Raw genomic sequence first — 56,173 nt, 5'->3', positions numbered from 1 at the left:
CTTTGTCATCTGCAGTAATACCAATAATATCAACCGCTTTAGGATTGTTGATATAAACAGAAGCATAGCCTGACGGAGACATATTGATAACGGCATCGATTTTGCCACCGATGAGTCCTTGAATAATGCCAGAGTAATCAGATGAATTACGTAATTTTGTATCAACATTCAATTTTTTATCTAAGAATGCTTTGACACATTGATTATCGCCGATTTGCTCAGTGGCATTTTGACCACCTAAAATGCCTAAGTTTAATTCACGAACAGCGGCAGAAGCGGTGGCACTGTAGGCTAAAATCGTCGAGCCTAAAAGTAGGCTAATAAGTTTGGTTTTCATTGTCTGAATATCCTCGTTGAGATAAGTATTATGAGTGCCTAAGAGGCCGGGTTTGCATAAATCCGTTGCTGAATGTCCTCGGTCAGTCCATCTGGCGAGCCGTTATAAATAATTTCTCCAGAAGCAATGCCAACAACGCGGGAACAGTATTGTTTCACTTGTTCGATGGAGTGCAGGTTGACCATCACCGCAATATTTTGTGCGCTGATTTCTTGTAGGGCTTCCATGACTCGGTGAGTGTTTTTGGGGTCTAAAGAGGCAACCGGTTCATCGGCTAATAAAATACGCGGTGTTTGCATCAATGCTCGGGCAATGGCGACACGCTGACTTTGACCTCCAGATAGGTTTTCCGCCCTCTGTAAGGCATGGTTGATTAGTCCTGTCCATTCCAATAATTCAATGGCACGTTCCACATCTTTCTTGGGAAAAAATTTAAATAAAGAGCGCAGCGTACCCGTATCGCTTAATCTTCCTAACAGCACGTTAGTGATCACATCTAATCTAGGAACCAAACAAAAATCTTGAAAAATCATGCCGCATTGAGAGCGCCAATGGCGCAGCGCTTTGCCCTTGAGTAAGTGGGCTTTTTGAGGCGTATTGCTATCGGGAAAGGCGATGATGTCGCCAGCAGTGGTGCTGATTGTGCCATTAATCATATGCAAAAGTGTCGATTTTCCCGCGCCAGATCGCCCTATGATGGCCACCAACTCACCTGCGTATAAATCCATACTGAGTTCTTTAATAACAGGATGATGGTTTCCATAACTTTTATCCAAATTGACAATGGAAAGAAGCTTTTCAGGTTGCATATAATTTTGTTCCGATGAGTTTTAATAAAACCAATAGAACATATTTATCTTACATTTTTATTAAATGATTATTTTATAATGGTTAAATAGAATATTTTTATAAACTAATTGGGTGGGTTTTATAAATGGCGAACGTAATGAATCATGGTATATTAAAATACCATTAAAGAGGGGAAGAATGTAAATATAAAATGTTTAATATCGTTTTATCATATATTTTTAATGTCTTCCTGATGAAAGTTCTGTGTTTTGATATATTGTCAGTCCATCGCTAGCTATCTTTATATTGGTTGGTAAACTTTCCTTATGTTCTAACAACCAACAATCGAGTCGATGACTAATGTGGGTCAGTATCATTTGCCTGGGTTCTAGGGTGTTATACATCCAAAGGGCAAGGTTGATATCATTATGATTTCTTGGAGCTGTTGGTGTCGGTGGCTCGGAACAATCTATTATCAGACAGTCGAGGGTTTTGTTTCTTAAGAAAGCCAAGCTAGCATCTGGTAATCCTACGGTATCCGTCAGATAGGCGAAGGTGAAACCGTCTTTTTCGATTACATAGCCCAAGGTAATTTTAGAGTGAATCAAGGGTAAAGGCGTAATGGAAAAATCCTGAAGTTGAACGGTATTAAATGGAATAAAAGGCGCTTGAAAATCCAGTACGCCAGGATGTTTGTAGAGATCGTCTGCGCCTTTTTCATCATCCGGCCGAAAGACCGGAATTTTCTGCGCTCTTTCTGACCAGCGAAGATGAAATAATCCTTGTACATGATCCATATGAAAATGTGTCAACACAATGCGTGTTATCTCTTCGAAGTCGTAGCGCTCGGCCAAATCACTAAAGCCTGCATCGATTAGTGTGGTACCAAGTTCCGTGCGAATCTCAAGGCTACAAGGGCCACGGCGAAAAGAGCGATCTCGCCTAGCGCGCTCGCAGGCGTGGCAGTGACAACCCCACACAGGAACCTGTGCCGCGTTGCCCGAGCCAAGAATACGAATCGTTAATAGAGATTTCGCCGCTTTGGTTTGCTCTAAGCTTGGTCTTTTCTCAGGGCGCTTTAGCATGTGATTGACTCCTTTAATGATGATCCAATAGACGGTTGATATACGCCATCAGTTGTTTAACGGCATGATCAATTTGTGTGCTATTGTCAATCCTGTAGCAATCAGCGAGTAACTTTTGTTCCCGAGTGAGTTGTTGATTCCTAATAATGCGTGAGTCGATGTCATCAAGCGACTCTCGTCCTCTGTCGATAAGACGTTGACGTAAGATGGCCTCATCGACTGTGATCAATACTGGCACTAACTGCTCACGGTATAACACTCTTGCGGTGGATAAATAGCCACGGGAACCATTAACAATCACCGTTTGCCCTTGTGCCAGCCAAAGGTCTATTTCACGGCCTATGCCATAGCGTAGGCCATTGGCTTGCCAATCTAAGGCAAAGAGCCCTAATTGTTTGCGCTGACAAAATTCCTTTTCGCTCAACTGAATATGATTTTCGCTGCCAGAGTGCCAATCTCGACAGATATAGCGATGAGCAACCATTAGGTTTGGCCGCGCCTGAGAAACGTCAATATGCTGGCGTAACGCGGAGATAATCGAGTCTTTACCGCTGCCTGAAGCGCCAATAAAATAAAGGATTTTGCTTGTTTTTTTCATCGCTATCTTTCACTTTACAGACGGTTTATCGTGATAATACTCGTCAACATGGATGAGGTTTGGGGTCAAAAAGCACGTTGACCATTTTTCCAAACCTGCTCAATGTGCACATGGTCTTCCTTCGCGCTACTCCAAATTAGATCCGCTTTACACCCTAAATCAATTAACCCTCTGCCGTGTAAACCAACGGCTTTTGCGGGATTAAGACTGACTAGGTTCATCGCTTTTGGAATGTCGTAATCATTATCTTCTAATCGTGCGATTTTAAAAGCCGACTCCAAAAGACTGGCGGGGTAGTAATCGCTGGAGAGAATATCCAATACCCCAGCGGAAGCGAGTTCATGAGCAGCAATATTGCCTGAATGAGAGCCGCCACGAACAACATTGGGAGCGCCCATTAAAACACTCATACCTTTTTCATGGGCTGCTTTTGCCGCTTTCTTCGTCGTGGGGAACTCAGCAATCACCATGTTGAAATGATGTGATTCGTCAATATGGTCAATCGTGGCATCGTCATGGCTGGCAAGAGGAATATGGCGGTTGTGACAAGTGTCGCAAATGGCTTCTCTAAACTGTGCACTATAGCGTTGGCTGTCATCCAGTTGGCGAGTAATGAAGGCCTCCATCTCCGCATTGGATAATTTATATTTGCCTTGATAGTACTCACGGTATTTCTCTATATTGGCGAACTGGCGTTGCCCTGGGGAATGATCCATCACCGATACTAACTGCACGTTCGTTTGCTCTAATAAGGCGTGAAAGTTTGCTAACGTATCTTTATGGCTGACTTCACAGCGTAAATGCAAGAAGTGATCTGCACGTGTTAAACCACGGTCACGGGATTCATTGAGTGCTTCTACCATACGGCTTAGGTTATTTAATCGTTCACTGCCTTCGATGACATCCCCCACCGAGATGGCATCGAACACGGACGTAATCCCTGCGCTAACCATTTGTGCATCGTGCACTTTAAAGGCTTGGATGGCGGGCCAGTTGACGCCGGGTCGTGGAGTGAAATGCTTCTCCATATTGTCTGTATGCAGCTCTATCATGCCAGCGGTTAGGTAACCATTTTCGCAATCTAGTGCCGTAGGCAGTGAAACATTGCCTTGATCTATTTGTGTGATGACCCCTTCATTGATGACTAGGGTGCCTTTGATGATTTCATTTGGTAAGACGATTCGAGCATTGGTTAAGATCATGGTGAGTGCTCCAGCATCAATTTATGTGCGATGGTGTTTGATCATTTGCATGGGAGGTATCGCTATAGACTGAAAAGACCTGATCAGCAACAGCGTCACGAACGTGCGCATCATGAAAGATACCGACGACAGCGGTATTGTTGGCGAGCGCCTTTTTAATCAATTGCACGACGACATCAGCATTTTTTTGATCCAAAGAGGCGGTTGGTTCATCCAGCAATAAAATTGGGTAATCTTGAATGAATCCTCGGGCAATATTAACCCGTTGCTGTTCACCGCCTGAAAAAGTGCTGGGGGCAAGTGACCATAGCCGTTCAGGAATATTGAGTTTTTGTAGTAGGTCGGCGGCTCTGTCTTTGGCTTCCTTGTCGGCAATCCCTCGCTCTTTTAGCGGCTGCATGACCACATCCAACGTGGCGATACGGGGAATCACGCGCAGAAACTGACTGACATATCCCATTGTATCGCGTCTGACGCTTAGTAGCTGGTGGCTAGAGGCTCTGGCCAGATCCAACATCTCTCCTTGATGACGAACGTAAATGGCACCGGAGCTTGGCAGGTAATTGGCGTATAAAGTACGTAGCAAGGTGCTTTTACCTGAACCGCTGTCGCCATGCAGCACGGTGCATTGACCGGCAAAAACCTGTAAATCAACCTTGTCTAAAACAGGCAGTTGTATACCGCCTTGATTATGCAAAGTGAAGGTTTTACTGAGCTGCTCCACATTGATCATTGTTGTCATGTTAAATATACCTTGTTAAAGAGGATTAAGGGGTCAGCACGGAAGACACTAATAATTGGGTGTAAGCATGTTGCGGATCATCGAGTACCTGATCGGTCAGTCCGGTTTCGACTATCTTGCCGTGGCGCATTACCACTAAACGTTGGGCTAGCAAGCGGGCAACCGCCAGATCATGGGTGACGATAATCACTGATAGGTTCATCTCGGTAACCAAGGTGCGTAACAGGTCTAACAAGCGGGCTTGTACCGACACATCGAGACCGCCGGTCGGTTCGTCCATAAAAACGACTCTTGGGTGCGTCACCAGATTGCGGGCAATCTGAAGACGCTGCTGCATACCGCCCGAATAGGTGGCGGGTTTATCGTCGATGCGATCCACGTCCAGTTCAACATCTTGCATCCACTTCATGCCTTTTTCGCGGATTTTCCCGTAATGTCGCTCACCGATGGCCATCAGGCGCTCACCAATGTTGGCACCTGCAGAGACCCCCATGCGTAGACCATCACGGGCGTGCTGGTGGACCACTCCCCATTCCGTTCTTAATAAGTAACGACGTTCGGTTTCTGATAGTTGGTAAAGGTTAAGCCAGTTATTTTCTCGGTTGAGATACAGTACCTCGCCATCATTTGGCGCGAGGCGGGCGGATAGACAAGTTAATAATGTGGACTTTCCAGAGCCTGACTCACCCACAATACCTAATACTTCACCGGGATAGAGGTCGAAATTAATGTCTTCACAACCTTTTCCTGGGGCGTACAGCTTGGTCAGCTTGTTCACTTTGAGTAACGGTGAATTTGAACGATCTTGTTGGAACCACTGGGTATTAGTCATGAGTTTTTTCTCCAGCTTGGGAGGGAGCCGCCTCGTTTTTACTTACCTGCTGTCGGCAGTAATCCGTGTCTGAACAGATGTAGCTGCGAGTGCCTTGATCGTCGATGATGACCTCGTCTAAGAAGCTGTCTTTTGAGTGACAAATTGCGCAACGCTCTTGCCATGTTTGTATTTCAAACGGATGGTCTTCGAAGTCCAAACTTTTGACCTTAGTGAAAGGAGGAATGGCATAAATACGCTTTTCGCGTCCTGCGCCAAACAGCTGTAAGGCTGGCATTTGATGCATCTTTGGGTTGTCAAATTTTGGAATGGGCGATGGGTCCATAATGTATCTATCATTGACTTGCACCGGGTAGGCGTAGGTGGTCGCAATATGGCCGAAATGGGCGATGTCTTCATAGAGTTTGACGTGCATAACGCCGTAGTCTTGTAGGGCGTGCATTTTTCGCGTTTCCACTTCGCTGGGTTCGATAAAGCGCAGCGGCTCAGGAATAGGCACTTGGTAAACGAGAATCTGGTCGGCTTTTAATGGCGTTTCTGGAATACGGTGGCGGGTTTGAATCAAGCTGGCTTCTACGGTGTTTTCCGTTGTCTTGACTCCCGTTAGGGCTTTAAAAAAGGCACGAATACTGACGGCATTTGTTGTGTCGTCGGCCCCTTGGTCGATGACTTTTAGTACATCAGATTCACCGATGAGCGCAGCGGTTAATTGTATTCCACCCGTTCCCCAACCATAAGGCATGGGCATTTCTCGGCCGCCAAAGGGTACCTGATAACCAGGGATTGCTACGGCTTTGAGAAGCGCACGACGTATCATGCGTTTGGTTTGTTCATCAAGATAAGCAAAATTGTAGCCGTCTTTGATGGGCTCAAGAGTGGCTTTGTTTATCGATGTAGTAGAAGAAATGCTCATGCTTGTTCTCCTGAGGCACCTTGTTGTTCGTTATCCATCCTCTCTTTGCGAAGGCGACGTAATAATTCCAACTCAGATTGAAAGTCAACGTAATGGGGAAGTTTTAAGTGAGAAACAAAGCCTGCGGCTTCCACGTTGTCACAATGGGATAAAATAAATTCTTCTTGCTGGGCCGGAGAAACGCGCTCTTCTCCGTATTTCTCGGCTTGCAAGGCCCGGTCGATTAAAGCCATAGACAGGGTTTTACGTTCGTTTTGTCCAAAGGCCAGCCCGTAGCCGCGAGTGAACTTAATATCATCGTTTTCTAACTTGCTAAAGCCATTGATCATTTCGCATTCGGTGACTTGCAGAGTACCTATATCGATACTGAAGCCCAGTTCGTCTGGGGTGATGCTAATGGTGACGTCTCCTGTGCGAATTTCACCCGCGAAAGGGTGATTTCGCCCGTACCCCCGCTGAGTAGAGTATCCCAGTGCCAGTAAAAAACCTTCATCACCACGGGCGAGGGCTTGTAGTCGAGCACTGCGATGACAAGGGTAAGCTGGTGGGTCTTGGGTGATGTCAGTGGGTGTGGTTTGTTCATCGACTTCCTCCACCATAAGATTTTCTCGCTCCAGCATTTGCAGTACACGTGTCATGGCTTCGGCATCATCTTCTTGGCTGGTCGAGGTGATCGTTTCGAGTTCTTCGGGTGTTCGGCCGTCGGCAAGTAAAGTGAAGTCTAATAGTCGGTGTGTATAGTCAAATGTGGAGCCTAGCAGTTGTCCACCGGGAAGGTCCTTAAAGGTGGCTGAAATACGCCGTTCAACTTGCATTTGTGTGGTATCGATTGGATCGCTGCTGTAAAAGCGGCTGAGTGTGGTGCGATAGGCACGTAATAAAAAAATGGCTTCAACCAGATCTCCGGCGGATTGCTTGATGGCCAAAGCCGCTAACTGCGGATCACAAATGGAACCTTCTGTCATCACACGGGCAACCGCCAAAGGCAATTGCTCGCTGATTTGTGCCACTGATAATTCAGGAATGTCCAAACTACCACGACGGGTTTTGTCGAGTAATTTGTGTGCGTTGTTTATGGCGGTTTCTCCACCCTTAACGGCAACGTACATTTAAAGTACCTCCACTTGAGTGGTTCGGGGTAAGCAAACTAAGTGCGTTTGATCGACAAAGATAAAATCCAAACCAAGTGGAAAAGAGGCATTTCGTTCCCCTGTTTGGTTTGATAAGTAATCCAATAACGCAAGCGGAAGGTCACTGATAGAAACGAATTTCGCCGTTTCTATGCCAGGTCCAGTGAGGCGTAAATTCCCCTCGTCTGAGAGATCGTCTTTTATGCTGCTGACTTGTACGATCAGGGTACAGCCTGTTTCTGGGTATTCATTTGTTCCTTTTGAAAAGTGTTGAGACAAGTCGGCAAATGAATCCAAATCACCGGGGCAAAGCAAAGCGAATAGGGCTTGTTGGCTTTCGTCAATAATGGACACGCCAGTATGAAAATGCAGATTGTGTTTTATATTCGTGGTATGAAAATGGGGTGATAGCCAAAGCGGTGTTTGCTGGTCTAGCATGGCTTGGCATATGGCGAAGGTGTTGGCATTGAGATGATCGATGGGGTCAGGTGAACTCACTGAAACCAGAGTGCCGGGCTCGCTCATGGCTTTGAGTAATTGTCGAAAGGCTATTTGACTATCATGAATGATATGTTGGAAACCTTTCACTAAGGTAGGTTTGGTCATGGTTAGTCTTCTCCTCTCACTAGAGTAAAAAAGTTCACCTTGGTTTGGGCGACTTCATTCGCTTTCCTTTTTTTCTGCTCGGCTAAGTGGTGTGCCAAGGGCTGGATAATGTTGGTTATCAAGTCTTGTTGGTAGGCTTGGTCTTGTAGCATGGCATCCAGTTGCGCAGCGCGAGTAGCGTGTTCTTTATTGCGTCCTGCAATGTAGCTGTGACCATAATGACCATTGCTGGAACGCACCACACATCGGGTCATGGTCATATCGCCAAGGTTAAATTGAGATCCGGTACCACCCATGCGACCACGCACTTGGGTTAGGCCTACTTCGGCTGCGCGGATGGTTTCAAAGCGATGTTCATTAATATAAGTATCTGATAAGGCGATTAACGTTTCTGAACGTGATTTTGCCATTACTGACATCCAGTGCTGTCGCGCTTGTTGGTTTGACTCGGTAAGGTTTTCACTTGACATCATTAAGGCTCCACGCTGTATTCAAAAATATCGCTGCGGCTGATGCTAATTGAATACTCCATCAGCTCACCGCTTTCGATTAGAAAATATTGAGAATGAATTTCCATGACTGGAACCCCACGACCAATTTGTAGCTGCTGACATTCATCAAAGGTTGGCATTCTGGCTTTAAGTCGTGTGGTGCCTCGGGTGGCATGAAAGTGATAGTGTGTTTTTAAAAAGCCGTGTAAGGATCCCGATTGGTATTGGCTCATAATCTCTTTGTCGACGCCAAACAAGTGATGTTTGATCAGCGTGGTGGCTTGCTTATTAATAGAGCGACAGGTTTTGATTAACAACACCTCTTGTTTTGTGCTCAGTTTAAGGCGCAAAGCAAGCTCTTGGGGAAGCTTGTATTCACAGCATTCGAGCACTTGAGTGTCTAATGTTAAACCTGCTTTTGAGAGGTTGTAGGTAAAGCATGACTGGTTATTCAGGGAGTAATCAATAGCTGGTCGGGTCACTTGATTACCAAGCCCTTGAAATCGTTTTACTAAACCATCTTGTACCAGTTCATCAATAGCGCGACGAACCGTGTGCCGATTGACATTAAAGCGACTGGCTAACTTTTGCTCGGCTGGTAGTAAATCACCCGATTCGTACTGATGGTGAATTTCATTTTTTAGTTGTTGGGCAATATCTAAATAAATGGCCATGATGTTCTCATTCATATTTCTTGGTTTGTCTAGACAAATTTATAAGACAAAAAAAGAAACAAATTATGGGTTTGTTGAAATCATGGTAGGGGAGATATGTGACGGTTTGGTTATCTAGACAAGTCAAAAAAATGAAGAATACATGACAGTGATTTTTTGCCGAGCAATGAAATAAAGTCAGTCTATTCTCTTACTTTTCCTATTTTACTCATGATCAAAGCTTATCTGATATAAGTCATCACCAGACTTTGGCTGTCCCGTTATTATGTCCTTTTAAAGTCTTTTTCGTGTTGTTGTAAAAGGAATATATATGAAGGTGGGTGGTGTAAAAATTGTCCCAGGAATGATTTCGATCATTGTGACATTGGGGCTTTGGTTTGTCGTGCCAGTGCCTGAAGGGGTTTCTGCCAACGCTTGGCATTTACTGGCTTTGTTTGTGGGGACCGTCGTTGCGATCATTGGTAAGGTGATGCCCATTGGCGCGATTGCGATTCTGGCGATCACTTTGGTTGCCTTCACGGGAGTGACTAATAATTCCCCCTCAGGTGCGATCAAAGATGCGTTAAGTGGCTTTTCAAATTCGCTTATATGGTTGATCGGTATTGCTATTATGATTTCACGTGGGCTTGCTAAAACGGGGCTAGGGAATCGCATTGGCTATTATTTTATTTCTCTGTTTGGCAAGAAAACCATTGGTATTGGTTATGCTTTGGCGATTTCGGAATTAGTGATTGCCCCCGTGACGCCGAGTAATACCGCCCGTGGTGGCGGTATTATTCATCCCATTATGAAATCCATCGCAACCAGTTTTGGTTCTTCGCCAGAAGAGGGCTCGTCTCGTAAAATTGGTCATTACTTAGCTTTGGTGAATTACCATATTAATCCGATTACCTCGGCCATGTTTATTACAGCGACTGCTCCCAACCCCTTGATTGTGAAGCTCATATCCGATGCAACTGGAGCGAACATTAGCATCACTTGGGGCACTTGGGCATTGGCCGCTCTTTTGCCTGGCTTAGTGTGTATTGCGCTTGTGCCCTTAGTGGTTTACGCCATTTATCCGCCAGAGGTCAAAAGCACACCGGATGCGAGGGACTTTGCCAAATCCAAACTCAGTGAAATGGGGGTAATGAGCTACGGTGAAAAAGTCATGGTGGCGGTGTTTGCTCTCCTACTGATCCTTTGGGCCGGTGTACCTGCGATGCTTTTTGGCTCGGCATTTGCCGTTAATACAACCGCAGTCGCTTTTTTAGGATTGTCGGTGCTATTAGTCACAGGTGTATTAAGTTGGGAGGATGTTCTTAAGGAAAAATCCGCTTGGGATACCGTTGTTTGGTTCTCTGCCTTGGTGATGATGGCCACCTTTTTAAACAAGCTTGGCTTGGTGCATTGGTTTTCCACCGTGGTAGAAAGCAATATTGAGCATTTAGGCTTTGGTTGGGAAATTTCGGTGTTGATCTTGGTGGCAACTTATTTCTATGTGCATTACTTTTTTGCCAGTACGACGGCCCATATCACCGCCATGTTTGCGGCTTTTTACGCGGCGGGTTTGTTATTAGGCGCACCTCCTTTGTACCTTGGTTTATTGCTTGCCGGTGCTTCGTCTTTGATGATGTCACTGACTCACTATGCCACAGGGACATCGCCGATTATCTTCGGCTCTGGTTATGTGTCCATGGAAGATTGGTGGATTATGGGATTCATCATGAGCCTAGTGAACCTCTCAGTTTGGGGCATCGTTGGTGGTCTATGGTGGAAAGTACTGGGTTATTGGTAGAGTCCTTTTATGATGGTTGTGCTTGCGGCTTCGTGCAAAGGTCTCTGGTAGGCCATCATTTTGCTTATAAAGGTTCACGTTTGACTGTATTTCCTTTCTCTACTGGGTAACATGAAGCATTAGCTTTTGGCTTGATGTAGCTGAGGAGAAAGGAAAGTGACAAAAAAACAATTTTGGGTGGATCCGTATCAGACTGAACTGACGACGACTATTAGCAAACTGGATGGAAACCAAGTTGAACTTGCCGAAACGATTTTCTATGCGGAGTCGGGTGGCCAAGAAAGCGATGGAGGCACGATTGGCGGTTACCAGGTAGTCAGCGCTGAGAAAAGGGATCAATCGATTCTTTATACGCTGGAGTCGACTGCAGGTTTGCAGATTGGGCAAACCGTCGATGTCAAAATAGATTGGCCAAGGCGATACAACTTGATGCGTCTGCATTTCGCTGCGGAAGTGATTCTTGAGTTGTTTTATAAAGTGATTCCCAATCTTGAAAAAATGGGGGCGCACATTTCAGAATCGAAAAGCCGTATTGATTTTGAGTTGCCAGAAAGCATCTCGCCCATGTTACCCGAGATACAAGCCCAAGCTCAGTCGTTATTTGATGCCGATTTGCCCATCGAGAAAGACTTTTCGGATGTACAAAAGGGGCGGCGTTATTGGAAGGTCGAACATTTTGCTCAAGTGCCATGCGGTGGCACCCATATTAACCGCACCTCAGAAGTGGGACGCATCAAACTAAAACGCAAAAATATAGGCAAAGGGAAAGAGCGAGTCGAAATTTATCTGGTATGACCCTATTTGCCGACTCCGTGTTTTGTAATATGTCCTCGATCTTGTTTTAGGTCGTTCTGTGTTTCTCTTTTCCTCATAGTGATTGTGTTTGCAATAACGATGAGGAGTGAAGTAATGAAATTAGTGTTGGTTTTGATGTTACTGGCAGTGAGTATCACCAGTAAAGTCATAGCACAAGATACGGTGGGTTTTGAGCAAATTATTTTGTATCCGGACAGTGATAGACCCTTAAAAACCGGTATTTGGTATCCGTCACAGACGCGTTTTCCAGTAAAGAGAGTTGCTGAAAATGCAGCGTTTATTGGAACGGATGTGGTCCGAATTGGGACGCCAATGACGGGAAGTTTTCCACTGGTGGTCATTTCTCACGGTTATAGCGGGAACTGGCGTAATCAAAATTGGTTAGCAACTAAGCTGGTTCAAGAGGGTTATATAGTCGCGGCCCTTGATCACCCTGGCACCACGACGTTCGACCGCTCACCACAAGCGGCTGCGCAATGGTGGCAACGCCCCCAAGATATATCACGTTTATTGGATTGGTTGTTACGCTCATCCATGTGGCGTCGTGACATTAATCACCACGATATTACCGCTATAGGGCATTCTTTGGGAGGCTGGACTGTGATGCTTTTAGCGGGCGCGCAATTTGATCGAAGCCAGTTGAAGCAGGAATGCCTTGCCAAGCCAAATCCTCGAATATGTGGTTTGATGCCTGAATTGGGCTTGGATAAGCCGCAAATCGGTGAACCAACAGGAAGCCTAAAAGACAAGCGGATTAAACGAGTCGTTTCGTTGGATTTGGGCCTAGCACGAAGCTTGTCACGTCACAGTTTACAAACTTTGACCACACCCACTCTGATACTCGCCGCAGGTGTTGATATTGGCGATTTACCGCAAGCGGAAGAATCGGGTTTTCTCGCAAAGTATATTCCTAAAAACAAGCGTCATTACATTGTCTATCCTGATGCTGCGCATTTTAGCTTCATTCAGCTGTGTAAACCGGGGGCGATAACGATGATCGACAAAGAAAACCCAGGTGATGGGATTGTTTGTCGAGATGGTAAGGGACGTTCACGAAAGGCGCTGCATCAAGCCATGTATCAGGACATTTTGTCTTTTCTACGTCAGTCTTAATTTATTGTCTGTTCGAGCGTCGAAAGGCGCTCGGCGTCTGCGCAGTGACACGGGCAAACTCTCTATTGAAATTGGATTTGGTTTGGAAGCCAGAGTCTAAGTAGATTTGGGTGATGGGCTTATCTGTTGTAATGAGCAGCTGTTTGGCGCGTTCGATACGGTATTCGTTAACCACTTGAGATACGTTTCGCCCATAAATTTGATTTATTGCGTTGGAAATCTGGCGTGCGGGAATGCAGGCCTTTCTGGCAAGTCTGTCTAACGAGAGGTCTGGGTCTAAAAAAACTTCTGTTTTAGTGAATAGGGTGTCTATTTTATCTATTATGGTTTTCGCTTCGTTGTCGGTTTGCTGATACGTCCTATTCGTTTGCTCTTCTAACGTGATTTCTTCTTCATTTTCATTGGCTGTTTCCGTCATGCTTGGTGCGATACTTAGGCTAATCCTGATCACTGCGATAGCGAGCATTGGCAATAATATGGCGTGACCTATGGATAAGATATGAATGGCGTGAACGCCTGCGAAAAGCGAGAAATCAATGGCCAACGCGCCATCAATACAAGCCGACATTAACAACATGGCCCCCGCCACACGTTCTGCTTTTAGTGCTTGATCAATATCGGATAAACGTACCTGCTCAGGAATGTTGGTTACTCTATATGAGGCTCGAATCAGTGCGACGCCGTAGCTTACATAGAGTAATGTCAAAAGAGGGTCTAAAGGCGGTCGCCAAAAGGGATAAGTAAGAGAGCCTAAAAAGACAAAAATAGGCGGCAATAGATGCCAAAATCGAAATCGATGACGTTGATAAGCGTTCGCAAAACAGTACCAAGCGGTAACAGGGATGCATGACGCCAAGATGGGTTGGAAAAAACGAAACAGTGGGTAATCAAATGTCCAACGTAGACCAACGACTGTTGTCGTTAGGGTGCATAAAGCAATAAAGACAAATGCTGAAGGGGTGGTTTCTTCGCGTCGAATAAACAGCAGAATAGCCAAAATCCCTAGCAACAGGGCGACCACAAAAGGTAAGGGAATAGCAATCATCTAAACTCCGTTTCTTATTTCTTTGGTTGCTATTATGACCTAGAAAGTCATCAAGGACGTCCTAGAACCTGATTTAGGACGCTATTGTCTCCTCAAAACTCTAGATTTTTATCTTCGATCGGTTTTGTTGGAGAAAAATATGAACGGGTATTTTGATGGTTGGCGGCGTTTTTGGCAATTTTCAGGAAGAGCATCGCGAGGAGCCTTTTTGACCTTCTTTTTAGTGAATATGTTGATCTCTGCGCTGTTTGTTGCTTTGGAAGCCTTCTATCTGACGGCATGGAAAGTTGAAGTCATTTACAGCTTGCTGATTTTGCTTCCCATGTTGTCTTTAACGGTGCGAAGACTGCACGACACAAATCGCTCTGCGTGGTGGTTATTGGTTATCTTAGTCCCTGTGGTTGGTATGGTGCTTTGGCTTATTTTAATGGTTTTGCCGAGTAAACCACAAAGCGATAACAATGCTTATTCACAACATGACACAACACTTTGAGCAGGGAGCACTATATGAAAAATATTAATCATTTATCTAGAGTGTTGTGTATATGTGTAGCGTTCTTTTCTGTCTCCGCCGGTGCTCATGATGTCAGCAACTCAGGCACTAGACGACAAAAAGAGGCATTACAATCAGACGATATAAAAGCCGTTGTTTACATCAAATCCCCTAAAGAAGGCACATTATTACAACTGAGAGGGATTGCGGGAAAAGGTCAGCTTGTTTTCAGGCAGTCCATCATCGGTCATAAAGACAAAACTGTCTGTTTTTCGACACCAGTCCGATTTGCCGCAGGAGATTTTGGCGGATCTGACATTGGTATTCGTGCAGGCGACCCTATACGTCTGGTAATTTACTCGAATAAGGTATTGAAAAAGCTTATCGCAGGGGAGGAAGTTGTCAGTGAAAATTACGTCATCACCGATCAACGTAATACCCAACTTGGTGATATCAAAATTGCATCCGGTTTAACACTCAGTTATGGCTTTGTGCTTAATCCAGGGGAATGGTCCTGGTCGTCCTTTTTTGGGCTTGATAAAAATAAAATAGATTGTAAGTGGTTGCGTGCTTCTTAATGTTCTACAGAGGCATGATAAAATTCATTAAGCTTAGCATAATGGTTAAATGACCTTTCTAGTGATGTAATCTTTTATGAAATGGTCAAGTTTCCTTCGATGATGATGTCCTGTGTTTCTTTTGTATTACCTTGAATATTTTGTAGCAGCATGTTTATGGCCGCTAGGCCAAGAGCATAGGTATCGTGTTTAATACAAGGAATGGTTATGCCAAAGGTTCGTGCAAAAGGAATAGGGTCGATACTCATAAAACCGAAGTCTTGAGAGTCCAAACCTGCTTCTTGAATCGCTTCTAAAGCCCCTAGTGAGATAAGAATGTTCAGTCCGAAAATTGCTTTTGGTAAAGCATTTTTTTGAATCAAATCGATCATTGCTTGTTTTGAAGGCGCTTTTGTATAGTCACCATATCTTATGGTCAGTTTAGTGTGACTATTTTGATCGACAATAGCCTGTTTGATTCCCGCAATACGAGTTTGAGTGATTTGTGATGTTTGTGGACCTGCAAGAACAAGAATATCTTCAAATCCCTTTTTTATAAGATCTTCTATTCCTTTGTAAGCGCTATTAAAATTGTCCAAATAAACACCAGGAAAATCGACGGTATGGATTTTTCTATCAATTTGGACCACAGGGATATTGGCAATTTTAAGCTTATGCAAGTAGCTTGGTGTGTAATTTTTATCATCGGACACAGCAGACAAAATAATACCGGATACTTGATAGCTTAATAGGGTTTCAATGGCCTTTTTTTCTTGTTCCTCAGAGCCGTCAGTGTCAAAAAGCATAAGAGAATAATTACTTTCTTTAGCCGCGTGGTTGACGGCTTTGAATGTGTTTTCGTAAAACGGGTTGTCTATATTGGCAATAATCAAGCCTATGATTTGGCTTTGCTGATTTTTCAGATTACGGGCAAGGGCATTGGGAACATAATTTAACTCTGAGGCCGCAGCAAGTATCCGTTCAAGCGTTTCACGCTTCACTTTTTCTGGTGTATTGAGGGCACGCGATACTGTAATCGTTGTCATGCCAACATGTTTGGCGACGTCGGTGATGGTCGTTTTTTTTTGATTTTTTTTCATATTTTTATTGCATTATGTGAAAAGTGTGTGCTAGGTTCTAAGACGTTACTCGAAGTAATATTAACAGCTTAGCTAGTAAGTTCAGTGATTACTAGCTTTTTTAAGTTTGGTTAATGTTATCGTTAACATTTTATTGGTCGTGATGCGGAGTTTTTTTTAGCGTGTATGTTAACGTTAACATTGCGGCTAACTTTTAATACCTAACTCTAAAAATAACTAAAGGTGTAACGTATGCTTTCTCTAAAAAATAAACTAGGCACGGCCCTAGTCAGTATTGGTTTAGCGTCTGCTTGCATTTCTACTGCGAATGCTGATCCGTTAAAAATAGGCATGTCCTTTCAGGATCTTAACAATCAATATTTTGTTGTGATGAAACAAGCCTTGGAAAACGCGGCTAAGTCTATTGGTGCACAGGTTGTTGTTACTGATGCTCACCATGATGTTTCTAAGCAAATCAACGATGTTGAAGATATGATTCAGCGTGGTGTTAATATTCTCATTCTAAATCCTACTGATTCTGTTGGTGTCGAGCCTGCAGTTAGCGATGCTCATAAAGCGGGTGTGGTTGTCGTTGCTGTTGATGCTCAGGCAAAAGGCCCCCTTGATTCATTTGTGGGTTCTAAAAACTATGATGCGGGTTACATGTCCTGTAAATACCTAGCAAAAAACCTAAAAGGTAAGGGCGAGGTCGCTATTCTAGACGGCATTCCCGTTGTTCCCATTTTAGAACGTGTACGTGGTTGTAAAACGGCTCTTAGTAAGTTTCCAGGTATCAAAATAGTAACCACTCAGAATGGTAAGGAAGAGCGCTCCTTATCTATGACGGTGACAGAAAATATGCTTGAAGCGAATCCGAAGCTGGCGGGCATATTTAGTGTCAATGATACCGGGGCCTTGGGGGCACTGAGTGCCATTGAGTCAAGTGGCATGAACGTTAAGTTAGTCAGTGTAGATGGTAACCCTGAAGCAGTCAGTGATATTGCGAAGCATAATCCTTACTTTATAGCTACTGCTGCACAATTCCCTCGAGATGAAATCCGTTTGGCGCTTGGCATTGCTCTAGCCAAATATTGGGGCGCCAATGTTCCTAAGACTATACCTGTCGATGTGAAGTTGATTGATCGCAAGAATGCGGACAAGTTCCATTGGTAGTCTGTTAATAAGCCCTTCTTACTTTAGAAGGGCTATTTTCAATATAGGTACAGTCTTATGAGCAATCTGCTTAAACTCGAAAATATATCGAAAAATTTTCCGGGAGTAAAAGCTCTCTCCAATATCGGTTTATCCTTAAACTCAGGTGAAGTGCTCGCTCTACTTGGTGAGAATGGTGCGGGTAAGTCAACGTTGATGAAGGTGCTAAGCGGAATTTACCAACCCGATACTGGCTCAATTTCCATTGATGGTAAGACGATGTCGTTTGATAGCTATAACGATGCGATTGAAGCTGGCATCAGTATTATCTTCCAAGAATTCAGTCTAGTACCTTACCTGAATGCTGTAGAAAATATCTTCCTAGGCAGAGAGTTGAAAAATGCTGTGGGCCTTTTACGTAAAAAAGAGATGATTAAAGAAGCAGAGTCTCTGTTTAAGCGATTAGGTATCTCAATTGATCTTTCTTTGCCAATTCACGACCTTAGCGTGGCGCAGCAGCAATTTGTTGAAATCGCTAAGGCGCTGTCCTTAAACGCCCGAATTCTAGTTCTTGATGAACCAACCGCCACACTGACTCCGTCAGAGGCAGAGCGCCTATTTAAAATCATGCGAGAGTTACGCTCTCAGGGTGTAGGCATGATTTTTATCTCACATCATATGGATGAAATATTTGAAGTATGTGATCGGGTGACCGTGTTGCGTGATGGTGAGCGAGTCGGCGACGCGTCTGTGTCGGAAGCGCATGTGGATGATTTGGTTGAAATGATGGTTGGTCGAAAAATTGAGAACACTTTTCCCGCCAAAAAAAACGTCCTAGAGAGTGGTGAATTGGTATTAAACGCAAAATCCATTCAGCTGACAAAAGACAGTCCTATTAATCATTTTGAATTGCATAAAGGAGAAATTTTAGGCTTTGCCGGTTTGGTTGGGTCAGGTAGAACTGAATTGGTCATGGGCCTGATTGGCGGGACGCCTGCTTATAAAAAAGACATTGAAATATTAGGGAAGCCAGTCCGTCTTGCTTCCCCCGCCGATGCACTTATTGCTGGTATTGGTATTCTTCCCGAAAGTCGAAAATCGGAAGGATTAATTTTACCTTTTAATATTCGCGACAATATCACTATTAATAATTTAGCAAAATACTGTTCTAAAATCGGTTTTATAAACCGTTCAGATGAATCTGAATCTGTTAATAAGCTAATGAAAAAAGTTCAAATTAAAGCGCCTGATCATGAAACAACAGTCGGGAATCTAAGTGGTGGTAATCAACAGAAAGTGGTTATTTCTCGATGGCTAAATCATGATTGTCAAGTGCTGGTCTTTGATGAACCGACGCGAGGCATCGATATCGGTGCTAAAGCAGAAATATATCGATTGATGAGAGCTCTGACAGAAACGGGTATCTCTATCATTATGATTTCTTCTGAATTACCTGAAATTGTAGGTGTGAGCGATAGAGTTGCCATTTTTAAACAGGGTCACATAGTGAAAATCTTATCTGGTGATGATGTCCACTCTAATGAAATCATGAAGTATGCGACTGGTGGAGTGAAAAGTGAGTAATACATTAGAAAATAATCTTAATAATCACGGGCAGGTTAGCATGAACAATCAATTGACTCGGTGGCGTAAATCACCAATATTTTATCCTTTATTGGGCTTTATTGTTGTGTTTGTCCTGATGGCATTCACGAATGATAATTTTTTAACGGTCAATAATCTCAGTAACGTGGCCAGACAGGTATCCATTAATGCCATTATTGCAGTGGGTATGACATGCGCCATATTAACAGGAGGGATAGACCTATCTGTTGGTTCGGTTATGGCCTTATCTGGAACGATTGCGGCTGGCCTCATGATGGCAGGTTTTTCGCTTGAGGTAGGTGTTCTTGGTGGCTTAGTCGTGGGTGCTTTATTTGGCGGTGTCAATGGTGCTTTTGTGGCTTACGCTAAAATGCCTCCAATTATTGTTACTCTCGCTACGATGGGGATTGCCCGTGGTCTAGGCCTAATTTATACCGGCGGTTATCCTGTCGATGGTTTGCCAAACGGATTTGCGTTCTTAGGACGTGGCGAAATAATGGGTATCCAAATGCCTATTATTGTGATGATCGTGGTGTACATATTTGCCTACATTCTGCTAAACAAAACGCCGATAGGGCGCTACATCTATGCTATTGGTGGCAATGAGAACGCTACTCGTCTTAGTGGTGTTCGGGTGTCCCGTTACAAACTGCTGGTTTACACAATAAGTGGTTTTACGGCTGCGATTGCTGGCATGGTTTTAACTTCTCGCTTGATGAGTGGCCAGCCAGGTGCGGGAGTTGGGTTTGAATTGGATGCCATTGCTGCGGTGGTACTAGGCGGTACCGCAATTTCTGGCGGTCGGGGGGCGATTATAGGGACATTAATTGGTGCCTTTATGTTAGGCGTTTTAAATAACGGTTTAAACCTGATGGGCGTCTCTCCCTACATTCAAAATGTCATTAAAGGCGTCATTATTCTGTTAGCTATCTACATTGGTAGGTCACGAGAGAAATAAGTTTTTGAGTCAATAATGCCGTCATTAAAGTGATTTTAGGATACAAGCTTATGGCGGTGATTTCACACAAATAATAATAAGAGTAAGAAGTTCACAATGAAAGCATGCCTACGAGACATTCTATTATCTTCTTATCTCGTTATGACGGAGACTGTCTAATGGAATACGTGATTGGTATTGATATTGGGACGCAGAGCACCAAAGCGCTGTTAGTCTCTAAAGAGGGGGAGATTATTACTCAAGCGTCCCAAGGTTATAAAATCGATCAGCCTCAACCTATGTGGGTGGAGCAATGGCCAGATGTTTGGTGGAATGCCGTTAAACAATCGATAAAGGACCTTATATCAAAGTCTAACGTTGCAAGGCGTGATATTAAAGCACTTTGTGTGAGTAGTTTATATGGTGGCTCTGGAATAGCTGTTGATGAAAATATAAAGCCTCTTTACCCTTGTCTTATCTGGATGGATCGCCGTGCAGATAAAGAAGTTGAGCAAATAAAATCAACTGTCGATCTTGACCGTTTGTATAACATAACCGGCAACGGTGTAGACAGTTATTACGGTTACAGCAAAATATTGTGGCTAAAAAATAATCGTCCTGATATTTGGCAAAAAACACGTTATTTATTACCTCCGAACAGTTTCATAGAGTACCTGCTCACTGGTGAAATTGCAGTCGATCATAGTTCCGCAGGCAATATTGGCGGAGTGTATGACATACACCAGCGTACTTGGTCGCAGGAAATGTTAGCGGCTTTAGATCTACCGAGTGCTGTATTCCCCAAGCGTTTGGTTGCTTCTGACGAGATCGTGGGGAAACTGCTACCTGATATTGCTCAAGGGCTAGGGCTCGCAACGGATATGCCGGTCGTGGCTGGTGGGGTTGATGCCGCCATGGCAACGCTGGCTGCCGGTGTGACTGAGCCAGGTAATCATGTAGCAATGATTGGGACGAGCATGTGTTGGGGTTTTATCAATAAGCAGATTGATGCCAAAAATGGCCTAGTTAGCATGCCGAATGTGGTGAACAGCCAAGAGGATGTGTATATCTTTGGTGGTGCTATTAGTGCTGGCGCTTCGGTTAGCTGGTTTCGCGATCAATTTTGTCAGCAAGAAAAAATGGCCAGTGATTCATTGGATGGCATTGATACTCATGAATTACTGGAACTCAAAGCCAAAAAAATATCAGCTGGGTCTGATGGTGTTATCTTTCTGCCATACCTAATGGGGGAAAGAAGCCCCATTTGGGATAGTAACGCCAGCGGTGCTTTTGTTGGCTTATCTTTGTTCCATACTAAGTCTCATATGTATCGCGCTGTGTTGGAGGGGGTGTCCTTTGCGCTTCGACATAACATGGAGTGTGGTAAGCAAGCCGCTGAAAAACTCGATGAGCAGTTAATTGTGGTTGGTGGTGCCGCGCAATCGGATATGTGGATGCAGATAATCGCAGACATCACGGGCTTTGATGTTTATACCATAGAGCAAGAAGTCGAGGCGCCTCTCGGCGCAGCATTATTAGCAGCCAAGGCCATTCACTTAATTGATGATATTGACGCGATAAAACAGTGGCGGAGGCTGAAATTAAGAGCTTCGGTGATTAAGGAAAATCAGCGTCGATACGAACAAATGTTCGAGGTTTATGAGCGTTTATACGTCACGATGAAAGGCTCAATGCATGACCTAAAACGGATTGCTTAAGGGTTTCAATACTGGTGCTTTTCGCTTGGACTCATTACGGCAGTCAAGTTATCTATGTAGAGGTTGGTTGCGGCACGCAGGGTGCAAAAGTGGTTGTCTTGTGGACGCCATAAAAAAGCGTATTGCCCAAGGCTATAGTGAACATGAGCCTATCAGTGTGGCTAACGGTCATGGTGAGCAAGACCATAAATGGTGGATCGAAGCTTTCTTAAAGGTATGTCAATCGGCGGTAGAGAGCCGCAATATTCAAACTTGTGAGATAAAGGCCATTGGTATTTCTGGTCAGCAGCATGGTTTGTTGCTGGATAAAAAGGAGAGGTAATTCGCCCAGCAACTACTCTTTGCTGTGAATGAATAAGACAAGAATAAACATCAACTAGGGGTGTGTTTATGTTCGAAGATTTAAAAGATAAAACCATTGTCGTAACAGGTGCCAGCAGTGGTATTGGCTGGTATTCAGTAGAAGAGCTATGCCGTGTTGGCGCTAAAGTGGTCGCTATTGGTCGAAATAATGAGCAATTAGCACAGCTGCAAACACAAACAGGCTGTCAGACTATTGCCGCCGATCTCGCTCTTGAATCAGGCATTAATGAGGTGGATTCACAATTAGGCGAAGTGGATGGTTTGGTGAACTGTGCAGGTCTTGCGCTACTAGAGCCTGTTACTGAAGTAACAGGCTCAGCATTTAGCCAAATGATGGATATCAATGCGAAAGCGGCGGCATTAATGAGCAAAATCGTTTCACGCCGGATGATTGAGCAAGGAAAGGGCGGGTCCATTGTGAATGTATCTAGCCAAGCGGCTCTTGCTTCCTTAGTTGATCATCTTGGGTACAGTGCTTCGAAAGCCGCAATGGATGCCATGACACGTGTGTTGTGTGCCGAACTTGGCGCTTACAACATTAGAGTAAATAGTGTTAATCCAACGGTCACCTTAACACCAATGGCCAAAGTTGGTTGGAGTGATCCTGTTAAAGCTGAAGGAATGTTAAGCCGGATCCCTCTACATCGATTCGCCGAACCTTTGGAAGTGGTGCATCCAATTATGTATTTGCTAGGAGACCACTCTAGCATGATTTCTGGTATCACCTTGCCTATTGATGGAGGCTTTACAGCGGGTTAATTATTTTTGAAATAAAAATGACAACGTTAACATTTTATAAAGTCGATAATCCAATCATTCTTTTGATTGTCGAATGACCTAAAAAAACAAATAGGAGTAATAACCATGTCACAAAAACTCGAAGGGAAAATTGCTGCGGTAACTGGTGCTGCGTCAGGCATTGGCTTAGCAACCGTTAAAGAAATGATTGCTGCTGGTGCTCAAGTTGTATTGATAGATCGTGATGAAGTGGCGCTTAATAGAGTTTGTGAAGAGCTTGGAGATTCTGCCATCCCTCTGGTGATTGATCTGCTCAACCCAGAAAGCTGTGCGAGTTTATTGTCCAGCGTGCTAGACAAAACTGGACACATAGATATTCTCTATGCAAATGCGGGGAGCTACATTGGCGGCGACTTGATTGATGCCGATCCTGATGGCATTGATCGTATGTTAAATTTGAATGTTAATGCAGTTATGAAAAACGTCCAAGCCGTTTTGCCTCATATGATTGAGCGTGGCACCGGTGACATTGTGGTAACCGGATCTGTCGCCGGACATTTTCCTGTACCATGGGAGCCAGTCTACGCGGCTTCGAAATGGGCAATTAATTGTTTCGTGCAAACAACACGTCGTCAAGTAAAAGATCATGGCATTCGTATGTCTGCAGTGTCTCCTGGCCCGGTAGCGAGTGCTTTGCTGGCGGACTGGCCTGAAGAGAATCTTCGAAAAGCAAAAGAGAGCGGCAGCATTATCGAGCCTGAAGAAGTTGCCGACGCGGTTATGTATATTTTAACTCGCCCACGGCATGTCACGATTCGCGATATGATTGTTTTGCCATCAGCGTTTGATATGTGAGTTCAAATAAAGCAAAGGGCAGCCAAATGGTTGCCCTTTTGTTTATCCGATCAGATAAATCGTTGTAAAGTTGCTTAATTAAGAGACTTTAGGAATCCCTGTGATATAACCCACAGCAGCACCATAACGATCTTTGTAGTTAGCTCGGACGTATGGATCTAATACATCTTTTACTTTGTCATGCAATGGGCTTTCCCAGTCGCCTGGGTGCTGCATGTTGCTCATGATGTAGGTCCAGCCGTTAATTTCGTCAACTGCATGCAGTCCCGTTGATTCCGCACCAGCTGGGCAAGACATAATGCGGGATAGGTCACCACTGTCTACATTATAGGCCCATAAGAAGTTGTTAACATGATTGCCGCTGTCTTCACCAATAAACAAAGTGCGAAGCTTTTCAGAGTACTTGATGTTATCTGGGTTAGCGATACGGTCAGCATGGGCTGTATTGCCGATTGCATCGGCTGTTTTTAGATCTTCACCCGTTAGATTGAATGGGGCGTGCATGTGAACGGATACCCATTCGCTGTCAATGCGGTTGCCATCACTGTCTGTTTGACCGCCTGTTAGCTTGTGCTCGTATACGGCACCGGCTTTTGGCCCCTGAACATGGATGTCATTGCTACCATCCGTCATGGTTTTATAGATGTAAGACATCGCGGAGTAGGCTTTTTTGTCTTTGATATTGACCGTTGTACCTTCCATTTTGGTAAAGCCTAAAGAGCCACCAACAAGTGCCGCATAACGGTGTGTTTCCAAGAAGGCCGCTTCTTTTTCCATACCTGGTTTCAGTTTTACCCAGTTTGGTTTGCCGCCGTAGCCAATCTTTGTGAAGCTTGGGTCTTTTGGGTCTTTATGATGGATTTCCATGATGTCAGAAGATTTGATGCCCGCATCAACCAGACGTTTGATTTCATCGCTGTTGGCTTCGCCCAGTTTGATCCAAGAAATATCACCCGCACCTGGGCCTTCGTTGGAAGTTTGGTGCCATTTTCCTACGTATAACTTACCAGAAGACAAATCACGTGGTTTGTCAGCAATAAACATGAATAGACCGCCATTTGTGGCATCGTCACCCATGATGACGGTGCGTTCATCTGGCATGACTTGAACGAGCTCATGAGAAATGCGGCCCATACAGTAATGCTTGGTGATGGACCCTGTACCGTCTTTGTTGACGGTGACTTCTGGCAGGTGACCATAATTATAAGGTGTGGCCGTGTTTTCATTACCGAATAAATTTTTGCTGTAGGCCTTGAAACGCTTATCATCCATTTTTGATGCGTCAGGCTCATATTCTTCGCTGGAAAGGTGAGTGCCCCATGGTGACAAGCTCGCCCCGCAGGTGATCCATAAACCACCAACACTGGACGTATCAACATTATGATATTTCACCAGTTTCAATTCACCCGTTTCTTGGTTTTGATCCAGTGTTAATACGGCAATAGGAGAGGGGAGACGACCATACATATCATTACCGCCACCGTCACGGGAGGTGTACTCAAATTGAACCACCGCAAATACTGGTTTGCCATAAACGCCAGGTACGTTTGCACCTTCTACCGTTAATAGACTCGAACCATCTGGACAGTCTGAGAAGAATTGGCGATTACCCGCTGTTGGGTCGTTGATTGGACGGTTGTTAATGTCGTAATAGCCACCTGCAACGACTGTACCTCCTTTGCCATCTGGCACTTTGTCGCCAGAGATGAAAAAAGGATGATAGTCTAGTTTAACAAGGCGGCTAGAACCATCTTCGAACTTAAGCTGCATTGCCGAATTGATATAGGTTGTCGCCATGGCGGCTGGGTTGCTTAATGATGGCGCAGTCATTGGGACAAAGCTAACGGAAGCCAATGGAGAGTCTGTGATGTTGTCGGCAAACGCTTTGGAAGTGAATATACCTCCCGCTAGAGGGAGTAAAGGTGCGCCTGCCATAAAGCCAAGCATACGACGACGAGTATTATCAACGGACTGGGTCATTTCTTTGTTCCTCATTGAGTCAGGGAGATACCTGATTGATATGTAGTAGAAATATCGATCTCTGCCCGATCGAATTTATCGCCAATGAGTAGACCACAGTAACAATGACAATTTCATGACAATTTATTTACTATAAAGGCATTTTATTGGGATTTTGTGCATGAAAGTTGTTTTTATTTGCTTATTGTCTTGTCATAAAAGTGCAAGGGTGAGGTTTAAATGTGCAATGGTACTGATTGGATTGTGCTGGTGATGCTTGCTTCATAGAATCAAATCTCACTTTTCATAGAATCGAATCGTTTTTTTTATAGAGGAGATTGTATGTTGCTATTTTTCAATAGAGGTAGGTGAGCATGAAAAAAGTTTTTTTTAAGAAGTTGCAGTCTCTTACTGCCATTCTTGTTTTGAACACAATGCCTGTAAGTTACACGCAGGCGAGTACGGTTTTTTCGACGCAGTCCGTTTCACCAGGTGTTGTGGTGAATGAACGGAGAGAATCTCGAGGCACTTCTTCTCCCCGCGTTACTTTACAGTCCTTGTATTTTCAAAATTCTTTAGATCACATAAAACGTAGTGCCGAGTCTAAAAATGCTACTTACCACGTAGCGCTTGCGATGGTAGAAGAGGCTTATCAGGATCATTTTGATGAAGTGTTAGATGCCTATGAAAAGGCGTTGAAAAACGCGGAATTAAATCAGGATCCTAAACTTATTGCAGAGGCGAAAACATCGGCAAAAACCGAGTTGGCTCATCTGAAGCTAATTCGTAGTAAAAAGCTTGATGAATTTGCCCGTCAGTTTGGAGTGGTATAACGCTTTTTATGGCTTTCTAGACTAGCCTTTGACATTGTTCTCTTTTTTAGTCGTAATTTTTTTAGCGATTAATTCCATGCTGTTATATTCTTTACAGAGCGTTTATCTATCAGCTAACTGAATGAAAAGAGAAGGAAAGGTATGGGTTGGTATCTGGTTGCCTTTAAGAAATATGCTGTGTTTTCAGGTCGTTCGTCTCGCAAAGAGTTTTGGTGTTTTGTTATGAGTAATATGGTTGTCAATCTATTGCTTACTTTCTTGTTTTTTTTGCAATCCTTCTTGTCAAAATCACTGATCACCTTGGACCAATTGATGGTTGTTGTTTTGGCGTTTAATCTTTTGACCTTATTACCAACCATAGGGGCGACCATTCGCCGTCTGCATGATATAAACCGTTCCGGTTGGTTTATTTGTCTAAATGTGATCCCTGTATTTGGAACCCTATTGTTAATCTTTCTCTTATCTATAGAAGGTTCTATTGGCGACAATCGATTTGGCGAAGACCCAAGCTGGATAACATCAAGGAGCGCTCCAATCACAATTTGATAAATTAGATAATCTATTTATTATATTTTTATAAAGGGGGATGCTGGTACTTAAGTACTGGCTTTTGAGTGTGAATAAAAAAGGCAAGCCATATTCTGGCTTGCCTTTTTAGTGTGTTGCATTTAATGCTTAGTTTAGCTTTCGTAGCTGTCGATCGGTGGGCATTCGCAAAACAAGTTACGGTCACCGTAAACGTTGTCGATACGACCAACACTTGGCCAGTATTTACGCCCTTTGATCCAAGGTAATGGGTAGGCTGCTTCTTTTCGCGAATAAGCATGGTTCCATTCCATGTCTAACAGACTGTCTGCTGTGTGCGGAGCATTGACAAGGGGGTTGTCTTCTAAGGGCCATTCACCCGATTGTACTTTACTGATCTCGTTACGAATTTGAATCATGGCGTCACAGAAACGATCAAGCTCTTCTTTGCACTCGGATTCTGTCGGTTCGATCATCAGTGTGCCAGCCACAGGGAAAGACATCGTTGGAGCATGGAAACCAAAGTCCATTAATCGTTTAGCAATGTCTTCTTCGCTAATGCCAGATTCTGCCTTGATTGGACGAATATCGATAATGCATTCATGGGCAACTGTGCCATTTTTGCCTGTGTAAAGCACGGGGTAATGATCGGCTAAACGCTTGGCAATGTAGTTGGCGTTCAAAATGGCGTTAAAGGTTGCATCCCGCAGGCCTTTGTCTCCCATCATTTTGATGTACATCCAAGTAATAACAAGAATGCTTGCGCTACCGTATGGGGCTGCGGAGACCGCGCCATGTTGCTCTGTCATACCCATGACTGGCTCAATGCTATGGCCAGGAAGGAAAGGCGCAAGGTGTGATTTAACACCAATTGGCCCCATGCCTGGGCCACCACCACCATGTGGAATGCAGAAGGTTTTGTGTAGGTTCAGGTGGGAAACATCGCCACCAAATGCGCCTGGAGGAGCAATGCCAACAAGCGCGTTCAAATTGGCGCCATCAATGTATACTTGACCACCGAATTTATGGACAATCTCGCATACTTCGCGAATGTGCTCTTCGAATACACCATGAGTAGATGGATAGGTTGCCATGATGCAGCTTAGTTCAGCAGTGTGCTTTTCTGCCTTCTCGGCGAGGTCGACCAAGTCAATGTTGCCGTCTTCGTCACATTTAACAATCACGACTTTCATGCCAGCCAAAGCAGCAGAAGCAGGGTTTGTACCGTGGGCAGAACTTGGGATCAAGCACACATTTCGATTGTGATCACCTCGTGACTTATGGTATTTGTCGATAGTGAGCAGACCCGCGTATTCCCCTTGAGCGCCAGAATTCGGCTGAAGAGAAATCGTATCGTAACCAGTGGCTTTTGCTAACATGTCGATCAACTCAGACAACAGGGCGTGGTAGCCCGCTGCTTGGTTTTGCGGTGCAAATGGATGGATGCTGCCGAACTCCGCCCACGTGACGGGAATCATTTCAGACGCCGCGTTTAGCTTCATGGTACAGGAGCCAAGTGGGATCATGCTTTGGTTCAAAGCAATGTCTTTGACTTCGAGTTGATGTAGGTAGCGCATCAACTCGGTTTCGCTGTGATGGGAGTTGAAGACGGGGTGCGTTAAGATGGCATCTTGGCGCAGTAAACTTTCATCAAAGCCAACGCCTGCCGCACTTGAGTCGATATCGTTTTGGCTTAATGTTATGCCAAAACACGCCGCTAGATCGATCACATCTTCTGTCGTGGTGGTTTCGCTGAAAGAAATCGACAATGCATGATCAGACACTTGAAAAAGGTTGATCAGCTTGGCTTGAGTTGCCTCAATAATACTCTGTGTTTTGTCTTGGGTATCGACAACAAGGGTATCAAAGTAGTTGGCATTGGTCGTAAAGCCTTTCTGTTGCAATGCAGTTGCAAAGCAGTGGGTCAATGCGGCAACGCGAGAAGCGATTTTCTTTAAACCAGCAGGGCCATGGTAAACGGCGTAAAAGCCAGCCATCATGGCGAGTAGTGCTTGAGCCGTACAAATGTTGGAAGTGGCTTTCTCGCGACGAATGTGTTGTTCGCGAGTCTGCATCGCCATGCGAAGGGCTGGTTTGCCATGGCTATCTTTAGAAACGCCAATAACACGGCCTGGCATGGAGCGTTTGAACGCATCTTTGGTCGCTAAAAATGCTGCATGAGGACCACCGAATCCCATCGGTACGCCAAAACGTTGTGCACTACCGAAAACAATGTCCGCTCCCATATCGCCTGGGGATTTAATCAACACAAGGGCTAATAAATCGACGGCAACACTGGCCAATGCATTTTGCTCATGCGCTTGAGCGATAAGATCGGTTAGATCGATAACTTCGCCATTGGTGCCTGGGTATTGGAAAATGGCACCGAATACATCGTAATGGCCTAGGTTGTCGTTATTATCAACAACTACTTCAATATTCAGTAGTTCGGCGCGTGTTTTAACTACATCAATGGTTTGCGGCAGTAGCTGGTCTGAAACAAACAAGGTGTTACTTTTTTTGCGGTTAGAGCGCTTCATGAGCGTCATGGCTTCGGCAGCGGAGGTAGCTTCGTCTAACAGTGAAGCGTTGGAGATTTCCATGCCGGTTAAGTCAATGATCACTTGTTGAAAGTTTAATAGCGCTTCCAGGCGGCCTTGCGAAATTTCAGGTTGGTAAGGGGTATAAGCCGTGTACCAGCCTGGATTTTCTAATAAATTGCGTACAATAGGCGAAGGGACATGTGTATCGTGATAACCCATGCCAATAAAGGAGCGTGCCACCGTGTTTTTGTTAGCAATGGCTTTGAGTTGTTTTAGTGCGTCGCTTTCACTGGCTGGTTGGGTAGACAGGTCAAGGTTTGCTTGACGAATCGCTTCGGGAATGGTCTTTTCAATTAACGCATTTAATGAGTCGACACCAATTGTCTGCAACATCAGACTCTGTTCAGATATGTCTGAGCCAATATGGCGTGCTATGAATTCGTCATTGTTTTGCAAATCACGGATGCACGAGGTCATGGTAATAATCACCTATTAAAATAAAGCAGAAGAGATGGGCTCTCTTGCTGTTAGCAGCAACATACGCGCTAGCAGTAAGAGAGCGGATAACAGAATTATTCGATGCTTGACGCGTAAGCGTCTGCATCCATTAACTTACTAAGGTCTGCGCCTTCAGCAAGTTTGATTTTAGCAATCCATGCGTCTTGGTATGGCGATTCATTGATCAACTCAGGTGAGTCTTCTAATGCTTCGTTTATTTCAACTATGACACCAGTGACCGGTGCATAAATGTCAGAAGCGGCTTTGACCGATTCAACCAATGAGAATTGCTCGGTTGCAACGGTTTCTGCATCCACTTCAGGTAATTCAACATAAACCACGTCACCTAAAAGGTCTTGTGCGTGGTCTGTAATGCCCACGGTCACAGTGCCGTCACCATTATCCAACACCCACTCGTGAGAATCAGCGTATTTTAGGTTATCTGGAATAGTGCTCATATCTTTGCCCCATTTAAAAAATAACCCGAGATGTTAGACCCGGGTTGTTTGTGATTAGCGATAAAGAGGGAAGCGCTTGCAAAGCTCTTTTACTTCTGCAAGTACGCGGGCTTCCACTTCTGGATTGCCTTCGGGTTTTTCAACCAAGCCATCTAGAACATCACTGATCAAATGACCTACTTTACGGAATTCTTCTTCTCCAAAGCCGCGAGAAGTGGCTGCAGGCGTACCAATACGAATACCAGACGTAATCATTGGTTTTTCAGTATCGAATGGAATGCCATTTTTGTTACAAGTGATGCCTGCGCGCTCAAGAGCCTTATCGACGGCGTTGCCTTTTAGACCTTTTGGACGAAGATCAACAAGCATCAAGTGGTTATCTGTACCCCCTGTCACAATATCACAGCCTCGCTCCATCATGACTTCAGCTAATACTTTCGCATTGGCAACGACTTGATCGATGTAGGTTTTGAATTCAGGTTTTAGTGCTTCGCCAAACGCGACGGCTTTGCCTGCAATCACATGCATCAATGGGCCGCCTTGGTAGCCTGGGAAAACCGCAGAATTGATTTTCTTACCAAGATCGAGGTCATTAGACAGGATCATGCCGCCACGAGGGCCACGTAGTGTTTTGTGCGTGGTGGTGGTAACAACGTGGGCATGTGGCAGTGGAGAAGGGTGAGCGCCTGTTGCAACAAGACCTGCGATGTGAGCCATATCCACAAAAAGATAAGCGCCAACTTTGTCTGCAATGTCACGAAAGCGTTTGAAATCAATCACGCGTGGGATGGCTGAACCACCTGCAATGATCATTTTGGGTTTGCATTCCAATGCTTGTGCTTCAATTGCGTCATAATCAATCAGCAGTGTGTCAGGGTTCACTTGGTATTGAACAGCGTTGAACCATTTGCCCGATTGAGCTGGTGGCGCGCCATGAGTTAAGTGACCGCCAGCGTCTAGAGACATCCCTAGGATCGTGTCGCCTGGTTGAAGTAAAGCGAGCATAACCGCACCGTTTGCTTGAGCGCCTGAGTGTGGTTGAACGTTGGCAAATTCGCAGTTAAATAGTTGCTTCGCACGGTCAATGGCAAGTTGTTCAGTAACATCAACCGCTTCACAGCCACCATAGTAGCGACGATGAGGGTAGCCTTCCGCGTATTTGTTTGTTAGCACGGAGCCTTGAGCTTCTAAAACGGCTTTAGAGGTGATGTTTTCAGAAGCAATCAATTCGATGCCAGTTTCTTGACGGTTTTGTTCTTCAACAATGGTCGCGAAAAGTTCTGGGTCTCGTTCAGCCAGCGTTTGGCTGAAAAAGGCTTCGGTGTTGGCCATGGTGTAATTCCTCTTAAATAAACATTTCTGTCCAATACGATAAATCGTTATCCAATGATAACATTTGAGCCGTCCAAGATGATGAAAAAAGATCATCTTTATAAGAGCGCCGATCAACGACCGTTATGCGTCAACTTGGCATCATCATAACGAAAAAGTTTCCGATTGGAAACAAGAAATAAACAAGCAAGTCAGAGATTTTAAAACAGCAAAAACACTGACCATTTGGTTAGTTCTATAGATGGTTTCTGAAACTTAATTATCTTCGGTTTAGATTTAATTGTAGGCATTACTTGTAAAATGGGTATTTTTTTAGATAATCTGTTTCCAATCGGAAACAAAATTCTCTAAATCATCGAAAGGTCTGTTTTATGAAACGTACCCCACTATATCAGCAGCATATCGCTGCAGGCGCCAGAATGGTTGAGTTTGCTGGCTATGAAATGCCTGTTCAATATCCCCTAGGCGTCAAAAAAGAACATTTATGGGTTCGTGAAAATGCTGGTTTGTTTGATGTTTCACACATGGGGCAAGTCATGCTGCGTGGTACCAATGTCAAACAGGCTTTTGAGAAAATTGTCCCTGTCGATGTCTTAGGTTTGCCAGAAGGCATGCAACGCTACGGTCTGTTTACTACTGAAAATGGTGCTATTTCAGATGATCTCATGTTTGCTAACTGGGGAGAGGCGCTTTTTGTTGTGGTCAATGCCGCCTGTAAAGACAATGACATTGCTCACATGAAAGCGTCGCTTGTTGGCTGCGAAGTTGAGGTGATTGACGATCGTGCATTATTAGCTATTCAAGGGCCAAAAGCACGTGAGGCATTTGCTCGCTTGGTACCTGATGCGGCTAAAATGACGTTTATGCAAAGTACTCAGTTTGAATGGCAAGGTATTGAGTTATGGGTAAGTTGCTCTGGTTATACAGGTGAAGACGGTTACGAAATATCCGTTTCCAATGAGCATGCTCAAATTTTAACGGATGCCTTGCTTGATATGCCCGAAGTGGAGTGGATTGGTCTAGGGGCTCGAGATTCTCTGCGTTTGGAGGCGGGACTGTGCTTATATGGTCATGATATCGATACCAGCACAACGCCCGTTGAAGCGTCACTAAACTGGGCGATTCAACCCGTTCGTCGTCTTGGGGGCGAACGTGAAGGGGGGTTTATTGGGGCTGATGTGGTCTTGCCTGAATTCGCTAACAAACCAAACCGCAAACGTGTTGGCTTTTTGGTGGATGGAAAGGCGCCAGTTCGTGAAGGTGTTGAGATCATTGATGAAGCTGGTGATGTGAAAGGTACAGTGACCAGCGGGGGATTTTCACCTAGTCTGTCGCAACCTATTGTCATGGCGTATGTTGAAACACAAAGCTTGACGGATGAGACGCCTTTGTTTGCTAATGTTCGGGGCAAAAGCATTCCGTTGATTCAAACCAAAATGCCATTTGTGCCGGCCCATTACTTTAGAGGCTAAGCGATCTGATTTAAGCCCTCGATTCAAAATACACAACGCGCCTCATTGGGTGATATCTAATGAGGCGTTTTTTTGTGGCTATGCTAGCGCTTTTCCGTAAATAAGCGTCAATGCCAAATAGCCCACACATTGTAAATGTGCAATAATTTCCCCTTTGATATTTTCGTCTTTGGAGTGGTGCTTTTGCTAACGGCTAAACAACTGGTTGAAGCGTTTAATGTCTGTTTTCAATCGGATTTTAACACTTTGCTTGTGAGTGGCGCTGATGAGCCCTTATATCTTCCAGCCACAGAGACGACTCCGGCCTTACTGTATTTTCGCTTAGACTACCCATCTAGCGCGCTTCATGAGATCAGTCACTGGTGTATTGCTGGTGAAGAGCGGCGCAAGCTCGAAGATTATGGTTATTGGTATGAGCCTGATACGCGTACTGAAGAACAGCAACGGCTTTTTGAAACAGTCGAAGTGAAGCCACAAGCGGTTGAATGTCTTTTTCATTGGGCAGCGGGTATGACGTTTCGTGTGAGCGTTGATAATTTGGCGCTGCCTGAATACGACGCCAGTGCTTTTGAGCGTGCTGTTTATGAACAAGCAAAATGTTATCTGATGTCGGGCTTGCCTCAGCGAGCCTTTACTTTTTCTCAGTATCTGTTGTCAATACGTTGTCCAGATACAGACTTTGATAGGTACATGAACCAGCAATATGAAAATAATTGCCGATGAAAATATGCCCAACGCGACCAAGTTGTTTTCAGCTTTTGGTGAGGTTGAATTGGTCAATGGTCGTACATTAACCAAAGAACAGGTTAACGATGCTGATGTCTTATTGGTGCGCTCTGTAACGAAAGTATCGTCTGAGCTATTAAACGGTTCCCGTGTTCGTTTTGTGGGAAGTGCTACTATTGGTGTGGATCACATTGATACTGAGTATTTAGCGGAACAAGGCATTGCTTTTAGTAGTGCTCCTGGTTGCAATGCTGATGCGGTGGCGGACTATGTGTTTAGCGGATTAGGTTTTTTGGCGTTAACAAAAAATCTTATGTGGTTGAATAAAAAAATAGGCGTGATTGGTTACGGCAATGTCGGGAAGACGGTCGTTGATCGTTTTGCGGCACTGGGTTGTGATGTGTGCGTTTATGATCCAATCAAGCAGGCAGAATATGCAAGCAAGAATATGAGCTCTGTACCATTTGTCTCTTTGGCATCGGTCATGGCTTGTGATGTTATTTCCTTGCATGCCCCACTGACGAAAGACGGTGATTATCCGACCGTCGGTATGATTGGCAAGGAACAATTGCAACAAGTAAAAGCGGGGGCCGCGATTATATCGGCCGGTCGCGGCGGTGTGATTGATGAATCGGCATTGCGAGAGTTATATAAAGAGCGGCGTGGCGACTTGCATTTGGTTTGGGATGTTTGGCAAGGGGAACCAGAGCTTGACCTAGAAACATTGGCCATTGTCGATATTGCGACGCCACACATCGCAGGGTATAGCAAGCAAGGGCGAGAGAAGGGCACTTGGATGGTCTATCAAGCATTTTGTCAGTACTTCAATAGAGATAAACAAGTGACATTAAGTGACGCCATCAGCCCTGGTCGGCTAAGTTCGGTGTCGCTACAAGAAGATTTGCATGCAGAGGAATTGCTGGCCCGCGCAGCTCATGCGATTTACGACGTGGCAAGGGATGATTCGCGTTTGCGCTTTAATTATCGCCACTATGCTGATAAGACAACCTTTGATTGGTTGCGTAAGCATTATGTTGAGCGGGATGAATTTGCCACCTGTGTCGTAGAATCATCAAATAAGCTGGCGCTTATAAAGCTGAAAGCAATGGGGTTTTAAGTATTTTGGCCTCTAGACCTATCATGGAGAATGCGCCCACAGGGGGCACAGGTCTGGATATCGATTATAAAAATGAGAAGTGAGCATTAAATGTCTGAAGTAAGGCAAGTAGGTCTTGATGAATTGGATGTGCCAATAGGGACAAGTGTACAGTTGGAATTTATTTCTCCGCCAGGTCGATACATGGTGCGTGTCTTGGGTGCGATACCTGGTCGCTCGCTTATTTTGTCTTGCCCTAAGTCGAATGGTAAAAATATTCTGGTCCGTGAAAGTCAACGGGTGAACATTCGAGTCATGCTAGATACCGAGGTATGTGCGTTTAGTAGCAAGGTGGCAAAAAGTTATTTGGAGCCGGGGCCTCATATTCATATCGCCTACCCTGAGTTTGTAAACGCATCCATGGTTCGCACTGCCGCCCGAGTAGAGACAAGATTAATCTGCCGTTTAGAGCCTGTCGATGGTTCGGATTCTATTCCTGCGTTTACGACCGGTGTCTTGGTGGACCTGAGTCTTGGTGGAGCAAAGCTTGTGTCTAAGGAAGACTTTGGTCTAGTAAGTCAGAAACTTAGACTCTCTTTGGGGTTGAATGTGGCTGGCTACCATGTTGCGCTAAAGCTTGATGGTGAAATTCGTTCTCAAGAGATTCAGATGCTTGAGCAGCTTCAAGCAAGTCTGGTTGATAATGAGTTCTTAGAAAAAATGAATGCAGAATACTTTTATGTTTATGGTGTGCGTTTTGAAAACATCAGTCGGGAATCGGCGATTACCCTAAACGCCTATATTTTGGAAACGCAAAAAAGTCGGCTTAATTAAAACGCATCAATAAACCAAGAGTGTTGTTGGCTGGGTAAGTTGCTGGCCTCAGAAGAAGCCAGCAACTAGCGGTGTTTTTTTACTATGTGTACATCTTATAAATAGTAAGACGCCAAGGGAGGAAAGCCGTTGAACTCTACTGCACTATAAGTTGTGGTGTAAGCACCAGTCGATAGCCAGTACATACGATCTCCAATGGCTAAGTTCAGTGGCAGGCCGTATTTATAGTGTTCATATAGAATATCAGCACTGTCGCAAGTTGGTCCGGCAATAATGACTTCTTCTAATTCTCCTTGTTTTTCTACATGAATAGGGTATTTGATCGCTTCGTCTAAGGTTTCGATTAAACCAGAAAATTTCCCTACGTCAGTGAATACCCAACGGTTAAGCGCTGTGTGTGATTTACGGGAGATCAACACCACCTCACTGACTAATACGCCTGCATTGGATATCAAAGAGCGGCCAGGTTCTAGAATGATTCTTGGTAAATCGGTGCCAAAGTCTTCTTCTAAAAAGCGTGAAATTTCTTCTGCATAGGTCGCAAGGTCATTTGTGCGAGCGATGTAATTGGCCGGAAAACCTCCGCCCATATTAATCATTTCTAATTGAATACCATCTTCGTCTTTCAAGCGTTCAAAAATCACTTTTACGCTGGCTATTGCTGCGTCCCAAGCACCAATATCACGTTGCTGGGAGCCCACATGGAAAGAGACACCGTAAGGAATCAAACCAAGCTCTTTTGCGAGAATCAATAGATCCATTGCCATATCTGGGCGGCAGCCAAATTTACGCGATAAAGGCCAGTCTGCAGTAACGGTTCCCTCGGTCAAAATACGTACATAGATGCGAGAGCCAGGGGCAGCCTTGGCGATATTGCGTAAGTCGGCCTCGGAATCGGTGGCGAACATTCGCACACCTTTTTCATAAAAATAACGAACGTCCTTGGCTTTTTTAATGGTATTACCATAGCTAACACGATCTGGTGAAATGCCACCAATAGAAAACAGCTTATCTAACTCATAACGGGAGGCGACATCAAAGTTGGCGCCACGGTCACGTAACAAGGTTAAAATTTCGGGGGCAGGATTCGCTTTAATGGCATAAAAAACATCTGCAATGGGGAACCCTTTAGTCAGCTCAGTATAAGCTTCATCAATCATTTGTGTGTCAATCACAACAAAAGGGGTTTCTTTGGTATCAGCAAATGCTTTGAAGCGCGCGAAACGTTCTGGGGTGTAAAAAGAATAGACGTCAGTAGTCATGGGCTAAAGCTCCTTATCTGGCAAACATAAACCGTTAAAGTAAGAACGTCTTTACCTCCCTCCATCCTACTTTAAGCTGTTACTTATCCGGCCCTAAGGCCTTAAGCGACTAGCGCAGCAGTTGAAGCGGTGCGGATTATGTTCAGCAATGACGCGGGCGAAATTTAAAACTCAAGGGGGCTCTCGTCAAGTGTTTTTTTGCATCAAGAAAAGAAAGTGTAGATAGGGATTGAGTAGGAAGAAAGCATGGATTTTTTTAGAAACAAAAAATCCATGCTTTGATGGGTTAGGCTTTTGATAACCGTTTGTTTTGTATATAGAAAATACCACTTCCGACGATAACCGCGCCGATAAAATAAAAGCCTTCTTGAGGATTGTTAACCAAGGCGGTTAGTCCAGGCCCTGGGCAGTAACCACTCAATCCCCAGCCAATGCCAAATAAGGCGCTGCCGATAACGAGTTTAGCGTCAATGTGGGTATGGGTTGGGACAGACCAGTTTTTTGCTAACCATGGTGCCTGAAGTCCATTTTTAATGGCATAGCTTATAACGCCCACCACAATGGCAGAAGCCATTACAAAAATCAAAGAGGGATTCCAGTTGCCGAAAATGTCTAAAAAGCCAAGAACGACGGCCGGATTAGCCATTTGCGACAAAGCCAGGCCAACACCAAATAAAATGCCGCACAATAAAGTAATTAATATCATCATAACAAAGGCCTCATTTGGTGATCATAACGGTTAAAATGGCGGTCAGCATAAATATGGCGGTTGCAACCAACGAACGAATGGAACCGCGAGAAATACCACATACGCCATGACCGCTGGTACAGCCACTGCCGAGGCGAGTTCCATAGCCAACAAGAAGACCAGAGGCAATCAATAAAAGCGGGCTTCTGGGATCTGGAAAGGGCACCGTCTGGTGGGTTAAAACGCCGTAACTTGCGCCACCAATAATTGTGCCGACAAGGAATAAAAGAGGTAGCCATTTTGTATTCATACCAGGTGGGCCAAACAGGGCTTGGGACAGCAGGCCGCTGACCCCCATAATTTTACCTGTTGCTAACAGGTAAATGCTCGCCGAAAGGCCAATGCAAAGCCCGCCAAGAATAGGGTAAAGTATATCGGTCATGGTGTTAATCTCGTTGAAGGTTGTCAGAGAAGATAGTTAATAATATATCATAATAGAATAAGCTTATTCTGTTAAGTTTCGTATGAAATTAAAGGATTAATCTAGGACGCTATTTGTTTTTTTTATGAATATTCTCTTTTTCCATCGTCTTTGAACATTAATTAGTTATTATGGATCTATCAAATGAGCCAATACATGGTGTGAGATGTCTGATTTTAGTAACGACGCGCTACTTTGGTTAGGCGCTCCAAAGGAAACCGCTCAATGTGTTTTTCTCATGCCAAATAAGCCTGTTTTACCATCGGATTATAATGATGTCTTTATATCTTATCCGAATGTTTCCTTGCTGATTGAACTGAATGGAAACCATTGGCGTAAAATATTCACTATTATGGCGAAGTTGTTAGCACCTTCGTTGGAAGATTGGCGCTATTATCGAGATGAATGTTTATTTTCTCGTTGTGCAATCATTTGGGATAAGCGTCAGCTTATGGAATATAACGCGTCGACTAATGATGTCAGGCAAAAGCGTGTTGTGTTTATTGTTGGTAATAGCTTTCGTCAAGACATAGCGATTGATACGAGTGCGACTGTTGTGGGAGAAACGCATCAGGCTGCTTTTTATGGTCATCAAATTTGGTGTCCATACCTTGATTACCGTCAATTCCCCAACCGTCTGATTACTGAGTTGCGTCATCAAGTTCTGGATAATTTACTGGAGAAACCATGTTACAAGCATTGAAAAGTCTTTTTCAGGTACCTACTGAGCCCCATGAGCGCATCTCATATCAAAAGGCGGTAGCAGCGCTCATGATGGAAGTCATCATGGCGGACGATGAAGTAAATGAAAAAGAAATCATCCAAATGAAAGATTTCCTAAAAGGCGTGACGGATTTAGGAGACGATGTGGACATGCTTTTTGAAGAAGCTAAGACTGGTATTAAGGAAGCGAACGATCTTTATCAGTTTACTAAAGTAATAAATGATAATGCCTCTTTAGATCAAAAAATGGAATTACTGATTGGTTTGTGGCGGGTTGCCTTTGCGGACGGCGATGCTGACGCTTACGAAGATCATCGTATTCGTTCCATTAGTGACCTATTATTCATGCCTCACTCAGAATTTATTCAGGCTAAGCTGATTGCTCAAAAAGAAATGCAAAAAATGCAAAAGTGATTGGCTCAACGTATTAATAAAAACTATTAAGTTAGAGATTTTTAAGTCTAGATGGGTTTGAAAAATAATGACTATTTAGTGTGTTTATTACTTTGTTTGGCTAACCAATTAATCAATAAGAAAAAACGCGGCACTTGGCCGCGTTTTTAGACTGCATTACAGATGGCTAAAAGAGAATTACGCTGCGAAGTTTGCGGCAGCAAAGTCCCAGTTAGCCAATGCCCAGAAACCTTTTAGGTAATCAGGACGTACGTTACGGTAGTCGATGTAGTAAGCGTGTTCCCACAGGTCAACAGTCAGTACTGGCGTCAAACCATCAGTAAGTGGGTTACCAGCATTACTAGTATTAACGATGTCTAGAGAGCCGTCTGCAGTTTTAACCAGCCAAGTCCAGCTAGAACCAAAGTTGTTAACCGCTTTGTCGTTGAATGCTTCTTGGAACTTCGCGAAAGAACCCCATTTTGCATTGATCGCTTCAGCTAGCGCGCCAGTTGGTTCGCCACCGCCATTAGGGCTTAGGCTGTTCCAGAAAAAAGTATGGTTCCAGATTTGCGCTGCGTTATTGAATACGCCGCCCGCTGGAGCAGATGTGATGATTTCTTCTAGAGATTTATTTTCGTATTCAGTACCAGGAATCAAACCATTTAGCTTCACTACATACGTGTTGTGGTGCTTGCCGTAGTGATACTCAAGAGTCTCAACTGACATATGAGGCTCAAGTGCGTCTTTAGCATAAGGAAGAGCGGGTAATTCAAAAGCCATTTCTTTTCTCCTTGCTTTGTATTAACGAAAAATGCTTGTTATCAAGCAGTTAATGGTGCTTATATAGTAGCACCGAACTTTGAAATATAATAATCATTAAGTTTTTGTGGTTATTAGTTTCATAATTTTTGTTAATAGCGAAGATACCATAACGCCATGCCAAGAAAAGATGACATCGAAATCCCAAGTTTGACTTTAGACCAGGACGAAGTTAGCGATAGACGCCCACAACAGCGGTCGCAGCAGGAGCCTAAACGCCGTTTAAATCCCCCCCCAACAAGACCGACCAGAAACCAATCTGTGGTATATAAAAAGCCGAGCCTTGCTGGCATTTACCTGCTACTTTTTCTCATTCTGGCAGCCGCTGCCGGAGCAGGTTACTGGTTATGGCAGCAGAATTTACAATTGCGCAATGAATTATCAGGTGCGAAGAATAAAATTGAAAATTTGGACAATCAGTTACTTGCTGCGGATGTGTCAGCCAATAAGAAAGGCCAAAGCTTGGAAGATCGTATTAAGGATAATGAGAGTGAAGTGCGTAAACTTTGGGCGGTTGCCTATGACCGCAACCGAAAAAACATTTCCTCTAATGGTGATGCGATTGATGCTCTCAATAAAAAATTCGCACTCTTGAAAGACAATGTTTCAAGTCAGGGCCAACGTGTTGCGATGCAAGGCAACTCGTTTAACGATCTTGAAAACAACTATAAAAAGTTGATCAAGTCCGTAGCCGATTTGACGGATAAGGTGAAACCTCTTCCATCGGATATGAGTGATCTAAAAAGTAACTTGACTCAGGTGAGTGACAAACTGGCTAAGCTTGAAAAAAATCTTGCCGCTCAAAGTGACAGTAACGATGCGCAAGCGTTGGATATTGATCAAGTGTCTCAGGATTTGTCTAGTTTGCAGAAAAAAGTCGCGAAACTCGGTGGCGCTGGCGGGTCTGATCTTGCGGCGATGAAGCAGGAGCTTAGCAAGCATCAGGATGCGATCAATTCAAATGATGCTTTCCGAGCGCAGGTCAACGCTGAAATCTTGCGGATTCGTAAACAGATCAATCAAATCATGCTGCAACAGCAGTTGAACTCAGGGTCAAATTGAGCATCTTTAGCCTCATTTGATCTATATCATGGAAAGGCCGACTTTGTCGGTCTTTTTTTGTTCTGCAAATAGCCATCGCCCTACAAACGATTAGAATGCGGCCATTCTTATTATTCTGATTTATTGAACCCATGACTGAATTACTTTCTCCCGCCGGTACTCTTAAAAATATGCGTTACGCCTTTGCCTATGGTGCTGATGCAGTCTATGCAGGGCAGCCACGCTATAGCTTGCGTGTGCGTAATAATGACTTCGATATGAAAAACCTTGCAGTAGGGATTGAAGAAGCCCACCAACAAGGCAAAAAGTTATATGTGGCGAGTAATATCGCTCCCCATAATGCCAAGATCAAAACGTATCTACGGGACATTGAGCCCGTTATCGATATGCAGCCTGATGCTTTAATCATGTCAGATCCTGGGATGATGATGTTGGTTAAAGAAAAATGGCCGGATATGGATATTCATCTTTCGGTTCAGGCAAATGCGGTGAACTGGGCAACGGTAAAATTCTGGCACAACTACGGTTTAACTCGTGTCATTTTATCCCGAGAGCTTTCTTTAGAGGAGATCGGAGAGATTCGCACCATGGTGCCAGACATGGAAATTGAAACCTTTGTCCATGGTTCTTTGTGTATTGCCTATTCAGGACGCTGTTTATTATCCGGTTATTTTAATCGTCGAGATCCCAACCAAGGTACATGTACCAACTCATGCCGTTGGCAATATGATGTGAAAGCGGCGAAAGAGGAGATAACGGGCGATATTGTTCCTGCTGATGGCAGCCATTTAACCTCGCCTCAGTTGTTTGACCCTAAATCGCTTGATCCAAAAGAGCAAACCACCTTGGGGATAGGGAAGCCGTTTGACGAGGTGGTATTGCTTCGTGAGCAAGGTCGAGAAGGGGAGTTTATGCCGGCGTTCGAAGATGAGCATGGGACTTACATTATGAACAGCCGTGATCTGAGAGCCATTCAGCATGTCGAAAAATTGATTGAAATGGGCGTGCACTCATTAAAAATCGAAGGGCGAACCAAATCGCATTTTTATGCGGCTCGTACGGCCCAATTATATCGCCAAGCTATCGATGATGCGACGTACGGACGTGCTTTTGATATGGGCTTAATGAATAAGCTAGACGGCCTTGCTCACCGGGGCTATACCGAAGGCTTTTATCGCCGCCATGTACATGACCAGTATCAGAACTATCAACATGGCAATTCTATCTCCACCCAGCAGCAGTTTGTCGGCGAAATGTTGGATTGGCAAAATGGCTGGTTGACGGTAGAAGTAAAAAATCGTTTTAAAGTAGGTGATACATTGGAATTAATGACGCCCGCTGGTAGCCAGTTTGTTCAATTGCAAGCGATGGAAACCCTCCATGGAGAGTCAATGGTCGTCGCGCCAGGCTCTGGGCATAAAGTACGTATTCCTATGGATAGCTGTCCTGATGGCTTAGAGTTCGGAATGATTATGCGCAACCTCCCTAATGCTTAGCCTGATTTGGTGCCCTAGCCACTGATTTCATTCTCTATCTTGTCTCTTTCTATAAAGGCTCACCTTATGAGCCTTTTTTAATATCTATATATCATCATGATCTAGTTGGAATGGTTTTTATAACCTCTATGCATGTTATAGTGGAAAAAATGCTAGAGTCCTACAATCTGAGATGGGAAATTATGACTGAAGCAAGATTGACACACCTTAAGCAGCTCGAAGCTGAGAGTATTCATATTATTCGTGAAGTAGCGGCTGAATTTGATAATCCGGTAATGCTTTACTCCATAGGTAAGGATTCAGCGGTGATGCTGCATCTTGCCATGAAGGCCTTTTACCCAGGTAAACCACCATTTCCATTGATGCACGTTGATACTGGGTGGAAGTTCAAGGAAATGATTAAATTCCGTGATGAGCTGGTTGCTAATCTAGGGCTGGAACTGATCGTTCACCAAAACAAAGAAGGCCTTGAGCAGGGGATCAATCCGTTTACTCATGGTAGTGCCAAACATACCGATGTCATGAAGACTCAAGGACTTAAACAGGCATTAGACAAGTACGGATTTGATGCGGCTTTTGGTGGTGCACGCCGCGATGAAGAAAAGTCTCGCGCCAAGGAACGAGTGTATTCTTTCCGCGATAAGCAGCATCGGTGGGACCCGAAAAACCAACGCCCAGAATTGTGGAATATCTACAATGGTAAAGTGAATAAAGGCGAAAGTATTCGCGTTTTTCCTTTGTCCAACTGGACGGAGCTGGATATTTGGCAATACATCTATTTAGAAAGCATTCCTATTGTTCCTTTGTATTATTCTGCACAACGTCCTGTGGTTGAGTGTGATGGCACCTTGATCATGGTGGATGATGAGCGCATGCCGCTTAAAGAAGGTGAAGTGCCTGATATGAAATCGGTGCGTTTCCGTACACTTGGTTGTTATCCACTGACTGGCGCGGTGGAATCTGATGCGGCGTCCTTGCCGGATATTATTCAGGAAATGCTGTTAACCAAGAGTTCAGAACGACAAGGCAGAGTCATCGACCACGATTCTTCAGGGTCGATGGAAGAGAAGAAGAAACAAGGTTATTTCTAAGTTTGGAGTAAAGAAAGAATGTCTCACCAGTCCGAATTGATCAGCCAAGACATCCTTGGTTATTTGAAACAACACGAAGAAAAAGACCTGCTTCGCCTGCTGACCTGCGGTAACGTAGATGATGGCAAAAGTACCCTGATTGGTCGTTTACTGCATGATTCTAAATTGATCTATGAAGATCATTTAGACGCAGTTAAGCGTGACAGCAAAAAGTCTGGTACCCAGGGCGAAGAAGTGGATTTGGCGCTGCTAGTCGATGGTCTACAAGCAGAGCGCGAACAAGGTATTACCATTGATGTGGCTTACCGCTATTTCTCCACCGAGAAGCGTAAGTTTATTATTGCGGATACCCCAGGGCATGAGCAATATACGCGCAATATGGCCACTGGTGCCTCCACCTGTGATTTGGCGATAATCCTGATTGATGCTCGCTACGGCGTACAGACACAAACACGTCGACATACTTATATTGCCGCACTGTTAGGCATTAAGCATGTGGTTGTGGCGATTAATAAAATGGATTTGGTTGATTTTTCAGAAGCCAAATACACAGAGATTCAAGCGGATTACTTGGATTTTACTGAGCAGCTTGGTAATCGCTGCCCAGAAGACATTAAATTTGTTCCTATCTCTGCTTTACGTGGCGATAATGTGGTGAATGCCTCAAACAGTACACCTTGGTATGCTGGGCAGCCATTGATGGGCATACTGGAAAATGTACAGATCAACCGCGATGTGAAACGCGACGCTTTCCGTTTCCCTGTGCAATATGTGAACCGTCCTAATCTGGATTTCCGTGGTTTCTCAGGCACTATCGCTGCGGGCGCAGTGAAGCCTGGCGATGATGTGGTGGCTTTGCCTTCCGGTAAAAAATCCAAAGTCGCTGAGATTGTGACTTATGATGGTAATTTGGACATTGCTAAAGCCGGTCAAGCGGTCACTATTACCTTGGAAGATGAGATTGATATCAGTCGTGGCGATATGTTGTCCCATGTTGGTCAGGAACCCTTAATTGGTTCAACACTTCGAGCCTCAGTGGTTTGGATGTCAGATCATCCATTGGTCTCGGGTAAATTGTATGACTTCAAATTGGGCACACAAACGGTGCCTGGTAAAGTCCATCATTTTAACCATCGCGTGGACGTTAATACCCTAGAAGAAAGCGACATTGACGTGTTAGGTTTGAATGAAATTGGTGATGCAGTCATTCAGTTTGATGCCCCCGTTGCTTTTGACCAATATACAGATAGCCGTTTCACAGGTGCCTTAGTGGTTATTGACCGTTTGACTAATGTCACGGTGGGCGCTGGTATGGTCGAAGAAGTTGTTGCCGAGTTGGATGAAGAGTCAGACGTTAGCGCAGAAGACCGTGCCGCTCGCCTTGGGCAAAAGCCCGCTATCATCGCTTTGTCTGCTGATGTACTGGCCAACAGCGTGTCATTAGAGCGCCAATTATTGCGCAAAGGGGTGGTCGCCTTAGTGAAAGCCGATGCCTCTGAACAAGAGGCTCAATTGGTTCGCCAAACCGGTGTGGTTTTCCTTGTTGGTAATGCTGATATTGCAGAGTCGGAGATCAAAGAAACTCGTGTTGATGATGTGGTAGATTTGATCATTGAAAGCACTCGTTTATAAGGGCCTTGGCTTTAAATGACTTGAAGCCTAGTGCGTATTAATAACAAAAATGCCAGCTCATCAAATTGAGTTGGCATTTTTTTGATCCGATGATTGTCGATATTTAGACTCTCAAAGAGGGCGCGTCTTATAGTGCTATTGCTGCATCGTTTCGTTTTGCGATTTTGTGCTGATCTTCATTGCTTCCTTGTTTCCAGTAACTTGAAATATAGAGATTTTCTTTGCTAACGGCTTTGTCATTTTTAAAGAAAGCACGCAGCGCTTTCATGCTGCTAAACTCACAGGCCGCCCACACTGAGGGGGTGCCTTCTAGCCAAACTAATGATTTAACCGCGTCCAGCAGACTGGTTGCATGTTGACCTGGATGGGGGTTTACAACCCACTTCAATTCAACCCCCGTAGGGTGACTAAGCGTTTGAATGTCTTCCTCACTTACCACTTCGATCACCGCATAGCCCTTTGCGTCATCAGGTAATTTAGCAAGATTGACACTAATGGCAGGTAGGGCAGTCATATCACCGACCAATAATTGCCAATCGGTTGTATGAGTGATCATCTTTTTAGGGCCTGGACCACCGACCATAATGGTCTCATTGTTTTGTACGTTTTTTGCCCAAGTTGAAGCCGGGCCAGCGTCTTCGTGTAGCACAAAGTCAATGTCTATTTCTGTTGGGCGCTGCTGACGAATCGTATAGGTTCGGACAAGCGGTTTCATTTCTCCTTGAGGAAATATCAGTTTAACGTGGCTACTTTCTTGGTCTGCGGGAATGGTGCTAATGTTCTCTCCACCTAGTGTGATTCGTAACATATTAGGTGTGATCAGTGTTTTTCGGGCCACTCTGAGTTCTCTTGGTTGTGGTCTGCTCATTGTTGATTCCTTAGTCATTGGATTGTTCGAGATTGTGCCGCATTTTGTCGGCGATCTGGATGAATTGGTCGACTTGTTGATCGGTTAGCCCTATGGCCATTTCTTGTGAAATGGTCTTTTCAAAGGTCTGAATGTCATCCAGTAGAGTTTTTCCTGAATGAGTCAGGAGGAGTAGGCTGCTGCGATGATTCGTTGGGTGACGCTCCTTGGTGAGATAGCCGCGCTCAACAAGATCGTTAATTACTCTCGTCACTTGAGATTTATCCAAGCACAGTCGAGTCGCAACAGCCTTAGCAATGCACCCTTCTTTTTTTAGGCTTTTAAGTAGGCAGATGTGGCCGACTGGCAATTTGATACCTGATTGAATCGCCGTCTCCCTAAGAGTGCTTTTATAGCTGTGAATTAATTTGTGTAGCGATTCGCCTATGGAATCTTGCATGGTAATCTGTGCTCTTTATTTTATTTGAGAATAATTCTCAAAATACGATTCTAAGTTGATTAAGTCAACTTAGAATCGTTAATAAAATGCGTTTCTCTGATGACAGGCGTTACTTCCTTATTTTTTGGCGTTTTTAGACTCTGTATCAGGTTTGTTTTTAAGGGGAATAAGTGACGAAGTTTCCATGATGTCTTTTTTTCTAATGACGAATGACTACAATGCCTGCAGGCAATTCGAGGTATATCAATGGTATGAAGAAACAGACAGTATATGAAGCGATCACAAGCGCGTTAAGAAAGCGTTTTGACACGGCGCTGTGGGCTGCCAATCAAGCTCATGATGCCGCCACCAATGAAGAAAGTGTGGCCGAAAATAAATACGATACCTTTGGACTGGAAGCGTCCTATCTTGCTCATGGGCAATCTCAGCGCGTGCTCGACTGCGAGAATGATTGGCGAACGTTTGAAAAGAAGGGCGCTGTACTGTTTGAAGACGATGATGTGGTAGCTCTGTGGGCACTGGTAGAACTCAATGAAGTCGATAAACATGTGCCGTACACTAAATGGTTTTTTATCTCTCCTTGTGCTGGCGGACTCACTGTAGAGCAGCATCATCAAAGCGTTTTTTTGGTAACACCTTCTAGCCCAGTTGGAAAGGCACTAATAGGAAAAGAAGTGGGTGATGAGGTCTGTTTGCGCCAAAATGGTCTAGAAATTGTTTATGAAATAACCAGAGTGTGTTGATGGCGCTTATCCGGAGGCTTTGTCGTTGACAAATTTGGTTCTGGCTCTAGAGAGTCCGGCGCGGTTCGCATATAATGCTTCGCCTTAAAAGATTCTTTTTTTTTGTTCGGTAGACGCAAAATGGTAACGACGATGACATAAACACTGGTCGTGCCATCGAAATATCACTTACCCGCGAAACAAAAAAGACATTGTAAGAACACATCACTCTCTCACTGAGACAGTAATAGGAAAAAAATTATGCGCAGCCATTATTGCGGCGAGTTAAATGCTTCTAACATTTCACAAGAAATCACTTTATGTGGTTGGGTTCATCGTCGCCGTGACCACGGCGGTGTTATTTTCTTGGACGTACGTGATCGCGAAGGCATCACGCAAGTTGTTTTTGACCCAGATCGTGCCGACAGCTTTGCCATTGCCGATAGCGTTCGTAACGAATTTGTTGTGAAGCTAAAAGGTTTGGTTCGCGCTCGCCCAGAAGGGACGGTGAACCCGAATATGAATACGGGTGAGATTGAGGTTCTGGGCACAGAACTTGAGATTCTTAATGCCGCAAAAACACCGCCATTCCAGCTTGATGAACATCAATCTGTTGGTGAAGACGTTCGCTTGAAAAATCGCTTTATCGATTTGCGTCGCCCAGAAATTCAACAGAAAATGCGCTTTCGTTCAAAAGTCACGTCTGTATTACGTCGTTACTTGGATGACAATGGCTTCTTAGATATCGAAACTCCTATTCTAACGCGTGCCACACCAGAAGGGGCTCGTGATTATTTGGTGCCAAGTCGAACTCAGCAAGGCAGCTTCTTTGCACTGCCTCAATCGCCACAGCTATTCAAACAATTGTTGATGGTGTCTGGTTTTGATCGTTACTACCAAATTGCCAAGTGTTTCCGTGATGAAGATCTACGTGCAGACCGTCAGCCAGAATTCACTCAAGTAGACATCGAAACGTCTTTCATGAGCGAAGAGCAAATCATGGCGATGACGGAAGATATGATCGTGAAATTGTTTAAAGAGTTATTGAATGTGGATTTGGGTACTTTCCCTCGCATGCCGTACTCTGAAGCAATGGAAACATACGGTAGCGATAAGCCTGATTTGCGTATTCCGTTAACGATGGTTTCCGTTTCGGATTTGATGACTGATGTGGACTTTAAAGTCTTCTCTGGTCCAGCTAAGGATCCTAAAGGCCGTGTTGCAGCCCTGAAAGTTCCAGGTGGTAATGCACTGACCCGTAAGCAAATTGATGACTACACTAAGTTTGTTGGTATTTATGGCGCAAAAGGTCTGGCTTACATTAAGGTGAACGACAAATCGAACCTAGAAGAAGGTCTGCAATCGCCAATCGTTAAGTTCTTGCCAACCGAAGTGCGAGCGGCATTGCTTGAACGTCTTGAGGCGCAAGATGGGGATTTGATTTTCTTTGGCGCGGACTCTGAGAACGTTGTCAATGAAGCACTGGGGGCATTGCGTTGCAAGTTAGGTGAAGATATGGATCTTTATACTTGTGAATGGGCGCCTTTGTGGGTAGTTGATTTCCCCATGTTTGAAGAAACCTCTGATGGTGGCATCACTGCAATTCACCATCCATTTACCGCTCCTTCTTGTTCTCCTGAAGAGCTTAAGGCAAGCCCACTGACGGCGTTGTCACAAGCATACGATATGGTCTTGAACGGAACTGAGTTGGGGGGTGGATCTATCCGTATCCATCAGTCTTCTATGCAAGAAACCGTGTTTGAGTTATTAAAAATCACCGAAGAAGAGCAAGAAGAGAAATTTGGTTTCTTGTTGGATGCATTGAAATTTGGTGCGCCACCACATGGCGGCTTGGCGTTTGGCTTGGATCGTCTGGTGATGTTGATGACGGGCTCCAGTTCGATTCGTGACGTCATTGCGTTCCCTAAAACGCAAAGCGCCACTTGCTTATTGACTCAAGCACCTGGTGAAGTGAGCGAGAAACAACTGAAAGAACTCAACATTCGCGTCAGGAAGCCTGTCGTAGAAGGTTAATTTTTCTTGTTGAACATAAAAGCTCTAGACTGAATATGTTTGATTTTTCTAAAAAAACCTCTGGTGGCCTTGGTAACCAGAGGTTTTTTTTGTTCTTGTATGTTTAGAGATCAAATATTCGTGTACTCTTACCGAATTAACGTTTGGCGATAAAGTATTGGGCTAGGGAAGGCGTGAGCAAGTCCGCTTGTCTTAGCATGTGGATAAAAGCTTGTTAATCTCATATTCTCTAGTGCTAAGAGATTGAAAAATATCCGTAAAACTAACAGTGTAAAGACGTTTTTTTGAATTTATAGATTGCATACTTTGTAAAGGGCTGTTGGAATATACAGTAATGAGAAATTGATATAGGTCTGGCTTTGAAAGACACAAGAATATTAGCAATTGACCCAGGTTCACGTATCACTGGCTTTGGCATCATTGATGTTAGCAATGGGAAATCCGTCTACGTGACGAGCGGCTGTATTCGTTTACCAGATGATGATTTATCCGTTAGGTTAAAAAATATCTTCAACAGCGTTTGCTCCTTATTGGAAGAGTACAAGCCAAGCGAGTTTGCGATTGAAGAAGTGTTCTTGGCAAAAAATGCCAACTCGGCACTAAAGCTAGGACAAGCAAGAGGGGCAGCCATTGTCGCGGCTTCTTTGCAGGAGCTATTTGTACATGAATACGCCGCACGACGAGTGAAGCAGTCTGTTGTGGGAAATGGTAACGCCGAAAAAAGCCAAGTGCAGGCGATGGTGCAGTTGCTTTTGTCTCTGCCTTCTCCACCCCAAGCCGATGCGGCAGATGCATTGGCTATCGCTTTGTGTCATGCCAATACTCGTACGTCGGGTGGCATGGAATTTGGGGTAGGTAAGCGAGCAGGGCGTGCATCGAAAAGATGGTCTGAATTGGATATAAGGAAATCTGTGTGATCGGGCGTATTGTTGGGACATTGATTGAAAAAACACCACCAGAGCTATTGGTTGATGTGAATGGCGTGGGGTATGAAATAAGTGCTTCAATGACAACCATTTATGATTTACCTCCGATTGGTGAGAAGGTTGTCTTGTTTACGCATTTTCAAGTAAAAGAAGACTCACAGACCTTGTATGGATTTATTGATAAAGCGGAACGGGCACTGTTTCGTGTATTAATAAAAGTCAATGGCATTGGGCCAAAAATGGCGTTGGCCGTATTATCTAGCATGTCATCCGAAGAGTTGATTGCAAACGTACAAGAATCGGATGTTACCGCGCTGACTCGCATTCCAGGGGTGGGTAAAAAAACGGCCGAGCGCTTGATTATTGAGTTAAGGGATAAATTAGGCCAAGCCGCGAAGGCGGACTTGTTTTCAGCGCCTGCTGTCCTTAAACAAGTACAAGCGGATCCAAGACAAGAGGCAGAAGCGGCGTTGATTGCGCTTGGTTATAAGCCGCAAGAGGCGGCGAAGGCCATAGCCAACATCCCGGTAGATGGAGCCAGCAGTGAAGACGTTATCAAAGCGGCCCTTAAAGCCATGTTAAGGTAATATAAATGATAGAAACAGATCGTATTATTTCAGCTGAACTGAAAGGCAACGATCGACAGATTGATCGAGCCATTCGCCCACAATCCTTGTCCGATTATATCGGACAGCCTGTGGTGCGTGAGCAAATGGAGATTTTTATTCAAGCGGCTCGCCAACGCCAAGAACCCCTTGATCATTCGTTGATTTTTGGGCCACCTGGTCTTGGGAAAACGACTTTGGCTAATATCATTGCCAATGAAATGGGGGCGGAAATTCGTACCACTTCAGGCCCAGTATTAGAGCGGGCGGGAGATTTAGCCGCATTACTGACGAATTTGAACGAAGGGGATGTGCTGTTTATTGATGAAATTCATCGGCTCAGTCCCGCCATTGAAGAAGTATTGTACCCAGCGATGGAAGACTACCAATTAGACATCATGATTGGTGAAGGGCCAGCCGCCCGATCAATAAAAATCGAACTTCCACCGTTTACGCTTGTCGGAGCTACTACACGGGCGGGATTATTAACATCACCATTGCGAGATCGTTTTGGTATTGTGCAGCGCCTTGAGTTCTATGATGTGGAGTCATTGACGACAATCGTAGCTCGCTCGGCCAGTAAAATGAATATGAATTTGGATCAGACAGGGAGCTTCGAGGTAGCAAGGCGTTCTCGTGGCACCCCGCGTATTGCCAACCGTTTGCTGCGCCGAGTTCGTGACGTAGCACAGGTCAGTGGTGCGAGTGTCGTGACACAAGAAATAGCTCAGCGGGCGTTGGATATGCTTAGTGTGGATAGTCAGGGATTTGACCACTTGGATAGACGTATGCTGTTGACTATGATTGAAAAGTTCGATGGACGTCCGGTCGGCTTGGACAGTGTGTCGGCAGCGCTAGGTGAAGATAAAGACACGATTGAAGATGTCATTGAGCCTTTTTTAATACAGCAAGGTTTTGTCATACGAACACCACGTGGGCGCCAAGTTACTAGGCGCGCTTACGAACATTTTAATTATCAATTACCGTCGGACTTTAAATAGAGGTTAAGAATGTCAATTTTGGGGTTAGTCGCCAGTGCCAGTTTAGTCGTGCAAATCGTTATGTTGCTCTTGCTGGTTGCATCTATCTTATCATGGGTGGTTATTTTTCAGCGCGTCTTTGTATTAAAGCAAGCCAAAAAAGTTCGCAATGCATTTGAAGATCAATTTTGGTCCGGCATTGATTTAAGCAAGTTATATAAAAAGCTCAATCAAGAGGGTAGACGAGTCGAAGGGGTTGAAAATATCTTTATTGCGGGTATCAAAGAATTTACTCGTCTTCGTCAAAGTCAACATGTTGACCCTGATGCGGTGATGGAGGGAGTACAGCGTTCGATGCGTGTGGCGTTGTACCGTGAAGAAGAAAAATTGGATAAACATTTAGGGTTTTTGGCAACGGTTGGTTCAACCAGTCCTTATGTAGGCTTGTTTGGTACCGTTTGGGGGATTATGCACTCATTTATTGGATTGGCAGACGTTCAACAGGCGACCCTTGCTACGGTCGCGCCGGGTATTGCTGAAGCGTTGATTGCGACCGCCATTGGTCTATTCGCAGCGATTCCAGCCGTTATTGCCTATAACCGCTTTTCAGCGGCCTCTGAGTCTCTAGCCGCAGGTTACGATAATTTTTCTGATGAATTTAGCAGTATCTTGCATCGTAAACTTCATGTGAGAGAGGGAGGCGTAGCATAGTGGCTCGCTCCAACAGAAGAAGACAAAAGCGCCGTCGTCCAATGGCGGAGATAAACGTTGTTCCATATATCGATGTTATGTTGGTGTTACTGGTCATTTTTATGATTACGGCACCTATGATTACCCAAGGCGTCGATGTTGAATTGCCTAAGGCAAGTGCCGCAGCCATTCAAGAGGATTCAAAAGAAGTTTTGATTGCCTCTGTGGACAGCAAAGGGCAGTTCTATTTGGATGTGGGTGGCAAGCAGCAATCCATAACGCTTGATGCGCTTAAGACGCGCGTCCGAAAAGTACTCAGTCAAAACCCAGGTACACCTGTGATGGTTCGAGGGGACAAAAATGTTTCCTATGGTGCGGTTATTGGTTTAATGGTTGCTCTACAGGGAGCAGGTGTGCCGAATGTTGGTCTTATAACGGATCCGGATAATACTTGATGAGTTTTTTTAAGAAAGACGGATACGGTGTACCAATCATCTTGGCGGTTGGTTTGCATCTGGCTATTCTTTTAATAGGCGTGGTGACGATTAACTTTAGTGATGACTCGTTGCCGACCCCAAAGCGTCCGCCCATTGTGCATGCCACTGTGGTTGATATATCCAAAACCATTATTGGTAAGCGTGAAGCCAAAGAGAAAAAAGAAGCCCAGCAGCAGGCTGAAATCGCCAAACAGAAAGAGTTGGCCGCTAAGAAAAAAGCGAAAGAACTGGCAGAGCGTAAAGCGTATGAGGCTCAGAAAAAGCAATTAGCTCAGGCCAAACAAGCACAAGAGATGGCCATCCGTAAAGCCGAGGCGGCAGCAAAAGCCAAAGAAGAGGCGGCCGCTGCTAAGAAGAAAAAAGAGCAAGAAATTGCTAGGCAGAAACAGTTAGCGGATCAAAGGGCGAAAGAAAAAGCGGCTCAAAAGGCCGCAGAAGAGAAAAAACGCCTAGAAGAAGCGAAGAAAAAAGCACAGGCCGAAGCAGAGGCGAAACGTCAGAAAGAGCTTGAGAGGCAAAAACAAGAGATTGCTCGAAAAGCAGAGCAAGAACGTTTAGCCAAAGAGGCGGCAAGACAAGCCAAAGCGAAAGCTGAGGCGGAAAAGAAAGCGGCTCAAGAGGCTAAATTAGTTCAGTCTATAAGTGGCCTAATTAATAATCGTATTGCGCAAGCTTGGATAAGACCACCCAACGCGCGTAATAATATGAAGACAAAACTTCAAATTTCTTTCTTACCGACGGGTGAGGTGCAAAATGTACAAGTCGTTGAAAGTAGTGGGGATGCCTTGTTTGATCAGCGCGCCGTAAATGCGGCTAGAAACATGGGTGTTATTCGAGAGTTATCGAAAGTGGATCCATATGTATTTGAGAGAAACTTTCGTAACGTTGTAATCATTTTTAATCCACAGGACTTAAGAAACTAATGATGTTAAGAAAATGGTGCTTAGTATTATTTACATGCCTGTTCTTTACGGGCGTTGCTAGGGCGCAGCTTGTCATAGAAGTGACAAGTGGAGCGGATAAACTCTTGCCAATCGCCATTGTGCCGTTTGGTTATAATGGGACAACTCCGTTACCGCAGGACGTGGCGCAAATCGTTCAGGATGACTTGGTGCGAAGTGGCTTGTTCAAGGCGATTCCTCGCTCTAGTATGTTGAGTCAGCCTAGTAAGTTGTCAGATGTCTACTACCGTGATTGGCGTTTATTAAAAGCGGATTATGTTCTAATCGGCTCTATTAAAAAAATTAGTGATGGTCGCTATCGTGTCGGCTTTCAGCTGCTTAATGTGTTGACTCAAAAGCCTGCAGATAACTTTACCACCATTGATGTGACAAAAAATCATCTGCGCGATGCGGCGCACTATATTAGTGACGCGGTCTTTAAAAAATTAACGGGGATTCGTGGGGATTTTAGTACGCGTATTCTCTACGTGACGGAACAGCATGAACGCAGCAAACATCCTATCTATAAATTGCAAGTAGCGGATGCTGATGGCTATCGCCCTCAAGTGATTGTTGAATCCGACGAGCCAATTCTTTCGCCCGCTTGGAGTCGAAATGGACGAGATATTGCATATGTTATGTTTAAGAACATGCGTCCAAGAATTTTTATTCAAGAGTTAGCGACGGGGAAAAGAAAGCAGATAATGAGCTTTAAAGGATTGAATGGCTCCCCCGCTTTTTCTCCAAACGGTAAAAAGCTGGCTTTAGTGCTATCGAAAGATGGTAATGCAGAAATCTATACGTTAGATTTAGCAACGCAAAAATTAGAACGTATGACCCATAATTATGCTATTGATACCGAGCCTGCGTGGGGGCCGAAAGGCAAGACAATTTATTTTACGTCGGATCGAGGTGGCAGTCCGCAGATTTATCGCCTAAATATTAAGACTAAGAAAGTCGAGCGTATTACTTTTGAAGGAGACAGTAATTACCGAGCGCGTTTAACGCCAGACGGCCGTTACCTTGTTTGTATTGAGAAGGTCGGAGGGGATTTTCATATTGCTGTGCAAGATCTTAAGACAGGACGCGTGAAAATATTAACACATACTGACTTAGATGAATCGCCAACCATATCACCTAATGGTACTATGGTAATGTATGCAACTACCGAAAATGGTAAGGAAATACTGGCAGTCGTATCTGTTGATGGGCTTGTTAAATACAAACTGCCCTCAACTGATGGTGAGGTACGTGAGCCCGCATGGTCTCCGTACTTCAATTAAAATAACTGGAAGGAGTGAATAATGAGTGTAAACAAACTTGGAAAGTTTGCGTTAGTTGGTTTGTCTGCAGCATGGCTTGCTGGTTGTAGTACGACTGGTGCAAATACAGATGCGTCTACAGCAACCACTGCAACAAACGAAGGTACTGCAACTACTGAACAAGCCGCTCCCGCGGATACGGATAACAGTGCAACCTACGGTGCAAGCCAAGATAACTCGGTAACGAGTGTTGCCGATAATCAGCAAGACAAAGCGAAAAGCAGCAAATCTATGCTTGATGGTGTGGCAACTGTTTTTTACTTCAGCTTCGACAAATCCATTGTGCGTCCTGATGCGCAAAAAGCACTTCAAATACATGCTAAGTATTTGATTGCTAATCCTGAGGAACATGTCATCTTAGAAGGTAATACCGATGAGCGTGGCACTCGTGAATACAACATGGCGCTAGGTGAGCGTCGTGCTCAAGCTGTAGCTCGTTACTTAGAAATCCAAGGTGTACCTGCTTCTCAAATTGAAACAGTCAGCTTTGGTGAAGAAGTGCCAGTTGCTTTCGGTCATAACGAAAAATCTTGGGCGCTAAACCGTCGAGTTGATCTCCGTTACGAAAAATGATCG

The 56,173-nt window shown here is 44.5% G+C and carries 59 protein-coding genes (2 of these 59 running past the window's edge); 35 read left to right on the top strand and 24 right to left on the bottom strand.

Annotated elements, in window-relative coordinates; translation table 11 throughout:
* The 12 genes from phnD to phnF form a co-directional block, all read right to left on the bottom strand.
* Positions 1–337: the beginning of a phosphonate ABC transporter substrate-binding protein gene (phnD, locus tag AC0VYG_RS12395; RefSeq protein WP_475428312.1), read on the bottom strand. 593 nt of this gene lie to the left of the window's left edge; the window shows 337 of its 930 coding nt (coding positions 1–337); its start codon is at positions 335–337; its stop codon lies beyond the left edge, outside the window.
* A gap of 38 nt (positions 338–375) precedes the next feature.
* Complete coding sequence (phnC, locus tag AC0VYG_RS12390; RefSeq protein WP_475428311.1) at positions 376–1,146, bottom strand: phosphonate ABC transporter ATP-binding protein; 771 nt, start codon at positions 1,144–1,146, stop codon at positions 376–378.
* Between the two features lie 219 nt (positions 1,147–1,365).
* Positions 1,366–2,211, bottom strand: a complete 846-nt coding sequence (gene phnP / locus AC0VYG_RS12385) for a phosphonate metabolism protein PhnP (protein WP_475428310.1) — start codon at positions 2,209–2,211, stop codon at positions 1,366–1,368.
* Positions 2,212–2,224: 13 nt separating this feature from the next.
* Positions 2,225–2,809 (bottom strand): ribose 1,5-bisphosphokinase, encoded by a 585-nt coding sequence (phnN, locus tag AC0VYG_RS12380; protein WP_475428309.1) that lies wholly within the window; start codon positions 2,807–2,809, stop codon positions 2,225–2,227.
* 65 nt (positions 2,810–2,874) lie between these two features.
* The gene (gene phnM, locus AC0VYG_RS12375; protein WP_475428308.1) at positions 2,875–4,011 is read right to left on the bottom strand and encodes an alpha-D-ribose 1-methylphosphonate 5-triphosphate diphosphatase; all 1,137 of its coding nucleotides are present in this window, start codon (positions 4,009–4,011) and stop codon (positions 2,875–2,877) included.
* Between the two features lie 16 nt (positions 4,012–4,027).
* Complete coding sequence (gene phnL, locus AC0VYG_RS12370) at positions 4,028–4,753, bottom strand: phosphonate C-P lyase system protein PhnL (protein ID WP_475428307.1); 726 nt, start codon at positions 4,751–4,753, stop codon at positions 4,028–4,030.
* 25 nt (positions 4,754–4,778) lie between these two features.
* Positions 4,779–5,585, bottom strand: a complete 807-nt coding sequence (gene phnK, locus AC0VYG_RS12365) for a phosphonate C-P lyase system protein PhnK (RefSeq protein WP_475428306.1) — start codon at positions 5,583–5,585, stop codon at positions 4,779–4,781.
* A complete protein-coding gene (locus tag AC0VYG_RS12360; RefSeq protein WP_475428305.1) occupies positions 5,578–6,498 on the bottom strand; it encodes an alpha-D-ribose 1-methylphosphonate 5-phosphate C-P-lyase PhnJ in 921 nt (306 codons plus the stop codon). The genes phnK and AC0VYG_RS12360 overlap by 8 nt, the downstream gene beginning before the upstream one ends.
* The gene (locus AC0VYG_RS12355; protein ID WP_475428304.1) at positions 6,495–7,607 is read right to left on the bottom strand and encodes a carbon-phosphorus lyase complex subunit; all 1,113 of its coding nucleotides are present in this window, start codon (positions 7,605–7,607) and stop codon (positions 6,495–6,497) included. The genes AC0VYG_RS12360 and AC0VYG_RS12355 overlap by 4 nt, the downstream gene beginning before the upstream one ends.
* Positions 7,608–8,234: a phosphonate C-P lyase system protein PhnH gene (gene phnH / locus AC0VYG_RS12350; RefSeq protein ID WP_475428303.1), complete on the bottom strand. Its 627-nt coding sequence runs from the start codon at positions 8,232–8,234 to the stop codon at positions 7,608–7,610.
* Positions 8,235–8,236: 2 nt separating this feature from the next.
* On the bottom strand, positions 8,237–8,707 hold the full coding sequence (phnG, locus tag AC0VYG_RS12345; RefSeq protein WP_475428302.1) for a phosphonate C-P lyase system protein PhnG: 471 nt from the start codon (positions 8,705–8,707) through the stop codon (positions 8,237–8,239).
* Positions 8,707–9,399 carry a phosphonate metabolism transcriptional regulator PhnF gene (phnF, locus tag AC0VYG_RS12340; RefSeq protein ID WP_475428301.1) on the bottom strand — a complete coding sequence of 231 codons (693 nt, stop codon included), beginning with the start codon at positions 9,397–9,399 and terminating at the stop codon, positions 8,707–8,709. Before phnF ends, phnG begins: the two co-directional genes overlap by 1 nt.
* Positions 9,400–9,709: 310 nt before the next feature.
* Between phnF and AC0VYG_RS12335 the strand changes: the two genes are divergently transcribed.
* From AC0VYG_RS12335 to AC0VYG_RS12325, 3 genes are all read left to right on the top strand, one after another.
* Positions 9,710–11,176: an anion permease gene (locus AC0VYG_RS12335; RefSeq protein ID WP_475428300.1), complete on the top strand. Its 1,467-nt coding sequence runs from the start codon at positions 9,710–9,712 to the stop codon at positions 11,174–11,176.
* Between the two features lie 156 nt (positions 11,177–11,332).
* Positions 11,333–11,971, top strand: a complete 639-nt coding sequence (locus AC0VYG_RS12330) for an alanine--tRNA ligase-related protein (RefSeq protein ID WP_475428299.1) — start codon at positions 11,333–11,335, stop codon at positions 11,969–11,971.
* A gap of 114 nt (positions 11,972–12,085) precedes the next feature.
* The gene (locus AC0VYG_RS12325; RefSeq protein WP_475428298.1) at positions 12,086–13,105 is read left to right on the top strand and encodes an alpha/beta hydrolase family protein; all 1,020 of its coding nucleotides are present in this window, start codon (positions 12,086–12,088) and stop codon (positions 13,103–13,105) included.
* A 1-nt stretch (position 13,106) separates the two neighbouring features.
* Here AC0VYG_RS12325 and AC0VYG_RS12320 read toward each other — a convergent pair whose 3' ends face one another.
* Positions 13,107–14,150, bottom strand: coding sequence for a helix-turn-helix domain-containing protein (locus AC0VYG_RS12320; protein WP_475428297.1), 1,044 nt, complete (start codon positions 14,148–14,150; stop codon positions 13,107–13,109).
* A gap of 139 nt (positions 14,151–14,289) precedes the next feature.
* Between AC0VYG_RS12320 and AC0VYG_RS12315 the strand changes: the two genes are divergently transcribed.
* The gene (locus tag AC0VYG_RS12315; protein ID WP_475428296.1) at positions 14,290–14,643 is read left to right on the top strand and encodes a DUF805 domain-containing protein; all 354 of its coding nucleotides are present in this window, start codon (positions 14,290–14,292) and stop codon (positions 14,641–14,643) included.
* Between the two features lie 14 nt (positions 14,644–14,657).
* Entirely contained in the window at positions 14,658–15,221 is a 564-nt protein-coding gene (locus AC0VYG_RS12310) for a hypothetical protein (protein ID WP_475428295.1), read from the top strand.
* A 74-nt stretch (positions 15,222–15,295) separates the two neighbouring features.
* On the opposite strand, the gene AC0VYG_RS12305 is transcribed toward AC0VYG_RS12310, so the two are convergent.
* Positions 15,296–16,300 (bottom strand): LacI family DNA-binding transcriptional regulator, encoded by a 1,005-nt coding sequence (locus AC0VYG_RS12305; protein WP_475428294.1) that lies wholly within the window; start codon positions 16,298–16,300, stop codon positions 15,296–15,298.
* 231 nt (positions 16,301–16,531) lie between these two features.
* Here AC0VYG_RS12305 and AC0VYG_RS12300 point away from each other — a divergent pair, with 231 nt between their 5' ends.
* The 7 genes from AC0VYG_RS12300 to AC0VYG_RS12270 all read left to right on the top strand — a co-directional run bounded on the left by AC0VYG_RS12300 (position 16,532) and on the right by AC0VYG_RS12270 (position 23,647).
* Positions 16,532–17,452, top strand: coding sequence for a substrate-binding domain-containing protein (locus AC0VYG_RS12300; RefSeq protein WP_475428293.1), 921 nt, complete (start codon positions 16,532–16,534; stop codon positions 17,450–17,452).
* Between the two features lie 57 nt (positions 17,453–17,509).
* Entirely contained in the window at positions 17,510–19,015 is a 1,506-nt protein-coding gene (locus AC0VYG_RS12295) for a sugar ABC transporter ATP-binding protein (protein WP_475428292.1), read from the top strand.
* A complete protein-coding gene (locus AC0VYG_RS12290) occupies positions 19,008–19,994 on the top strand; it encodes an ABC transporter permease (RefSeq protein WP_475428291.1) in 987 nt (328 codons plus the stop codon). The genes AC0VYG_RS12295 and AC0VYG_RS12290 overlap by 8 nt, the downstream gene beginning before the upstream one ends.
* Before the next feature lie 158 nt (positions 19,995–20,152).
* Complete coding sequence (locus tag AC0VYG_RS12285; protein WP_475428290.1) at positions 20,153–21,691, top strand: FGGY-family carbohydrate kinase; 1,539 nt, start codon at positions 20,153–20,155, stop codon at positions 21,689–21,691.
* Positions 21,692–21,791: 100 nt separating this feature from the next.
* Entirely contained in the window at positions 21,792–22,013 is a 222-nt protein-coding gene (locus tag AC0VYG_RS12280; RefSeq protein WP_475428289.1) for an FGGY family carbohydrate kinase, read from the top strand.
* Between the two features lie 68 nt (positions 22,014–22,081).
* Positions 22,082–22,813: an SDR family oxidoreductase gene (locus AC0VYG_RS12275; protein ID WP_475428288.1), complete on the top strand. Its 732-nt coding sequence runs from the start codon at positions 22,082–22,084 to the stop codon at positions 22,811–22,813.
* Between the two features lie 105 nt (positions 22,814–22,918).
* The gene (locus tag AC0VYG_RS12270) at positions 22,919–23,647 is read left to right on the top strand and encodes an SDR family oxidoreductase (RefSeq protein WP_475428287.1); all 729 of its coding nucleotides are present in this window, start codon (positions 22,919–22,921) and stop codon (positions 23,645–23,647) included.
* Between the two features lie 78 nt (positions 23,648–23,725).
* On the opposite strand, the gene AC0VYG_RS12265 is transcribed toward AC0VYG_RS12270, so the two are convergent.
* The gene (locus tag AC0VYG_RS12265; RefSeq protein WP_475428286.1) at positions 23,726–25,627 is read right to left on the bottom strand and encodes a PhoX family protein; all 1,902 of its coding nucleotides are present in this window, start codon (positions 25,625–25,627) and stop codon (positions 23,726–23,728) included.
* A gap of 353 nt (positions 25,628–25,980) precedes the next feature.
* Between AC0VYG_RS12265 and AC0VYG_RS12260 the strand changes: the two genes are divergently transcribed.
* On the top strand, positions 25,981–26,439 hold the full coding sequence (locus AC0VYG_RS12260) for a hypothetical protein (protein WP_475428285.1): 459 nt from the start codon (positions 25,981–25,983) through the stop codon (positions 26,437–26,439).
* Between the two features lie 141 nt (positions 26,440–26,580).
* On the top strand, positions 26,581–26,985 hold the full coding sequence (locus AC0VYG_RS12255; RefSeq protein WP_475428284.1) for a DUF805 domain-containing protein: 405 nt from the start codon (positions 26,581–26,583) through the stop codon (positions 26,983–26,985).
* A 134-nt stretch (positions 26,986–27,119) separates the two neighbouring features.
* On the opposite strand, the gene gcvP is transcribed toward AC0VYG_RS12255, so the two are convergent.
* The 3 genes from gcvP to glyA form a co-directional block, all read right to left on the bottom strand.
* Complete coding sequence (gene gcvP, locus AC0VYG_RS12250) at positions 27,120–29,984, bottom strand: aminomethyl-transferring glycine dehydrogenase (RefSeq protein ID WP_475428283.1); 2,865 nt, start codon at positions 29,982–29,984, stop codon at positions 27,120–27,122.
* Between the two features lie 95 nt (positions 29,985–30,079).
* On the bottom strand, positions 30,080–30,463 hold the full coding sequence (gene gcvH / locus AC0VYG_RS12245; RefSeq protein ID WP_475428282.1) for a glycine cleavage system protein GcvH: 384 nt from the start codon (positions 30,461–30,463) through the stop codon (positions 30,080–30,082).
* A gap of 54 nt (positions 30,464–30,517) precedes the next feature.
* Entirely contained in the window at positions 30,518–31,795 is a 1,278-nt protein-coding gene (glyA, locus tag AC0VYG_RS12240; RefSeq protein WP_475428281.1) for a serine hydroxymethyltransferase, read from the bottom strand.
* A 371-nt stretch (positions 31,796–32,166) separates the two neighbouring features.
* On the opposite strand from glyA, the gene gcvT reads away from it, so the two are divergent.
* The 4 genes from gcvT (at position 32,167) to AC0VYG_RS12220 (ending at position 35,923) form a co-directional block, all read left to right on the top strand.
* The gene (gcvT, locus tag AC0VYG_RS12235; RefSeq protein ID WP_475428280.1) at positions 32,167–33,267 is read left to right on the top strand and encodes a glycine cleavage system aminomethyltransferase GcvT; all 1,101 of its coding nucleotides are present in this window, start codon (positions 32,167–32,169) and stop codon (positions 33,265–33,267) included.
* A gap of 177 nt (positions 33,268–33,444) precedes the next feature.
* Positions 33,445–33,990, top strand: coding sequence for an elongation factor P hydroxylase (locus AC0VYG_RS12230; protein ID WP_475432538.1), 546 nt, complete (start codon positions 33,445–33,447; stop codon positions 33,988–33,990).
* Positions 33,971–35,110, top strand: a complete 1,140-nt coding sequence (locus AC0VYG_RS12225; RefSeq protein ID WP_475428279.1) for a 4-phosphoerythronate dehydrogenase — start codon at positions 33,971–33,973, stop codon at positions 35,108–35,110. The genes AC0VYG_RS12230 and AC0VYG_RS12225 overlap by 20 nt, the downstream gene beginning before the upstream one ends.
* 90 nt (positions 35,111–35,200) lie before the next feature.
* On the top strand, positions 35,201–35,923 hold the full coding sequence (locus AC0VYG_RS12220; protein ID WP_475428278.1) for a flagellar brake protein: 723 nt from the start codon (positions 35,201–35,203) through the stop codon (positions 35,921–35,923).
* Positions 35,924–36,018: 95 nt separating this feature from the next.
* On the opposite strand, the gene AC0VYG_RS12215 is transcribed toward AC0VYG_RS12220, so the two are convergent.
* The 3 genes from AC0VYG_RS12215 to AC0VYG_RS12205 form a co-directional block, all read right to left on the bottom strand.
* A complete protein-coding gene (locus tag AC0VYG_RS12215) occupies positions 36,019–37,185 on the bottom strand; it encodes a type III PLP-dependent enzyme (RefSeq protein WP_475428277.1) in 1,167 nt (388 codons plus the stop codon).
* 286 nt (positions 37,186–37,471) lie between these two features.
* Positions 37,472–37,894 (bottom strand): DUF6691 family protein, encoded by a 423-nt coding sequence (locus AC0VYG_RS12210; protein ID WP_475428276.1) that lies wholly within the window; start codon positions 37,892–37,894, stop codon positions 37,472–37,474.
* 10 nt (positions 37,895–37,904) lie between these two features.
* On the bottom strand, positions 37,905–38,315 hold the full coding sequence (locus AC0VYG_RS12205) for a YeeE/YedE family protein (protein ID WP_475428275.1): 411 nt from the start codon (positions 38,313–38,315) through the stop codon (positions 37,905–37,907).
* Between the two features lie 205 nt (positions 38,316–38,520).
* Between AC0VYG_RS12205 and AC0VYG_RS12200 the strand changes: the two genes are divergently transcribed.
* Together AC0VYG_RS12200 and AC0VYG_RS12195 are read left to right on the top strand one after the other, a co-directional pair.
* Positions 38,521–39,057: a DUF6942 family protein gene (locus AC0VYG_RS12200; RefSeq protein WP_475428274.1), complete on the top strand. Its 537-nt coding sequence runs from the start codon at positions 38,521–38,523 to the stop codon at positions 39,055–39,057.
* Positions 39,042–39,491, top strand: coding sequence for a tellurite resistance TerB family protein (locus AC0VYG_RS12195; RefSeq protein ID WP_475428273.1), 450 nt, complete (start codon positions 39,042–39,044; stop codon positions 39,489–39,491). Before AC0VYG_RS12200 ends, AC0VYG_RS12195 begins: the two co-directional genes overlap by 16 nt.
* 177 nt (positions 39,492–39,668) lie before the next feature.
* Here AC0VYG_RS12195 and AC0VYG_RS12190 read toward each other — a convergent pair whose 3' ends face one another.
* Complete coding sequence (locus AC0VYG_RS12190; protein WP_199475798.1) at positions 39,669–40,253, bottom strand: superoxide dismutase; 585 nt, start codon at positions 40,251–40,253, stop codon at positions 39,669–39,671.
* A 156-nt stretch (positions 40,254–40,409) separates the two neighbouring features.
* Between AC0VYG_RS12190 and AC0VYG_RS12185 the strand changes: the two genes are divergently transcribed.
* From AC0VYG_RS12185 to cysN, 4 genes are all read left to right on the top strand, one after another.
* Entirely contained in the window at positions 40,410–41,354 is a 945-nt protein-coding gene (locus AC0VYG_RS12185) for a hypothetical protein (RefSeq protein WP_475428272.1), read from the top strand.
* A gap of 131 nt (positions 41,355–41,485) precedes the next feature.
* Entirely contained in the window at positions 41,486–42,850 is a 1,365-nt protein-coding gene (gene trhP, locus AC0VYG_RS12180) for a prephenate-dependent tRNA uridine(34) hydroxylase TrhP (protein WP_475428271.1), read from the top strand.
* A gap of 182 nt (positions 42,851–43,032) precedes the next feature.
* Positions 43,033–43,941, top strand: coding sequence for a sulfate adenylyltransferase subunit CysD (gene cysD / locus AC0VYG_RS12175; protein WP_475428270.1), 909 nt, complete (start codon positions 43,033–43,035; stop codon positions 43,939–43,941).
* Between the two features lie 18 nt (positions 43,942–43,959).
* Positions 43,960–45,573, top strand: coding sequence for a sulfate adenylyltransferase subunit CysN (cysN, locus tag AC0VYG_RS12170; RefSeq protein ID WP_475428269.1), 1,614 nt, complete (start codon positions 43,960–43,962; stop codon positions 45,571–45,573).
* Between the two features lie 127 nt (positions 45,574–45,700).
* On the opposite strand, the gene AC0VYG_RS12165 is transcribed toward cysN, so the two are convergent.
* Positions 45,701–46,441 (bottom strand): siderophore-interacting protein, encoded by a 741-nt coding sequence (locus tag AC0VYG_RS12165; RefSeq protein WP_475428268.1) that lies wholly within the window; start codon positions 46,439–46,441, stop codon positions 45,701–45,703.
* Between the two features lie 10 nt (positions 46,442–46,451).
* Positions 46,452–46,880 carry a MarR family winged helix-turn-helix transcriptional regulator gene (locus tag AC0VYG_RS12160; protein ID WP_475428267.1) on the bottom strand — a complete coding sequence of 143 codons (429 nt, stop codon included), beginning with the start codon at positions 46,878–46,880 and terminating at the stop codon, positions 46,452–46,454.
* Between the two features lie 251 nt (positions 46,881–47,131).
* On the opposite strand from AC0VYG_RS12160, the gene AC0VYG_RS12155 reads away from it, so the two are divergent.
* From AC0VYG_RS12155 to ybgF, 11 genes are all read left to right on the top strand, one after another.
* The gene (locus AC0VYG_RS12155; RefSeq protein WP_475428266.1) at positions 47,132–47,623 is read left to right on the top strand and encodes a GreA/GreB family elongation factor; all 492 of its coding nucleotides are present in this window, start codon (positions 47,132–47,134) and stop codon (positions 47,621–47,623) included.
* Between the two features lie 240 nt (positions 47,624–47,863).
* Positions 47,864–49,636 (top strand): aspartate--tRNA ligase, encoded by a 1,773-nt coding sequence (aspS, locus tag AC0VYG_RS12150; RefSeq protein WP_475428265.1) that lies wholly within the window; start codon positions 47,864–47,866, stop codon positions 49,634–49,636.
* Positions 49,637–49,995: 359 nt separating this feature from the next.
* Positions 49,996–50,553 (top strand): crossover junction endodeoxyribonuclease RuvC, encoded by a 558-nt coding sequence (gene ruvC / locus AC0VYG_RS12145; RefSeq protein ID WP_475428264.1) that lies wholly within the window; start codon positions 49,996–49,998, stop codon positions 50,551–50,553.
* Positions 50,550–51,149 carry a Holliday junction branch migration protein RuvA gene (gene ruvA, locus AC0VYG_RS12140; RefSeq protein ID WP_475428263.1) on the top strand — a complete coding sequence of 200 codons (600 nt, stop codon included), beginning with the start codon at positions 50,550–50,552 and terminating at the stop codon, positions 51,147–51,149. Before ruvC ends, ruvA begins: the two co-directional genes overlap by 4 nt.
* Before the next feature lie 5 nt (positions 51,150–51,154).
* A complete protein-coding gene (gene ruvB, locus AC0VYG_RS12135; RefSeq protein ID WP_475428262.1) occupies positions 51,155–52,168 on the top strand; it encodes a Holliday junction branch migration DNA helicase RuvB in 1,014 nt (337 codons plus the stop codon).
* 9 nt (positions 52,169–52,177) lie between these two features.
* Positions 52,178–52,858, top strand: coding sequence for a protein TolQ (gene tolQ, locus AC0VYG_RS12130; protein WP_067017729.1), 681 nt, complete (start codon positions 52,178–52,180; stop codon positions 52,856–52,858).
* A complete protein-coding gene (gene tolR / locus AC0VYG_RS12125; protein WP_475428261.1) occupies positions 52,858–53,292 on the top strand; it encodes a protein TolR in 435 nt (144 codons plus the stop codon). Before tolQ ends, tolR begins: the two co-directional genes overlap by 1 nt.
* Positions 53,292–54,257, top strand: coding sequence for a cell envelope integrity TolA family protein (locus AC0VYG_RS12120; protein WP_475428260.1), 966 nt, complete (start codon positions 53,292–53,294; stop codon positions 54,255–54,257). The genes tolR and AC0VYG_RS12120 overlap by 1 nt, the downstream gene beginning before the upstream one ends.
* A complete protein-coding gene (gene tolB / locus AC0VYG_RS12115; protein WP_475428259.1) occupies positions 54,257–55,558 on the top strand; it encodes a Tol-Pal system beta propeller repeat protein TolB in 1,302 nt (433 codons plus the stop codon). Before AC0VYG_RS12120 ends, tolB begins: the two co-directional genes overlap by 1 nt.
* A 21-nt stretch (positions 55,559–55,579) precedes the next feature.
* Positions 55,580–56,170, top strand: a complete 591-nt coding sequence (gene pal, locus AC0VYG_RS12110) for a peptidoglycan-associated lipoprotein Pal (RefSeq protein ID WP_475428258.1) — start codon at positions 55,580–55,582, stop codon at positions 56,168–56,170.
* Positions 56,167–56,173, top strand: the beginning of a protein-coding gene (ybgF, locus tag AC0VYG_RS12105; RefSeq protein WP_475428257.1) for a tol-pal system protein YbgF. 854 nt of this gene lie beyond the right edge of the window; 7 of the gene's 861 nt are visible here — the first part of the coding sequence; the start codon lies at positions 56,167–56,169; its stop codon lies off the right edge, out of view. The genes pal and ybgF overlap by 4 nt, the downstream gene beginning before the upstream one ends.

It is taken from the genome of Marinomonas sp. 63XJN7_7_ISO-PGPR-S23-202, from assembly GCF_056173505.1.
The sequence above is the reverse complement of the archived record's forward strand: the minus strand, read 5'-3'. Positions and strand labels throughout refer to the sequence as shown.

What these genes read in the sequence shown, in the direction of transcription:
- phnC (WP_475428311.1), bottom strand. Translation starts at nt 1,146, where the DNA reads ATGCAACCTGAAAAGCTTCTTTCCATTGTCAATTTGGATAAAAGTTAT.
- phnP (WP_475428310.1), bottom strand. Translation starts at nt 2,211, where the DNA reads ATGCTAAAGCGCCCTGAGAAAAGACCAAGCTTAGAGCAAACCAAAGCG.
- phnN (WP_475428309.1), bottom strand. Translation starts at nt 2,809, where the DNA reads ATGAAAAAAACAAGCAAAATCCTTTATTTTATTGGCGCTTCAGGCAGC.
- phnM (WP_475428308.1), bottom strand. Translation starts at nt 4,011, where the DNA reads ATGATCTTAACCAATGCTCGAATCGTCTTACCAAATGAAATCATCAAA.
- phnL (WP_475428307.1), bottom strand. Translation starts at nt 4,753, where the DNA reads ATGACAACAATGATCAATGTGGAGCAGCTCAGTAAAACCTTCACTTTG.
- phnK (WP_475428306.1), bottom strand. Translation starts at nt 5,585, where the DNA reads ATGACTAATACCCAGTGGTTCCAACAAGATCGTTCAAATTCACCGTTA.
- AC0VYG_RS12360 (WP_475428305.1), bottom strand. Translation starts at nt 6,498, where the DNA reads ATGAGCATTTCTTCTACTACATCGATAAACAAAGCCACTCTTGAGCCC.
- AC0VYG_RS12355 (WP_475428304.1), bottom strand. Translation starts at nt 7,607, where the DNA reads ATGTACGTTGCCGTTAAGGGTGGAGAAACCGCCATAAACAACGCACAC.
- phnH (WP_475428303.1), bottom strand. Translation starts at nt 8,234, where the DNA reads ATGACCAAACCTACCTTAGTGAAAGGTTTCCAACATATCATTCATGAT.
- phnG (WP_475428302.1), bottom strand. Translation starts at nt 8,707, where the DNA reads ATGATGTCAAGTGAAAACCTTACCGAGTCAAACCAACAAGCGCGACAG.
- phnF (WP_475428301.1), bottom strand. Translation starts at nt 9,399, where the DNA reads ATGGCCATTTATTTAGATATTGCCCAACAACTAAAAAATGAAATTCAC.
- AC0VYG_RS12335 (WP_475428300.1), top strand. Translation starts at nt 9,710, where the DNA reads ATGAAGGTGGGTGGTGTAAAAATTGTCCCAGGAATGATTTCGATCATT.
- AC0VYG_RS12325 (WP_475428298.1), top strand. Translation starts at nt 12,086, where the DNA reads ATGAAATTAGTGTTGGTTTTGATGTTACTGGCAGTGAGTATCACCAGT.
- AC0VYG_RS12320 (WP_475428297.1), bottom strand. Translation starts at nt 14,150, where the DNA reads ATGATTGCTATTCCCTTACCTTTTGTGGTCGCCCTGTTGCTAGGGATT.
- AC0VYG_RS12315 (WP_475428296.1), top strand. Translation starts at nt 14,290, where the DNA reads ATGAACGGGTATTTTGATGGTTGGCGGCGTTTTTGGCAATTTTCAGGA.
- AC0VYG_RS12310 (WP_475428295.1), top strand. Translation starts at nt 14,658, where the DNA reads ATGAAAAATATTAATCATTTATCTAGAGTGTTGTGTATATGTGTAGCG.
- AC0VYG_RS12305 (WP_475428294.1), bottom strand. Translation starts at nt 16,300, where the DNA reads ATGAAAAAAAATCAAAAAAAAACGACCATCACCGACGTCGCCAAACAT.
- AC0VYG_RS12300 (WP_475428293.1), top strand. Translation starts at nt 16,532, where the DNA reads ATGCTTTCTCTAAAAAATAAACTAGGCACGGCCCTAGTCAGTATTGGT.
- AC0VYG_RS12295 (WP_475428292.1), top strand. Translation starts at nt 17,510, where the DNA reads ATGAGCAATCTGCTTAAACTCGAAAATATATCGAAAAATTTTCCGGGA.
- AC0VYG_RS12285 (WP_475428290.1), top strand. Translation starts at nt 20,153, where the DNA reads ATGGAATACGTGATTGGTATTGATATTGGGACGCAGAGCACCAAAGCG.
- AC0VYG_RS12275 (WP_475428288.1), top strand. Translation starts at nt 22,082, where the DNA reads ATGTTCGAAGATTTAAAAGATAAAACCATTGTCGTAACAGGTGCCAGC.
- AC0VYG_RS12270 (WP_475428287.1), top strand. Translation starts at nt 22,919, where the DNA reads ATGTCACAAAAACTCGAAGGGAAAATTGCTGCGGTAACTGGTGCTGCG.
- AC0VYG_RS12265 (WP_475428286.1), bottom strand. Translation starts at nt 25,627, where the DNA reads ATGACCCAGTCCGTTGATAATACTCGTCGTCGTATGCTTGGCTTTATG.
- AC0VYG_RS12260 (WP_475428285.1), top strand. Translation starts at nt 25,981, where the DNA reads ATGAAAAAAGTTTTTTTTAAGAAGTTGCAGTCTCTTACTGCCATTCTT.
- AC0VYG_RS12255 (WP_475428284.1), top strand. Translation starts at nt 26,581, where the DNA reads ATGGGTTGGTATCTGGTTGCCTTTAAGAAATATGCTGTGTTTTCAGGT.
- gcvP (WP_475428283.1), bottom strand. Translation starts at nt 29,984, where the DNA reads ATGACCTCGTGCATCCGTGATTTGCAAAACAATGACGAATTCATAGCA.
- gcvH (WP_475428282.1), bottom strand. Translation starts at nt 30,463, where the DNA reads ATGAGCACTATTCCAGATAACCTAAAATACGCTGATTCTCACGAGTGG.
- glyA (WP_475428281.1), bottom strand. Translation starts at nt 31,795, where the DNA reads ATGGCCAACACCGAAGCCTTTTTCAGCCAAACGCTGGCTGAACGAGAC.
- gcvT (WP_475428280.1), top strand. Translation starts at nt 32,167, where the DNA reads ATGAAACGTACCCCACTATATCAGCAGCATATCGCTGCAGGCGCCAGA.
- AC0VYG_RS12225 (WP_475428279.1), top strand. Translation starts at nt 33,971, where the DNA reads ATGAAAATAATTGCCGATGAAAATATGCCCAACGCGACCAAGTTGTTT.
- AC0VYG_RS12220 (WP_475428278.1), top strand. Translation starts at nt 35,201, where the DNA reads ATGTCTGAAGTAAGGCAAGTAGGTCTTGATGAATTGGATGTGCCAATA.
- AC0VYG_RS12215 (WP_475428277.1), bottom strand. Translation starts at nt 37,185, where the DNA reads ATGACTACTGACGTCTATTCTTTTTACACCCCAGAACGTTTCGCGCGC.
- AC0VYG_RS12210 (WP_475428276.1), bottom strand. Translation starts at nt 37,894, where the DNA reads ATGATGATATTAATTACTTTATTGTGCGGCATTTTATTTGGTGTTGGC.
- AC0VYG_RS12205 (WP_475428275.1), bottom strand. Translation starts at nt 38,315, where the DNA reads ATGACCGATATACTTTACCCTATTCTTGGCGGGCTTTGCATTGGCCTT.
- AC0VYG_RS12200 (WP_475428274.1), top strand. Translation starts at nt 38,521, where the DNA reads ATGTCTGATTTTAGTAACGACGCGCTACTTTGGTTAGGCGCTCCAAAG.
- AC0VYG_RS12195 (WP_475428273.1), top strand. Translation starts at nt 39,042, where the DNA reads ATGTTACAAGCATTGAAAAGTCTTTTTCAGGTACCTACTGAGCCCCAT.
- AC0VYG_RS12190 (WP_199475798.1), bottom strand. Translation starts at nt 40,253, where the DNA reads ATGGCTTTTGAATTACCCGCTCTTCCTTATGCTAAAGACGCACTTGAG.
- AC0VYG_RS12185 (WP_475428272.1), top strand. Translation starts at nt 40,410, where the DNA reads ATGCCAAGAAAAGATGACATCGAAATCCCAAGTTTGACTTTAGACCAG.
- trhP (WP_475428271.1), top strand. Translation starts at nt 41,486, where the DNA reads ATGACTGAATTACTTTCTCCCGCCGGTACTCTTAAAAATATGCGTTAC.
- cysD (WP_475428270.1), top strand. Translation starts at nt 43,033, where the DNA reads ATGACTGAAGCAAGATTGACACACCTTAAGCAGCTCGAAGCTGAGAGT.
- cysN (WP_475428269.1), top strand. Translation starts at nt 43,960, where the DNA reads ATGTCTCACCAGTCCGAATTGATCAGCCAAGACATCCTTGGTTATTTG.
- AC0VYG_RS12165 (WP_475428268.1), bottom strand. Translation starts at nt 46,441, where the DNA reads ATGAGCAGACCACAACCAAGAGAACTCAGAGTGGCCCGAAAAACACTG.
- AC0VYG_RS12160 (WP_475428267.1), bottom strand. Translation starts at nt 46,880, where the DNA reads ATGCAAGATTCCATAGGCGAATCGCTACACAAATTAATTCACAGCTAT.
- AC0VYG_RS12155 (WP_475428266.1), top strand. Translation starts at nt 47,132, where the DNA reads ATGAAGAAACAGACAGTATATGAAGCGATCACAAGCGCGTTAAGAAAG.
- aspS (WP_475428265.1), top strand. Translation starts at nt 47,864, where the DNA reads ATGCGCAGCCATTATTGCGGCGAGTTAAATGCTTCTAACATTTCACAA.
- ruvB (WP_475428262.1), top strand. Translation starts at nt 51,155, where the DNA reads ATGATAGAAACAGATCGTATTATTTCAGCTGAACTGAAAGGCAACGAT.
- tolQ (WP_067017729.1), top strand. Translation starts at nt 52,178, where the DNA reads ATGTCAATTTTGGGGTTAGTCGCCAGTGCCAGTTTAGTCGTGCAAATC.
- AC0VYG_RS12120 (WP_475428260.1), top strand. Translation starts at nt 53,292, where the DNA reads ATGAGTTTTTTTAAGAAAGACGGATACGGTGTACCAATCATCTTGGCG.
- tolB (WP_475428259.1), top strand. Translation starts at nt 54,257, where the DNA reads ATGATGTTAAGAAAATGGTGCTTAGTATTATTTACATGCCTGTTCTTT.
- pal (WP_475428258.1), top strand. Translation starts at nt 55,580, where the DNA reads ATGAGTGTAAACAAACTTGGAAAGTTTGCGTTAGTTGGTTTGTCTGCA.